This window comes from Rahnella inusitata, from assembly GCF_965118895.1.
In the GTDB taxonomy this organism is placed as follows: Bacteria; Pseudomonadota; Gammaproteobacteria; order Enterobacterales; family Enterobacteriaceae; genus Rahnella; species Rahnella inusitata_A.
On record NZ_CBCPJJ010000011.1, the window covers coordinates 52,706 to 110,376 of the forward strand.

A 57,671-nucleotide genomic window follows, 5' to 3' on the forward strand; every position below is an offset into this window, starting at 1 on the left:
CCGGTCGTAAAGCTTATGCCCAGAGCAGCAGGGTGTAGTTCTTTTTACCGCGACGCAACAAGGTGTAACGGCCAAACAGTCGGTCACTGTCAGCAAAGCTGTATTCAGTGTCTGTCTGTTTTTCGCCATTAACGGAAACGGCGTTTGAGGAAATCATGGTACGCGCCTGTCCTTTGGACGGTGCCATACCGGCGATGACCAGCGCCTGTTGCAGATCGGTATCACGCGGTACTTCGAACAACTCAAGGCCGTCCTGCGCCAGCTGGCCGAAATCGACTTCGGTCATTTCGCTCAGGGAACCGGAGAACAGGCTCTGGGTGATGCGTTTCGCCGCGGCCAGACCTTCTTCGCCGTGCACCATGCCGGTGACTTCTTCCGCCAGCACATACTGTGCGCGCGGGGCTTTGCCGCTGTTTTTGTCTTCTTCTTCCAGTGCATTGATCTCTTCAATGCTCATGAAGGTGAAGAACTTCAGGAAACGGTAAACGTCGGCGTCAGCGGTGTTAATCCAGAACTGGTAGAATTTGTACGGGCTGGTTTTCTTCGGATCCAGCCAGACCGCGCCGCCTTCGGTCTTACCGAATTTGGTGCCGTCCGCTTTAGTGATAAGCGGAACAGTGAGGCCGAAGACCTGCTTCTGGTGCATACGACGGGTTAAATCTATACCCGATGTGATGTTACCCCACTGGTCGGAACCTCCGATTTGCAGCACGACTTCATGGCGACTGTACAGCTCGGAGAAGTCGTAACCCTGCAACAGATTGTAAGAGAACTCGGTGAAGGAAATACCGCTGTCATCGCGATTCAGGCGCTGTTTCACCGCTTCTTTGTTGATCATCTGGTTAACAGAGAAATGTTTACCGATATCACGCAGGAAAGTCAGCACGTTGATGCCGCCGAACCAGTCGTAGTTATTTGCGGTAATGGCGCTGTTTTCACCACAGTTGAAATCAAGGAATGGCGAAACCTGATGGCGGATTTTCTCAACCCATTCGTTTACGGTTTCATTGGTATTGAGCTTACGTTCGGTAGCTTTGAAACTTGGGTCGCCGATAAGGCCAGTCGCGCCGCCCACCAGAGCCACAGGTTTGTGGCCGCTGAGCTGGAAACGCTTCAGGCAAAGCAATGGCACCAGATGACCCAAATGCAAGCTGTCTGCGGTAGGATCGAAACCGCAATAGAGTGCAATTGGCCCTTGCGCCAGTCGCTCTGCTAACGCTTCTTCATCCGTCACCTGGGCAACGAGGCCCCGCTCTTGCAGTTGTTTAATCAGGTTGCTGCTCGCCATCAAAGACTCCGTTTATATGTACTAAGAATTATGTACTGAATGTGTGCAGATTCGTGTCCGGCATCATGCCGCGCATGTGCCTTTTCTCTCACCTTTACGGGGGACGTCATAGAATAAAGCGCTCATCGCCCGAGCGCTAGGAATTCGCATCATTTTGTTCGTTCAGGGGGCGAGACGGTCTATTTTCCAGCCAGTTTCGCTTTCTTCGGCATCCCGCTGATAAATGAAGCGATCGTGCAGACGGTGTTCGCCCCCCTGCCAGAACTCCATCGACTCCACTTTCACGCGGAATCCGCCCCAGAAACTCGGCAGCGGCACTTCGCCTTTGCTGAACTTTTGTTTCAGTTCGAGGAACTTGCTTTCCAGCACGCCACGCGCCGAAATCCGGCTGGACTGCTGCGACACCCACGCGCCGATCTGGCTGTCTTTCGGGCGACTGGTGAAGTATTTCATCACTTCCAGCGTGGAAAGACGTTCGGCCTGCCCGAGTACAATGACCTGGCGATCCAACATGTGCCACGGGAACAGCAGGCTGATGTGCGAATTCAGCGCCAGCTGTTGTGCTTTGCGGCTACCCAGATTGGTGTAGAACACCAGCCCTTTTTCATCGTAGTGCTTGAGTAACACAATTCGCTGGAAAGGCTGCCCGTTCTCATCAACTGTCGCCACCACCATCGCCGTAGGATCCGCCAGCTTTGCCTCACAGGCCTGTTTCAGCCAGTGCTCAAATAAGGGTAGCGGTTCAGGGGTCAGGTCGGCGCGACGTAGCCCGCCACGCGTGTATTCACGACGCGAGTCGGCAACATCAAATTCATTATTATCAGCCATATGGATTCAATTGCGTATCAACAGGAAGGTAACTGCATTGTGCACCCGCCGCGTCAGGATCTCAACGTCCCTGACGCGGGGTTTTAGAAAGGAAACAGGCTTTATTAAGACTTTTGGACGCAGTCGTCGATGATCACATTATCACCGCGCTGAACGAAGGCCTGATTACCTTTAGACCAGAAGGTGTAGTGGCTGTCGCTGTATTTGGTGCCGGACGCCGATTCCACCTGTTTCAGTTTCAATTGTTCGCCATCAAGCACCATGCTCACCTGCTGTGACGGTTTATCGAGCGTGACGGTCAGCGGCAAGGTGCCACATTGATAATGTAATTCCTGCGTCGGGCTTTCCGCCTGATGTTGAAACTGACTACATCCGGCCAGCGTTAACCCGGCTAAAGCAGCGAAAATCGCCTTTTTCATCTGGTACTCCCTGAGTGTTTTGGTCTATCCCCGATATGTACCACGCCCGCTGGCGCAGCACATTGAGATAAAACCGAGAACACATCAGGCGCGGGAGGAAACCACGGGATAAATAGCCCCGAGCACAGTTTCACGACTTGCCCCAGTCACTGACGGCAGATTGCCAGACTGGCCGGATAAGGTACGAAAAGCCAGCCAGGCAAACGCCAGCGCTTCCATGTCGTCGCCGCTGATGCCAAAAGCGTCGGTGGTGCAAACCTCAGTTCCAGGCAGCATTGCGGACAAGCGCGCCATCAGCAGCGGGTTACGCGCACCGCCGCCGCAGACCATCAGACGATCGCACCCGCCGGTCAGTTGAACCTGTTCGGCGATGCTGACGGACGTCAGTTCGGTCAACGTCGCCTGCACATCCACCCCGGAGACTTCCGGGCCTCGCGCCAGCTGCTTTTCCAGCCAGGCCATATTGAAATATTCCCGCCCGGTACTTTTCGGCGCAGGTTCAGCAAAGTAAGGATCGGAAAGCATCTGTTGTAACAGGCGTAAATTCACCCGCCCCTGACTGGCCCATTGGGCACCTTTGTCGTAAGGCTGATTTTGATGGCGTGAGATCCAGGCATCCATCAGCATATTACCGGGTCCGGTGTCATAGCCGCGTACCGGCTGTCCCGGCAGCAGCATGGAAAGATTGGCAATTCCGCCGATATTGAGGATCATCCGCCTCTCGGCCGGATCGGCCAGCAAGGCCTGATGAAATGCAGGCACCAGCGGCGCGCCCTGTCCGCCCCATGCCATATCACGGCGGCGGAAATCGCCGACGGTCGTAATCCCGGTCATAGCCGCAATGCGATTGTTATCACCGAGTTGCATCGAGAATGTGGTGTCCCCTTTTGGCTGATGCCAGACCGTCTGACCGTGGCAGCCAATCGCCGTCACCTCTTCGGGTGAAATGCCCGCGCTTTTTAGCAAACCCAGCACCGCCTCACCAAAGAGAATGCCCAGCTGAGTATCCAGCGCGCCGACCTGCTCGAGCGTCACCTGTTGTCCCTGACACATCCCCAGCACAGCGTTTTTAAGCGCAAGGGGGATTGGGTGCGAATAGCTTGCCTGCTGTGCGACCATACGTTCGTCGATAGCAGCCAGCACAACATCAATGCCATCGAGGCTGGTGCCAGACATCACCCCGATGTAGCGACCCGATTTCATAGATAACATTCTTCACTCCTCAGCAAAAAGATCCCGACCGGCTATCTCACAGAGTAGGCCGAATTCAGATCACAACACCATGAATTACTGAATTTTTATCACACGCTGTGATAACTCCGTGTTTTTCATCTCACGATACCGTCTTTTGAAATTTATCCGTGTTGTAAAAACAAGCACTCAGTATGTTAAACCGCGGTGTTTTTGATTTAACACAAAGCTGTCTTAAACTTAAACCTGCGTTTATTATTAGTTGAAGAGAACTTCGTTATACTCGAAGACAGTTAAGTCAATATGGTTAATGACAGCCTCGACAGTGATGTTGAACTGTGTGCCGGTTTTTCTCTGTTGTTGTCGCTACCCTGTCAGAAGTGCAGCAGCATCTTAAAGGAGCTATTTATGATTAAGCGTTTACTTGTCGTCGCACTTGCCGGCGTTTCCCTTGCTGGTTGCGTCAGCGATAACTCTTTGTCTGGCGATGTGTATTCATCTTCGCAGGCAAAACAAATCCAGCAGGTCACATACGGCACCATCGTTTCTACCCGCGCGGTGCAGATCCAGGGTGGCGATGATTCCAACATCATCGGTGCGCTGGGCGGTGCTGTATTAGGTGGTTTCCTCGGGAACACCGTCGGTGGCGGTACCGGTCGTAGTCTGGCGACCGCTGCAGGTGCAGTAGCCGGTGGCGTTGCAGGTCAGGGTGTACAAAGTAACCTTAACCGTTCTAACGGTGTAGAACTGCAAATCCGTCGTGATGACGGCACAACCATTCAGGTGGTTCAGAAAGCCGGTCCTACCAAATTTAGCGTCGGCCAGCGTGTCAGCATGGCGAGCAGTGGCAGCACCATTACGGTGTCTCCTGGCGCCTGAGTCTTCTGAGCTGCAATGCAGCCAGAAACCAAAAAACCGAAGCCAATGGCTTCGGTTTTTTTATGGATAACCCTTTTGAAATCAGGGCTGAATCAAGGCTGTGTGACGTAAATAGAATTTTGTTTCTTATGATTTGCTTTGTAATGAAGCAATATTTTTTTCCAGCCGTGACAACATTCCGCTAAGTTGTTCGATTTCTGCAGCTGACATACCGGACAGAATTTCTTTGCGGGTTGAGTTAATTACCGTCTCCATTTTATGGATGATCGGTGCGGATTCTTCGGTGAGCTTAATGCGTTTAGCACGGCGATCGCTGGCGCAGGTCTGCCGGGTGATCAACTTTTTTTCTTCTAGCTGATCCAGCGTGCGGACCAGAGACGGTTGTTCAATACCGATGGCTTTCGCCAGCTGAATTTGCGACTGTTCTGGTGGTAACATGTTGATATTATGCAATGTTACCCAATGAGTTTGCGTAAGTTCTAACGGCTTAAGCCGCTCATCAATCAACGCACGCCAGGCACGAACTAATCGTGCTAGATCTGACCCCAGATTCGATTCCAATTATCCCCTCCTTATAATTAGCATGCTAAGATAACTCCCCAGAGTTTAGCTTAGTTTTAAGAACTTTAATCGAGAAATTACAATTCTGTATATAATAATAGGTACTGCTGTAACCGGAAGCTACATCCCGGCATCTAATGGCAAACTCGTTTATAACACAATCACTGGCAGAGATTAATATTGTGAATACCCAAATGTTTCAAGCAGGCTTCCCGCTCCCTGATTTGGTGCTAGGTGCCTCACTTTATTTCCCTCCAATTTTCAAAGCATTTTTACTGGGATTGGTATTCTGGCTTTTGATACATCGGCTGCTGCGTGATTGGATCTATTCCGGTGAAGTCTGGCATCCAACGTTGATGGATTTATCCCTTTTTGTGATCTCTATTTGTGCTGCACTGTTGCTCATGGTGAACCTCTTAAAATGAAATTTAAAACCCTAAAATATTTCTCAACAGTGTTGGTTTTCGCGGTCGCAATATGTGCAGGATGGTGGATGTGGAATTTCTACATGCAATCGCCCTGGACTCGCGATGGAAAAGTGCGGGCCGAAATTGTTGATATCACGCCGGAAGTGTCCGGTCGCATTATTGATATCAATGTGCATGACAACCAGTTCGTGAAAAGTGGTGATCCGTTGTTCAGTCTGGATCCGGTGCCATTTAAAATTGCGGTGAATAATGCCGAGGCCGATCTGGCGAAAGCCGCCGCAGATTTAACCAAAGCCAATCATGAAGCTACACGACGCCGTGGCCTGGGCACCAATGTTATTTCTGCAGAGTCGCTCGATGAATCTAATATTAGCGCCAAGGCGATGCAGGCGGCCTATCAGGCTGCACAGTCATCATTGGAGCAGGCGAAATGGAATTTGAGCAAAACCAGTATTGTCGCGCCAACTGACGGTTATATCACCAATCTGCAAACCCGTAAGGGCAATTACGCCTCCACGGGTACGCCGCTGGTCGGTCTGGTGGATATTCACTCTTTCTATGTGCTGGGCTATTTCGAAGAAACTAAATTGAAGAATATCCGTGAGGGCGCGCTGGCTGATATCACCTTATTCAACGGTAATATCCCGTTAAAAGGTCAGGTGGAAAGTATTGGACGGGCGATTTACGATCAGAGTCAGGATGCCTCTGATGACCTGCTGATGAATGTGAAACCGAACGTTCCGTGGGTACGTCTGGCGCAGCGTGTACCGGTGCGCATCAAGCTTCAGGATGTGCCAGAGCATACCGTGCTGGTCGCAGGAACCACTTGCACAATTTCGATCCGTAATTAAGGCCGCGCCGTGAACTTCTCTTGGCTGGAATGGAAAAACACCCCGTGGGGAAAAGCCACGGGCGGCCAATGGCGCTATGCCCTGCGCAATTCAATCGCGATGGTACTGTCACTGCTTATCGCTTTTGAATTTCAGATGGACGAACCCTACTGGGCGTTAACCTCCGCCGCCGTGGTCAGTTTTCCGACCGTCGGTGGGGTGATCAGTAAAAGTATTGGTCGTATCATCGGCAGCTTGCTCGGCGCGCTCGCAGCGGTATTTATCGCCGGCCATTGTCTCAATGAGCCCTGGCTTTTCACCTTTGCTATCGCGGGTTGGCTGGGGCTGTGTACATACATCTCCAACCACTACCAGAACAATGTCTCATACGCTTTCGCACTGGCCGGTTACACGGCGGCGATCATCGTATTTTCAACCGTTAATGTCACCGACACGACGCAAATTTTTGATATCGCACAGGCGCGCGTCGGCGAAGTGATCACCGGTATTCTGTGTGGTGGTTTTATGATGATGGTGCTGCCGAGCACATCTGACGGTGACGCCCTGCTCACCTCTTTGCGTAAAATGCACACGCAGTTGCTGGAACATGCTCAGTTGCTGTGGAATGCCGAAGTGAATGACAAGATCCGCAGCTCACATGAGGGGCTGATCGGCCAGATTCTGACGCTCAATTTGCTGCGTATCCAGGCCGTCTGGAGCCATTACCGTCTGCGCCGTCAGAATAACGTGCTCAATTATTTACTACATCAACAACTGCGCATGACCAGTTATATTTCCAGCCTGCGCCGTATGCTGCTCAACTGGCCCCAGCAGCCTGAAAATCTGGCCTCCGTCCTTAACGTATTGCTTGACGAGTTACGTAAGCCGGACACCGATAAATACAAACTGTCGAAGATCCTCAGACTCATTAAACCTCAGGACACCGCCGATTTCCGTCATCAGGCGTTCTGGATACGTTTACGCGATTTCTGCTGGCTTTATCTGCGCAACGAGCGCTGGTTACGCCGCGTGGAAAATGCCAATGCCGCAGAAGCAGAGACGCTTCAGCCGCCAAAAATTAGCCATTTGGCCCAGCATACCGACACCGTAGAGGCCGCCTACAACGGTCTGCGCACCTTCCTGTGTATTGTGGTCGGCTGTGCGTTTTGGATGACAACGCAGTGGGATTCTGGTTCCGGTGCCGTCGCGCTGACGGCGGTCAGCTGCGTGCTCTACTCCTCTACCAGTTCCCCTATCAGCAGCGTGACATTGCTGATCAAATCACTGGGATTGCTGTTCATCGGCTGTTTTATTCTCAAGTTCGGGTTGATGATTCAGATCGACAATTTCTGGGTATTTTGTGCATTCTTCCTGCCAATGTTAGTCACTATGCAGATGATGAAATTGCAGTACAAACGCTATGCCGGTTTATGGGGACAGATGATCGTCTTTTTAGGCTCGTTTCTGGCGGTGACTAACCCACCAAACTACGACTACGGAGCGTTTATGAATGGTGGCGTGGCCAAAATCGTCGGCGTAACCCTGGCAGGTATTGCGTTTCAGGTCTTACGACCAAGTTCGGATAAGCGTAAAAGCCGCCGCATTATTCGTGCACTGCGCCGCGATTTTATGGATCAGCTCAGCCGAAAACCTTCGCTCAGCCATTTTCAGTTTGAATCACTGATTTACCACCGAATGAACCAGCTCAATCAGAGTAAAGATCAGCATTCCCGTACCTGGCTGCTGCGCTGGGGCGTAGTATTGCTTAACTGCAGCCACATCGTCTGGCAGTTACGCGAATGGGGAACTCGCTCAGATCCGCTGTCTGCAGTGCGTGACGTGTGTATTCATTGTCTCAAAGGTGTGATGACCGAGCGTGGCGTTAGCCACGAGAATCTGGATGCAACGCTGGTAGAATTATTGCGCATGAGCAATTCGCTGGCGCATCACCCTGAACCGGCTGCGCGTGAACTGGCGGGTATTATCTGGCGGTTATACTGCTCACTGTCGCAGCTGCAACAGGCGATTTCGACGGATGACGGTCCGGCGAGCCCCGCGATAACCTCTGCAAAACCCACCTGACCGTCAGACAGCACTGGGTTACGGAACGTCGTAGCCCAGCGCTGCTTTACGAATACGGAACCACTGCTGGCGGGTCATTTCCAGTGACAACGATTTATACGCAGATTTAACACGCTCGATTTTACCGGACCCGATGATCGGCAACGGCTCTGACGGCAGACGCATAATCCACGCATAGACTACCTGCTCGATATTCTCGGCCCCCATTTCATTCGCCACGGTCTGAAGTTCATCGCGCAGCGGCTGGAATTCGGCATCGCTGAAAAGACGCCCACCACCCAGACACGACCACGCCATCGGTTTGATGCGCAGCTGCTGGCAGAGATCTAACGTACCGTCGAGGATAGCAGGCTGATGGATCGGGGAAATCTCAACCTGATTAGTCACCAGCGTGAAAGGCAGGCGCGACTGCAGCAGACTAAACTGCGCAGGCGTGAAGTTAGAGACGCCGAAGTGTTTCACTTTGCCACTTTTATGCAGCTGTGTGAAAGCTTCAGCCACTTCGTCAGCATCCATCAGCGGATCCGGGCGGTGGATCAACAGTAAATCCAGATGATCGGTATGCAGATTGCTCAGGGATTTTTCTGCACGCTGAATGATGTACTGCGTATCCGTAATGTAGTGGCCGATTTTGTTTTCAGGATCGGCGGTGGTCGCAATCCCGCATTTGCTGACCAGCTGCATTTGATCACGCAGCGCAGGCTTCAGGCGCAATGCTTCGCCGAAGGCCGCTTCGCACTGATACCCACCGTAGATATCGGCGTGATCAGCGGTCGTGATGCCCAGCTCTATATGTTGCTCCATGAACGTCAAAAGCTGCTGCGGTGTCATGTCCCATTCCATCAGACGCCAGTAGCCACAAATCAGCGTTGAGAAAACCGGGCCTTGCGGCGATATAGGAGTACGTGGATCCATGATGATTTCCTTATTTTTGGTATTTTCGACCCACAGAATACACAACGACCGGCGCGCTGTATTGATGCTGACAGGAAGAATGAACAGGAAGTGAAACGGGAATGCCCGCTTTGGTGATTAAAAAAGCTCAGGCTGTTCAGGCAGAGGCTCATCCGGTAATTTTCCGGCACGCTGCTGACGCAATAAGCGTTGCTGGCATAAACGCAGCACGTGGCGTTTCTCGGTATCGGTCATTTTAATCCAGCCAAAACGCTCATCGCGGCTGCGCTGGCAACCACGACAATAGCCCCGCTCATCGGCCTGACAAATGCCACGGCACGGGCTGGGGATTTCAAAGAACTCGAGCTGTTGAGCCACATACCCTCCGCAATTAACGGTGAGCTTTCATTCAAGACGTTTTCTCGCCATCCCGCAAGGTGATTTATAAAAAGGCACCTTGCGCGTAGTCAGAGACGGGGCAGATACGTTAAAAAGTACCCATATAACTAAGGTCGTATGATGCAGAGCACTTTTCTTCACCTCATACCGATCGATCCATTAACCTCGGAGTTACTGAAATGACTAAGCTTTTCTCCCCGATTGTTGTCGGTAAAAACACGTTACCGAACCGCGTCTTTATGGCTCCCCTGACCCGTCTGCGCAGCATTGAACCGGGTGATATCCCGACGCCGCTGATGGGCGAGTATTACGCACAGCGCCACAGTTCCGGCCTTATCATCACAGAAGCGACGCAAGTTTCCTTCCAGGCCAAAGGTTACGCGGGCGCCCCGGGTTTGCACACGCCGGAACAGGTTGCTGCGTGGAAGAAAATCGTTGCGGGTGTTCATGATAAAAACGGGCACATCGCCGTTCAGCTGTGGCACACCGGCCGCATCTCACACAACAGTGTTCAGCCAGATAACCAGACGCCAGTTTCAGCATCCGCTGTAAACCCAAACACCCGCACCAGCCTGCGTGATGAGCAAGGCAACGCTATCCGCGTCGACTGCCCGACGCCGCGTGCGCTGGAACTGAGTGAGATCCCAGGTATCATTAATGATTTCCGTCAGTCCGCCGCGTATTCCGCAGAAGCCGGTTTCGATTACATTGAGCTGCACGCGGCACACGGCTATCTGCTGCACCAGTTCATGTCTCCGGCTTCTAACTTGCGTGAAGACCAGTACGGCGGCAGCATCGAGAACCGTACCCGCCTGACGCTGGAAGTGGTTGATGCTGCGATTGAAGCAATCGGCGCAGAGCGCGTGGGGATCCGCATTTCCCCACTGGGTCCGTTCAACGGTCTGGATAACGGTGAAGATCAGGTGCAGGCAGCCATCTATCTGCTGGACGAACTGAACAAACGCAAACTGGCCTATCTGCATATTTCCGAACCTGACTGGGCCGGCGGCAAACCATACACCACAGAGTTGCGTGAAGTGATCCGTGCGCATTATCAGGGCGTCATTGTAGGTGCCGGTGCTTACACCGCGGAAAAAGGCGAAGAGCTGATCGAAAAAGGGTATATCGACGCCGTTGCCTTTGGCCGCAGCTATATCGCAAACCCGGATCTGGTCGAGCGTCTGAAATCTCATGCCCCGCTTAATGAACCAAAACCAGAAACCTTCTACGGCGGCGACGCTCAGGGTTATACGGATTACCCAACGCTGTAACCGTTTAAACCAGTAGTCTCCATCAGCAGGCGACCGATACCCTCCGGTCGCCTTTTTTTGTTCAGAGTTTCAACACCTGTTCTGTGTTTTACAGACAAAACCGCCTCTATCGGTTAGGCTGAACCTGATTATTCTCATCCTGCAAATAAAAGAGGAACCTATGCGTTTACTCCATACCATGCTTCGCGTCGGCGATCTGCAACGTGCTATCAGCTTTTACACTGACGTTTTAGGTATGCGTTTGCTGCGTACCAGCGAAAATACCGAATACAAATATTCTCTGGCGTTTGTCGGTTACACCGATGAAAGCGAAGGCGCAGTCATTGAGCTGACCTACAACTGGGGCGTTGATAGCTATGACCTCGGCACTGCCTACGGTCACATCGCATTAGGCGTCGATAACGTGGCACAAACCTGCGACGACATCCGCAACGCCGGTGGCAAAGTCACCCGTGAGGCGGGCCCGGTTAAAGGCGGCTCCACCATTATTGCGTTTGTGGAAGATCCAGACGGTTATAAAATCGAGCTGATCGAATCCAAACATGCAGGTCAGGGTCTGGGCAACTGATACGTTGCTAACTGGCTTCAGGGCGCGAAAGCGCCCTTTTTATTGCCCGCTTTATTGCCGAATGTTTACCTCACGCCTGCAAGTGGCGGCAAAATTTGTCATAATGTGCGCTGAATTCGATGAAGATAAGAAACTAATGGCCGAGAATAGTGACATTAACGCGCTGAAAGGCCGTTTCCGTGGTTTTTATCCCGTAGTGATCGACGTAGAAACTGCCGGATTTAACGCCAAAACTGATGCGCTGCTGGAAATTGCGGCAATCACGCTGAAAATGGATGAAGACGGCTGGCTGGAAAGCGACGAGACCGTACATTTCCACGTTGAGCCGTTTGAAGGCTCCATTCTGGTGCCCGAGGCGCTGGCTTTTAACGGGATTGACCCAACCAATCCGCTGCGCGGTGCGGTCAGTGAATACGATGCTCTGCATGAGATATTCAAAGTCATCCGTAAAGGGATGAAAGAGCAGAATTGCAACCGGGCGATCATCGTGGCGCACAACGCCAATTTCGATCACAGCTTCCTGATGGCCGCTGCCGAACGCGCCGGATTGAAACGTAACCCGTTCCATCCCTTTGCCACGTTTGATACCGCCGCATTAAGCGGGCTGGTTCTTGGGCAGACCGTGCTGGCAAAGGCCTGTATCAGCGCGGGCATGGTTTTCGACAGCAGTCAGGCGCATTCTGCCCTGTATGACACCGAACGCACCGCAGAACTGTTCTGTGAGCTGGTGAACCGCTGGAAACGTTTAGGTGGCTGGCCCCTGGCGATGAACGCCGAAGAGCTTGAAGATGAAACCGCATCGGAAGAAAATCAGCAGTAACAGTTTTAATCGGTGCGAATCCAGCCAGTATAAAAACAAAAAGAGCGACGCAATGTCGCTCTTTTCACTTTCATTCACCACCGCTCAGGCAGCCAATGACTTCTGCTGATTACTCTTCAGATTCAGAAGATTTATATTTCTCAGCCGTTTCTTTGATCAGCTGTTGCAGTTCGCCGCGCTGATACATCTCAATGACGATGTCGCAGCCGCCGACCAGTTCACCATCCACCCACAGTTGTGGGAACGTTGGCCAGTTGGCAAACTTAGGCATTTCTGCGCGGATGTCCGGGTTCTGCAAGATATCAACGTACGCGAAGCGTTCGCCACAGGCAGACAACGCCTGCACAGCTTGTGCAGAAAAACCGCAGCTTGGCAGTTTTGGAGAACCTTTCATGTACAGCAGAATCGGGTTTTCAGAAACTTGCTTCTGAATTTTTTCAATAGTTGGAGTGGTCATTTCTTGCTTCCTCAAGCCGGTACAGGCTGTCACGGTCATTACTCTTCACGCGCAGCACTCAAAAACGGTGCTGAATCACACTACCCTCTATTGTAACGATGGCAGCAGTCAGATAAAAACGCCATTTTTTGCAGGGTCTTTCTCAATACTGGCATTTTATTTCACTATTTTTGGTGCCTGCGTTAGGGCTCACAAAATAAAAGATTCATGGAGAATAACATTTTTGCCGGCCGGGTTAACACCGGATTTGCAATTCACCATGGTTTCACTCAAATATTAACATACTGAAAAGTGGTCATTTTTTTAACTAAAAATGGCGTTTATTTCAGCATAAAAAAAGCTATTAACTTTTTCTCACAATATGATCTAGAATCGAGGCAATTCGTGCTGTTTTGTCTGGTTCTTTTAGGCAATACTCTGACATCTCTGATGTTTAACCTAACCACTCATGGTAACGAAGCTATGCGCTTACTGTTCACGCTTTTTGTGCTGCTCTTTACCCAGCTATTTTTGAATATAGCCCAGGCCTCACCGCAGACCCGCGTTACGGCCGATCAGAAAAAGAGTCACGTTAATCAGGTCACCCCTGAAGAACGCCGAAAGCGAAAAACGGTAGCGGCCAAAACCACTAAAAAAACTAAAGTGGCACCGGTTAAAGAACAACAGAGCCACGAAAAGAATGCGAAGAAAAGAGTCAAAAGCACAGAGTTGGTGAAGCGAAAAACCTCTTCAGAAAAAACCCTAAAAACGACACGGGCCGCAACCCAGGCTGAGAGCAAAAAAGAAAAAACACTCAAGACCACGCGGGCCGAAAGCAAAGCCGATAAGAAATCTAAAACCCGGGCTCTGGCAAAAAACACCACGACGAAGGCCAGCAGGAAAGAACCTTATGGTCGACACCGCAAAGGTAAAAAGTTAGTTGAAGAAGACAGTAAGCCGATTACATTAAGTGCGACGCATAAGAAACGTTATCAACATGCGCAGCAAACAGCGATGACAAAGCTGATGCATCAGGTTGGCAAGCCTTATCGCTGGGGTGGTACCTCACCTAATACCGGATTCGATTGCAGTGGTTTAGTTTATTACGCGTACAAAGATTTGATTCGCATTAAGATGCCGCGCACGGCCAACGAAATGTACCACCTGCGCGACGCAGCGCCGGTAAAACGCGGCGAGCTGGAATCGGGCGATCTGGTGTTCTTTAGAATCAATAACCGCGGAGCCGCGGACCATGTCGGGGTTTACGTCGGCAACGGCAAATTTATTCAGTCTCCGCGTACCGGTGAAGACATCAAAATCACCTCTCTGGGCGATGATTACTGGCAAGACCATTACGTAGGCGCACGTCGGGTAATGACCCCGAAAACGATCCGATAATAAACAGTTCGTTAAGTCTGAAGTTTCGCTAATCAGCCATTGAATAGCATTTAACGAAGCGTTTCTGCAGGAAAGAGTATCGGCGCTAAAGGTCACTGCGTAAAATTGAAAAGGGCGATTCCTGTAACAGGTAATCGCCCTTTTTATTGCCTGACTTGCGCGTCTTTTAGTTCATCACTGCGGTGAAGCTGAAAGCGACAATCACAAGCAAAGCGCAAACCGTGGTGATTAATGACAATTTTAGATTGCGGTCCATAAAACCCCCTTACAGATCAATTGTGGCGCTTCATTTAGCCACACTAAATGTGTGCCAACGCATTTTCTCATACTTCACGTCTAAAATCCCGCGTTGATTCATGCCCGATAACCTACAATAACACTTCCACTTTCCTGCAATATAAGAGAAAATTGTCGGTTACCACGCCTGTGTGCCGGTCGATTTCTCCCGAGGGCGCTTTACGCCTCACTCTGACGAACTCACCCAACGATTTCACTGCCTTTTTATTAGCTCGCAGTGAAATCCACGCAAGCAAACGATTAACATAATGCTAACGTGCTGAAACACGTGAGTTCAGGAGTCATTCCTTACATGGCAACGATTAAAGATGTCGCAAAGCGCGCTGGCGTTTCCACCACAACCGTGTCGCACGTCATCAATAAAACACGTTTCGTCGCCGAAGACACTAAAGCCGCGGTTCTGCTGGCCATCAAAGACTTGCACTACTCGCCAAGCGCCGTCGCACGCAGCCTGAAGGTCAATAACACTAAAACGATCGGCCTGCTGGCGACCTCGAGCGAAGCGCCCTATTTTGCAGAAGTGATTGAAGCCGTGGAAAACAGTTGCTTCTCCAAAGGCTATACGTTGATTTTGTGTAATTCACACAACAATCTGGATAAGCAACAGGCATATCTGGCGATGCTGGCACAAAAACGTGTCGATGGTTTGCTGGTGATGTGTGCGGAATATCCTGATGAACTGCTGAACATGCTGGAAGAATACCGGTCAATCCCAATGGTCGTCATGGACTGGGGCGAAGCGCGTAAAAACTTCACCGACAGCATTATCGATAATGCGTTTGAAGGTGGTTACATGGCCGGACGCTATCTGATTGAACGTGGTCATCGCGATATCGGCGTGATCCCAGGGCAGCTGGCGCGTAACACCGGCGGTGGCCGCTTTCAGGGTTTTGTGAAAGCGCTGACGGAAGCCAATATTCCTTTGCGTGAAGAATGGGTAGTTCAGGGTGATTTCGAACCAGAGTCAGGTTACCAGGCGATGCAGAAAATCCTGATGCAAAAACAACGCCCGACCGCCGTTTTCTGTGGCGGCGACGTCATGGCGATGGGCGCGATTTGTGCAGCCGATGAGTTTGGTTTGCGCGTTCCTCAAGACATTTCCGTTATCGGATATGATAACGTTCGCAATGCCCGTTACTTCTCACCTGCGCTGACAACGGTGCATCAGCCGAAAGAGCGCCTGGGCGAAATGGCCTTCACGATGTTGCTGGATCGCATCGTCAGTAAGCGTGAAGAATCGCAGACCATCGAGGTACATCCGAAACTGGTAGAACGCCGCTCGGTGGCTGACGGGCCGTACCGTGACTATCGCCGTTAATATTTGCCTGTAATAACTGATGTTAATACCTTATTGCGCCTGCACTTGCAGGCGTTTTTCCGCTACGAGCACGTTAATTTAAAGTGAATCACGTTAATTTAAAGTGAATATTGTTTAAGGAAAATCAGGTTTTCCCTTTTTAATTATTATATGAATTCATTTGCCATGCGCATTAATTCACTGCAATTGATAATCAACCATAATATTATACCCGTGAGTTATTTGTAAAACATAAATGATATAAAAACATTTTGAGGTGATGTTTCATTATACATTTCAAATGAATAGGTATTATATATCACCCGCCTAAACAGGCCCTAACAATCATAACTTCACTTCCCAATAAGGTTCAATTAATATCTTGCGTCTTTTAAAAGGAAGTAGGGAAATTTAATGGAATGGAAGCCAAGTTTACTGGCAACACTGATCTCTTGCGCTATTTTCAATACTCATGCAGGAATAATGCGTGACGATGTCTCGGTACAAGACTACCGGGACTTCGCTGAAAACAAGGGTAAATATACCCCCGGAGCAGAAAATATAGAAGTATTTAAACTGGATGGAACATCTGCGGACATATTGAATTTCCCAATACCTGATTTAAGTTCTACGGATGATTACGCCACGGGAACACTCGTAGCGCCGTCCTATATCGTCAGCGTTGCGCACAATACCAAGTTCACATCGAGCAAGTTCGGCAATGGCGCCAAATACGCTTACAGCTATAAATTTATTGCCAGAAATGATGATCCAGGATATTTCCAGTATCAGCAGCGTCTGAGCAGCGATGATGAAGGCATTAATTCGTGGCAAGGCAATGCGGGTATCAGAGTGACGTTCTAATAGAACATTCACCAAGTAAGTAAAACTCCATCCCGTAAAGAGATGGAGTTTTATTTTCTAATCGCGCAGCCATTCGCTGTTCATCGTTTGTGTATCGCCCATATATTCCAGCAACCAGGCCAGCGATGGCGACGCGTTACTTTGATCCCACGTCAGGCAGCACGGGCTGTCCGGGAATCTGTTCTCCAGCGTGAGAATCTGCAATTTTTGTTGTTCAATCCACGGCATAACGCGATGAACCGGCATCATACCCACGCATAACCCCTCAGTCAGACACTCCAGCGCACAGGTCCAGTCAGGCACCACCAGACGCCGTTGGTTATCCAGCGTCCAGGTATCGCGCTTGGGTAAAGTCCGCGAGGTATCCTCCAGACACAGCGCCGGATAAGGGCGCAGCTGTTCGTCATTTAGCGCACCGGTATGTTGCGCCAGCGGATGCTGCGGACTGACCACACAGTGCCAGTCCATAAACCCCATATCGCGGAAACTAAAACGCCCGCCAACCGGAACGGCGCGCGTTGCACCGATAGCGACGTCCGCACGGCCATCCACAAGCGCATCCCAGACGCCATTAAACACTTCAGAATGGATAATCAGTTCGGTATCAGGGAAATGCCGGTAAAAATCTAATACCAGACGGCGAGTTCTGGCCGGTTTAACAATCCTGTCCACCGCCACACGCAGTTCGCCGCGCCAGCCGTTGGCAACCTGCTGACATTGACGCCGCGTGGCTATCATTTTTTTTGTCAGAATCCGCGCTTCATCAACAAAAACCTTCCCTGCAGGAGTCAGCACCACATCCCGATGCCGCCGTTCAAACAGCGGAACGGCCAGCCATTGCTCGAGCTGACGGACAGTGTAGCTGATAGCAGAAGGCACGCGGTGAAGATCTTGCGCCGCGGCGCTGAAACTGCCGGTTCGTGCTACTGCATCCACAACGTCAAGTGCATATTCGGACCACATCAGTTAGCCTTCAATTTTTTTGATAGCAGACTGCAAATATTAGCGTTTCACAAGACTGTTATCAAAGCGTTAAACTCCGCATCCGAACCTATTTCTGCGCCAAATCATCTGCAATAAACACATTAATGAGACAAAAATGAAACCCTCCTTTGGATTTATGCTCTATCTCGCTGGATTGAGCATGCTCGGCTTTTTAGCCACCGATATGTATTTGCCTGCGTTTAGCGCAATGCAAACCAGCCTGATGACCAGTCCGGGCATGATCAGCGCCAGCCTGAGTATCTTCCTTGGCGGTTTCGCTGTCGGACAACTGCTCTGGGGGCCGCTCTCCGATCGTATAGGGCGTAAACCGGTGCTGTTGATTGGCCTGACGCTGTTTGCCATCGGCTGTCTTGGTATTTTGTGGGTGGAAAATGTCCGAGCGCTTCTGGCGCTGCGTTTCTTACAGGCGATGGGAGTTTGTGCCGCCGCTGTCACCTGGCAGGCGATCGTTGTTGACCGTTTCTCTGCGGACGTGGCGAAGAAAACGTTCGCCAGTATCATGCCGCTGGTGGCACTTTCCCCTGCGCTGGCCCCGCTGCTGGGTGCATGGGTACTGAATCATTTTGACTGGGAAGCCATTTTCGCCCTGCTGACGGTGGTTGCGGTGCTTCTTGTCATCACTACGCTCACTTTGCGTGAAAACCAGCCCGCTGAGCATCCGCCTGAAAGCAAAGCCGGTTTCGGTACCTTACTGAAATCCCGCGTTTTTACCGGCAACGTGATGATTTATGCCGCCTGCTCTGCCGGTTTCTTCGCCTGGCTGACCGGCTCTCCGTTTATTTTAAGCGATATGGGTTACTCACCAGCGGTCATCGGCCTGAGTTACGTACCTCAAACGATCGCCTTCTTGCTGGGTGGTTTTGGTTGCCGGATGCTGATCAGTAAACTGGATGGGAATAAAATTCTGCCATGGTTATTGGCGGGATACTGCCTGAGCGTGGTTTGGCTTTTCGTTATCGCGATGTTCACCGATGCCGGGTTGGTGAGCTTGTTGATTCCCTTCTGTCTCATGGCTTTGGTTAATGGCGCAATCTATCCAATTGTTGTCGCAAATGCATTAATGCCATTTCCTGCTAATACAGGCAAAGCTGCCGCGTTGCAAAATACGCTTCAGTTAGGCTTGTGTTTTCTCGCCAGTCTGTCGGTTTCCGCATTTATTGCGCAACCGCTGATGGCGACAGTTACCACCATGCTGTCTACAATAGTGTTGGTAGTTTTGGGTCGCTGGCTGTCACAACGGCAGGTGAAACAGCAGGAAGCAGTGGAAGAGACCTCGCAGGAAGCCAAAGCATAGCATACTCACCGATCGCGATAATGACCTTTAGTTACAATCACTTAAAGGTCATTAACATCCAACGCGATTAACTATTGAGAATGCATGCGGTCGAGCCTATACTCAATAAAACCTCTAAAAATAACACTTTTACAATACTTTTATTACAAGCTTTTGTGTGCCACGCGGAGTGCGTCACACTATTATTTCAAGGATGATTGACCTGCAACCCTTTTGGCTTGTGGGTGTTCTTCTAAATTTCCTCTGTTGGTGTCGAATATCGGACGAGGCGCTGAGTCGTCTGTTCTCATAAAGACCTGCAAATAGCCTTTGCTTTTCCCGGCAGGTTAATAAGTCAGAAGAGAAAGTGATGGAGAAGCTATGAGTTCATCGTGTATAGAAGATCAAAGCATTCAGGATAATCAGTGGTATCGAATCGTCAGCGAAATGTTATCTTCCGCGGACATCCAGATTAATGGCAGTCGCCCTTTTGACCTTAAAGTAAAAAACACTGACTTCTTTAAGCGTGTTTTGCAGGAAGGTTCGCTGGGTTTGGGTGAAAGCTATATGGACGGCTGGTGGGAATGTGAACGTCTGGATATCTTTTTTCAGCGCGTTCTGCGAGCCGGTTTAGAAGATAAACTTCCCCGCCATTTTAAAGACACACTTCGCATCGCAGCAGCACGTATTCTGAATTTGCAATCACGCAAGCGCGCGTGGATTGTGGGTAAAGAGCACTACGATCTGGGCAATGATTTATTCACACTCATGCTCGACCCTTATATGCAATATTCCTGCGGCTACTGGAAAGAAGCCACTACCCTCGAAGAAGCGCAGGAAGCTAAACTCAAAATGATCTGCGATAAGCTGCAATTAAAACCGGGCCTGCGTCTGCTGGATATTGGATGCGGCTGGGGCGGATTATCTGAGTATGCGGCGCGCCATTATGGCGTCAGCGTGGTGGGCGTGACGATTTCGGCCGAACAACAAAAACTGGCACAGGATAGGTGTGAAGGGCTGGATGTCACCATTCTTTTGCAGGATTATCGTGATTTAAACGATCAGTTTGACCGCGTTGTTTCCGTCGGGATGTTTGAGCACGTGGGCCCTAAGAACTACCAGACCTATTTCAACGTGGCGAAACGCAATATCAAACCGGACGGTATTTTCCTGCTGCACACCATCGGCTCAAATAAGACCGATCTGAGCGTGGATCCGTGGATTGATAAATATATCTTTCCCAACGGCTGTCTGCCTTCTATTCAACAGATTGCGCACACCAGTGAATCCCATTTTGTAATGGAAGACTGGCACAATATCGGTGCCGATTATGACCGCACACTGATGGCGTGGCACGAACGCTTCCAGCTGCACTGGCCGCAACTGGCCGAGCGCTATGGTGACCGTTTCCACCGGATGTTCACCTATTATCTTAATGCCTGCGCCGGTGCTTTCCGCGCGCGCGACATTCAGTTGTGGCAGGTCGTCTTCAGCCCGCAGGGTGTAGACGGCGGTCTTCGCGTTCCGCGTTAATCACGGCAAAAATCACGCATAAAAAAACCGGACAGCGTGTTGTGTCCGGTTTTTCTATATCTTAACAACGGCGAAAAGGGTTTATTCCGCTTTTTCGATCATCGCCTTTGCAGTGGCAATCGCCGCTTCACGGCTTTCTAATACACGCTCTACCGTATCGACAATCGCCTGAGTTTGCGGATCAATTTCGATATTAATTTTATCCCCCAGACGCTTAGTGCCTAATGTCGTGCGCTGTAGCGTTTCAGGAATTAAATGCACGCAGAAACGGGTGCGGGTCACTTCGCCGATGGTCAGACTAATACCGTCGATGCCGATATAACCTTTGTGTAATACATATTTCATCAAATCTTCATGAGGCATCCGGAACCAGATTTGACGATTATTTTCTGATGTCAGAATTTTGGCGACTTCTGCGGTACAGATAATATGGCCCGACATTAAATGGCCGCCGATCTCATCATTAAATCGCGCAGCGCGTTCAAGATTGACCTGATCGCCGACGTTTAAATCGCCGAGATTGGTCAGACGGAGCGTTTCTTTCATCAGGTCAAAGCTGACCAGGTCGCCCTGCACCTCCGTTACCGTCAGGCAGCAGCCATTGTGCGATACAGACGCACCGAGCTGGAGGTTATCCAGCATATCCTCTGGCATGCGAACAATATGGGTACGGAAATTCGGTTTTTCGTCAATCGACACTACCGTTCCGGTTCCCTGAACAATTCCGGTAAACATAGCCCTTTCCTCAATGCTGAATTCTGTTGTATTAAGACAACGCTGACGTCAGTTTGCCGCAGATTTAATTGAAAGCCAAATCTGCACGGCACAAATAGCACTGCCTGATCGGATAACATTATTTAACCGGCCATTAACAGCATCGTTTGCTTAAAAAAAAGGAAGCGGTACAATCTTCGGGCTATTCTCTCGTCTTTAATGCCACCTGACGTGGCGTTTTTTCATCCAATATAATCAAGAATAAAGGTGTATCTGTGCAGAAGTACCTTGCAGAAGCGCGAGTCTTATTAGCGCTTGCCATCCCGGTCATCCTCGCGCAAATAGCCCAGACGTCAATGGGCGTGGTGGACACGATAATGGCCGGCTCCGTCAGTGCAACGGACATGGCCGCCGTCGCCGTCGGGACCTCCATCTGGTTACCGGCTATTTTATTCGGACACGGCTTATTACTGTCGCTGACCCCGACGATTGCGCATCTCAATGGTGCAGGCCGCCGGGATAAAATCGGTCATCAGGTACAACAAGGGTTCTGGCTGGCCTCAGGGGTTTCCGTGTTGATCATCGCCGTCCTGTATCACTGTGATCAGATTATCGGCCTGATGCATAACATCGATCCGCAACTGAAAGAAAAAGCAGTCGGCTATTTACGCGCAATTATGTGGGGCGCGCCGGGCTATTTATTCTTCCAGGTGCTGCGCGATCAGTGTGAAGGCTTGTCGAAAACGAAGCCAGGCATGGTCTTTGGTTTCATCGGCCTGCTGGTGAACATACCTGTGAACTACATTTTTATTTACGGTAAGTTCGGTGCGCCCGCGCTTGGCGGTGTCGGTTGTGGTGTCGCAACGGGCACAGTGTATTGGGTTATGTTCTTTATGATGCGCTTTTACGTACGTCGTAATTACACGATGCGCGATATCATTCCAGCAACGCGCTTCGCCAAACCCGACTGGCCAACATTACGCCGCCTGACTCAGCTCGGTATGCCAATTGCGCTGGCGTTGTTCTTTGAAGTGACATTGTTTGCCATCGTCGCGCTGCTGGTTTCACCACTGGGGATTGTGGCAGTGGCCAGCCACCAGATTGCACTGAACGTGGGCTCTCTGATGTTTGTAGTCCCACTGTCGCTCGGCGTGGCCGCGACGATCCGCGTCGGTTCGCAATTGGGGAAATCATCGGTGGACGGTGCCAAAGTGGCAGCATATACCAGTATCTTCACCGGAATTCTCATGGCATGTTGTACGGCTTCGACGGCTATTCTCTTTCGTGAACATATTGCCGCACTCTATAACGACAGCCCTGAAGTCGTGATGCTGGCTTCCCATCTTCTGATATTCGCGGCTTTGTTCCAGATTTCAGATGCAGTTCAGGTCATCGGCAGCGGCATTCTTCGCGGCTATAAAGATACGCGTTCTATCTTCTATATTACGTTTGTCGCCTACTGGGTGCTGGGATTGCCGGTCGGATACATGCTCGGGCTGACCGATTTCCTTGTGCCAAGGATGGGGCCGAGCGGCTTCTGGTGCGGATTCATTCTGGGGCTGACGTTTGCCGCCGTGATGATGACGTTCCGTATGCGCTGGCTACAGAAGCAGCCTTCATTCACGATTTTGCAAAAAGCTGGCCGATAGTTTTAAAGCTGGCCGATAGTTTTACCGGCCACGCGCGATGAATGATTCATCGCGCGTGGCCTTTTCTCCCCAATGACGGCGGTTATGTCTAAAAAAACAACGCAATGCGCATAAGCTCGTCAGTCGCGAACAATATGTAAGAAAAATGTCTTTTTTCCCTTGCCAGCCTTCAGAGACGTCGTTAATATTCGTCCCCGTCGCCAACACTGGCTGACAAGAAAGAAAACGATGCGTCCGTAGCTCAGTTGGTTAGAGCACCACCTTGACATGGTGGGGGTCGGTGGTTCGAGTCCACTCGGACGCACCAATTTCTTTGCTGTACCGTTGCATAATGTGCGTCCGTAGCTCAGTTGGTTAGAGCACCACCTTGACATGGTGGGGGTCGGTGGTTCGAGTCCACTCGGACGCACCAGCAACTCTTCTTAATATCTCGCCTTTCCTCTGATGTACTTTTCTGATTTAAACACCTTTATTCCGCAGTGTTTTTTACAACTGTTCCCTGCTGCGTTTTACCAACAGACTCAGTACACCCTTAGCCTTTTTATTGGCTTATTTCGTCTTTGTAGCATTTTCGAAAGTCACGTAACGAAACTGTTATGCCAGTGATTTCCCCGCTGCCCGCTTTGGATATTTGCGCAACAACGCTCAGTCATCTGCCCTAAGCTTGCGCATTATCACGTTTTTTATTTGGTTTCCCACCTCGTTCCCCTCTATAATACGCATCGTCTCTTCGATTGAATGGTTTCAGCCCCTTGATCTGTCGATATCGCACTTATATAAGCGTGACCACTCCCGTAGCGATCTTAAATCGCACTAATCGCTATGCTTTGGCTGAACTAACTACACCATTCCTTTCACAGTCTTCTACGCTTAGTAATGATTTGATCAACCAGGCAAGACTTCAATTTCGTGCGGGCAGCCATGCTGTCAGGCAAACACGTTTCCAATCCATCACAACTTGTAGATAAAATCGTCATGAAAAAGACCAAAATTGTTTGTACCATCGGACCAAAAACTGAATCCGAAGAAATGCTAACCAAACTGCTTGATGCAGGCATGAACGTAATGCGTCTGAACTTCTCTCACGGTGATTACGAAGAGCACGGTCAACGCATTAAGAACATCCGCAACGTGATGGCTGCGACTGGCCACAAAGCAGCTATCCTGCTGGACACCAAAGGTCCTGAAATCCGCACCATGAAACTGGAAGGCGGCAAAGATGCTGCGCTGGTTGCGGGCCAGACCTACACTTTCACCACCGACCAGAGCGTGATTGGTAATACTGAACGTGTTGCTGTGACCTACGCTGGCTTTGCTGCAGACCTGAAAATCGGTAACACCATTCTGGTGGACGATGGCCTGATCGGCATGGAAGTGACTAACGTCACCGAAACCGAAGTGACCTGTAAAGTTCTGAACAACGGTGATCTGGGCGAAAACAAAGGCGTTAACCTGCCTGGCGTTTCTATCGCATTGCCAGCACTGGCTGAGAAAGATAAACGTGACCTGATCTTCGGTTGTGAGCAAGGCGTTGACTTCGTTGCGGCCTCCTTTATCCGTAAACGTTCTGACGTTCTGGAAATCCGCGAACACCTGAAAATCCATGGTGGCGAGCACATCCAGATCATCTCCAAAATTGAAAACCAGGAAGGCCTGAACAACTTCGACGAAATCCTCGAAGCTTCAGACGGCATCATGGTTGCCCGTGGTGACCTCGGCGTTGAAATCCCGGTTGAAGAAGTTATCTTCGCGCAGAAGATGATGATCGAAAAATGTAACCGTGCACGCAAAGTGGTGATCACCGCAACGCAAATGCTCGATTCCATGATCAAAAACCCGCGCCCTACCCGCGCAGAAGCTGGTGACGTCGCTAACGCCATCATCGACGGTACAGATGCCGTGATGCTGTCTGGCGAAAGTGCTAAAGGTAAATACCCGCTGGAAGCGGTGACGATCATGGCCACCATTTGTGCCCGTACCGACCGCGTTATGCAAAGCCGCATCGATGGTCAGAATGACAACCGCAAACTGCGTATTACTGAAGCAGTCTGCCGTGGCGCAGTAGAAACAGCCGAAAAACTGGATGCTCCGTTGATCGTTGTTGCAACCAGCGGTGGTAAATCTGCTAAAGCTGTGCGTAAATACTTCCCGCACGCGACTATCCTGGCTCTGACCACTAACGAAATCACTGCACGTCAGTTAATCCTGACCAAAGGCGTTGTGACTCAACTGGTGAAAGAAATTGCCTCTACTGATGATTTCTATCGCATTGGTAAAGAAGCGGCGATTGAAAGCGGTTTAGCGCAAAAAGGTGATATCGTAGTGATGGTTTCTGGCGCACTGGTTCAGAGCGGCACTACCAATACTTCTTCGGTGCACGTTGTTTAATTAAAAACGTGACCCAGAGCATGAATAAACGCTGCATACTGCGGCGTTTATTTTTCGAAAAGCCTCTTTTTTCTTAAAAAGTGCAGAAAACAGAATGCGTGAGATTGGGATAAGTCCCATGGAATACAGCTGTTTTCCCAGCAATTTTTAACTTTTTCGTAAAAAAAGATGCTTCTTTGAGCTAACGATCAAAATATAGCGTTTACCGACAAAAAATTATTCTCATTAGAAAATAGTTTGTGTAATACTTGTAACGCTACATGGAGATTAACTTAATCTAGAGGGTTTTATAATGAATCGCACTAAACTGGTACTGGGCGCTGTAATCCTGGCTTCAACTATGCTGGCTGGTTGTTCAAGCAACGCTAAAATCGATCAACTGTCTTCAGACGTTTCTACTCTGAACTCTAAAGTTGACCAACTGAGCAACGACGTGAACGCAATGCGTTCTGACGTTCAGGCAGCTAAAGACGACGCAGCACGTGCTAACCAACGTCTTGACAACCAAGCTCACGCTTACAAGAAGTAATATTTACTTCTCTAGTTCAATGGCGCACTCAGTGCGCCATTTTTTTTACCTGTCATCCTCCCCCCGCATTTATGTCATTCATCCCCGCTTCTTTCTGATTTGTTTCTACATAACCTTTTCGTGATCCCCCCCTAAAAGCACTCTCCGTCTCTCGCCAGAGCTTTGGCCATAAAAAAGGAGCCATGATGGCTCCTTTGAGAGAAAACGCTTCTGAATGGTTTCTGTAACCTTTATTGCGTACTTGCGGTATTCACTGCTGGTTGTGTGGCTGCTGCGGTCTGCGGTTCGTTGACAGCCGGAGGCGTCCCCGTTGCTTTATCACCGACGCTTACGACCACAGGCATACCTGAACGCCGCTTGATGGCTTCTTTTACCACCTCGGTATTCGTGTCGTCATGCTTGATGAATTTCTTCATTGCCGCAGTCAGAGCAATCGGCTTGGTCTGCGGATCATCTTTTTCGGTGTGCGACAGTGGCTGATGAACTTCGATATAGCGTTTACCATCGGGTTCAATGTCATATTTAATCGGCTGATTGACGATTTGTACACGTGTCCCTTTAGGCACGCTGTTAAACAACGCCTCGATGTCATCAGGGCGCAAACGGATACAACCGGAGCTCACGCGCATCCCGATACCAAAGTTAGCGTTTGTCCCGTGGATCAGGTACTGCCCTGTCCCTGCTGACAAACGCATGGCAAACAGCCCCATCGGGTTTTCCGGCCCGGCTGGTACCATGCCAGGCAGCTTAATGCCGTCTTTCAGGTAAGCTTTACGAATATTGGCTGTAGGCGTCCAGGTCGGATTGGGGATTTTCTGGCTTACAGACGTGACCATCTCTGGGGTGTTACGACCCAGCTGGCCGATACCAATAGGATAGACGACGACTTTATCTTCGCCTTTTGGATAGTAGTACAAACGCAATTCCGCGAGGTTGACCACAATACCTTCACGCTTAGTGTCAGGTAACAGCATTTGCGAAGGGATTGTCAGCACGGTGCCGGCTTTCGGTAAATAAGGATCGGTTCCCGGGTTAGCTTCCAGCATAGCAATCAGGCCAATTTGATATTTGGCGGCTACGGCTTCAAGCGGCTGACCGTCGTTTGGCACCACATAAGTCGTGTTTTCGCCAATCAGGCGGCTATTATCCGGCGGCAGAGGATATTCTGCTGCACTTGCGGTCAGGGAGTGCGTTGCCATCATTGTGCCAACTAACATCGCCAGAAGGGGTAATGCGCGTCTCATACTCAGTCCTTTTTTGGCCTGAACTCAGACAATCTGAGGCCAGACAATTATCTTGTTTGTTAATACTAGCAGCGCAGAATTTCAGAGCAATCAAACCGCAGAAAATCAGAAAGTTACCTTATCGTACGGCAGGCGTTAAACGTGGCAAAAGCGAATTTTAAACAGATGAAAAATCAGAAGTAAAACGGAATGAAGCGAGGGGAAAATCAAAAAAGGCTTTGCTCATTAGCAGACGATTCCTAATGAGCAAAGCGGTCAGTCAGTGGTTAAGCAAGCGCCGCAGCATTCGCGCGGATGGACCGGATCATTGCTTCCAGCCCCTGCGAGCGTGAAGGCGTCAGATGCTGGCTGAGTTCCAGTTCGGTGAAGAACGGACGCACATCCAGCTCTACCACATCACGCGGCGTCAGCCCCTGATAGAGACTGAACACGATGGCCACCAAACCTTTTACAATGGCCGCATCGCTGTCGCCTTCGAAAGTCAGTGCGCCGGTTTCATCCGTGCGCATTACAATCCACACCTGACTCTGACAACCAGAAATCAGGTTTTTATCCTGACGATATTCCTCCGGCAGAGCTGGTAACTGGCCGCCGAGCTCAATGACATACAGATACTTTTCTTCCCAGTTCGGACAGCGGGAAAAATTTCTGACTAACTTATTTTTATCTGGCAAAGCCATAACAACATCCTGAGCGGGGTTGCCGGGCTTAACCCAACAACCGGTGAATACGTTGCAGTCCTGCGACCAGACGGTCGACTTCTTCGTGAGTATTGTACATCGCAAGCGACGCACGGCACATCGCCGGAACACCGTAGAAAGACATTAATGGCATCGCACAGTGGTGACCGGTACGGATGGCAATACCGTATTGATCGAGGAAACTGCCCACATCGTAAGCATGGTGTTTGCCCAGATTAAATGCAATAACGCCTGAACGGCTGGCCGGACCGTAAATCTGAATATCCGGTACCTTCGCCATTTGTTCCAGCGCATAGGCCATCAGTTCATTTTCGTAGGCATGGATATTTTCCAGACCCAATTCCGTCACATACTCCATGGCTGCGCCCAGACCCATGATGCCACCGGTATTTGGCGTACCGGCTTCAAAACGCCAGGGTGCTGCTGCGAAGGTGGTACCTTCGGTCAGACTGACGTGTTTGATCATAGATCCGCCGCCTTCCCATGGTGGCATCTGATCGAGCAATTCTTTACGGCCGTACAGAATACCGATGCCGGTTGGCCCGTACAGTTTATGGCCTGACCAGACATAGAAATCGCAACCCAGCGCCTGGACGTCCACGGCGTAATGCATCACTGCCTGCGCGCCATCTACCAGTACGGTCAGACCGGCAGCTTTGGCCTGAGGAATGATTTTTTCCAGCGGATTCACGGTACCCAGCACGTTCGAAACATGCGCCAGCGTCAGCAGTTTCGTACGAGGGGTGATAAGCGCGTCAAGCTGTGAGAGATCAAGCTCACCTTCCGGCGTGAGATGCCAGACGTCGATATGCAGACTGCGCTCTTTCGCCAGCATCTGCCAAGGCACGATATTGGCGTGATGTTCCATTTCGGTCAGAATAATACGATCGCCCGGCTGCAAAAGAACACGGCCAAAAGTATTGGCGACGAGGTTAATGGCCTCCGTGGAACCTTTGACGAAAACAATTTCTTCCGCAGAGGCCGCATTCATGAAATGAGCGGCCTGAGTGCGAACGTTTTCCATCTGCTCAGTCGCTTCTGCGCTCATGGTATGAATGCCACGGTGAACCGCAGCATAACCTTGTTCGAAGAAAGACATTTCACGTTGAATAACCTGACGCGGTTTCTGTGCGCTGGCTGCGCTGTCAAGATATGCCAGCGGCTGGCCGTTAACTTCACGGCTCAGCACAGGGAAATCGCTACGTACTCTTTCCAGTGGAAAAGTCATTACTTACCTCGATTGAGTCGACCCGCAATACGGGCAATCACCACGTCACGCAGGGTTTCATTCTCGATGGCTTCCGTCAGTTCCGCAGCAAATGCAAAGATGATCATTTGCTGTGCATCCTGACCGCTAATACCACGGGTACGCAGATAGAAAAGCTGTTCGTCGTCGATACGACCGACCGTCGCACCGTGGCTGCATTTCACGTCGTCGGCATAAATCTCCAGCTGAGGTTTAGTATCGACCTCAGTGTGTTTGCCCAGCAACAAGTTGTTGTTGGTCATCTTGCCGTCGGTTTTCAGTGCATGCTTCGCCACTTTGATCATGCCGTTGAAGATGGCTTTCGCGCGATCGTTAACGATCACTTTATGCAACTGATTGCTGTTGCAATAACCTTTATTATGTTCCAGATACGTGCGGGTATCCGCAATCTCAGTATCAACCGGCAGAACCAGGCTGTTCATGTTGAGATTGGTGTTCTCGCCGTTCAGCTGCGCACTGGTGTTATTACGGGTCAAACCCGCGCCCAGCAGGAAACTGTGGCTCGCGACACGGGCATCACGACCGATAACCAAATCATTATGCGAGAAGTGGAAGCTCGCCTGGCTTTCAAATGCCAGTTTGTAATGCGTGAAATCAGCATTGTCGCCCACATTTACCGTCATACGCGCACCGGTAAAGTGGCCGTGATCGTTAAGACTCAGGTAATGCTCAATCACTTCAGCATTGGCACCGCTTTCGATAGCCATGTGATAGCGATGATGGACGGTATTCATTTCACGTGACTGATCACGACCACTGCTAATGTGTAACAGATACAGCGGTTTATCCGCCTGCTTACCCGCAGGTAAACGCACAGATAATGGATCCTGCGCCAGACTTTCAGTCAGATGTAAAAAGACTTCAGACTGAATCGGATCAGGCAGCGTTTGCTGAGCCGCCGGATTCAGTTTTTGGATCTCAAATGCGCCCGTTTCAGCATCACTCAGGCTCGCATCGAAACGGCCATCGACGAATACTAAACGGTAGCAATCCACCGGCAGTGCCAGCGATTTCACGGTTTCAGCCGTTACCGCCTGCTGCTGAGGTGCAAAGAACTGATTGCCCAACAGGGAAGAGACCGGTGTATATTTCCAGTCTTCCAGTTTGGCATGCGGAAAACCGAGGCGTAGTACTTGTTGCCAGTGTGCATGGGCGTGAGCAGATTGTTCACCACCGCGGCCTTCAAAAAGACGGTAAAGCTGCTGCATGGCATGTGAACTGCCCGCCGCAGGTACATTACTCTTCGTCGGTAAGCCAGCCATAACCCTGCTCCTCTAACTGTTTAACCAGGCTGAAATCGCCAGATTTTACAATACGTCCCTGATACAGCACGTGCACATAATCAGGCTTGATGTAGTCGAGGATGCGTTGGTAGTGGGTGACAATCACGAATGAACGTTTGCCATCGCGCAGCGCATTGACGCCGTTAGACACAATTTTCAGCGCATCGATGTCCAGACCAGAGTCGGTTTCATCAAGAATGCACAGGCTTGGCTCAAGCGCTGCCATTTGCAGAATATCGTTACGCTTCTTCTCACCGCCGGAGAAACCGACGTTGACGGAACGGGTCAGCAGATCCGCAGGCATTTTCAACATGGCAATCTTCTCTTCAATGAAATCCGCGAAGTCAAAGCGGTCCATCGGAGGCAGATTACGGTATTTACGTACCGCGTTAACCGAAGTTTGCAGGAAGAAATGGTTGGTCACACCCGGGATTTCAACCGGGTATTGGAACGCCATGAACACACCTTCACCCGCGCGGTCTTCCGGCGCGAGATCCAGCAAATCTTTACCATTGAACATTACGGAACCATCAGTCACTTCGTAATCTTCACGGCCAGCCAGCGTCGCGGAGAGTGTACTTTTACCTGAGCCGTTCGGGCCCATGATGGCGTGTACTTCTCCCGGTTTGATCTCCAGATCAAGTCCCTTAAGAATTTCCTTTTCTTCGACACGGACCTTCAAATTCTTGATGCTTAACATACGTATCCTTGAGTTTGCGCCTGCGCGCTCATAATTCTGATTATGCTTTGACTGTGCTGAACTCAAACCTGTCCGCCGCGGCGTCACACCACGCAGCGACGGCAGGAAAAGACGCCGATATTACCCGACGCTGTGTTCAAGGCTTATCGCCAGCAGTTTCTGTGCTTCGACAGCAAACTCCAGCGGCAGCTCGGAAAAGACATCTTTACAGAAACCGTTAACAATCATGGAAATCGCGTCATCTTCGCTGATACCACGTTGCAGACAGTAGAACAGCTGGTCATCGCCAATTTTCGACGTCGTCGCTTCGTGTTCCAGCTGCGCGGTATTGTTACGCACTTCGACATACGGGAATGTATGCGCGGCGCTGTCAGGACCGATCAGCATTGAGTCACACTGCGTGAAGTTACGGGCATTTTCAGCACCCGGCAGAATTTTCACCAGACCACGGTAGCTGTTCTGGCTGTGACCTGCAGAGATCCCTTTGGAGATGATCGTCGATTTAGTATTTTTACCAATGTGGATCATCTTGGTGCCGGTATCTGCCTGCTGCTTGCCACTGGTCAGCGCAACTGAGAAGAATTCGCCGATTGAGTTATCGCCTTTAAGGATAACGCTTGGGTATTTCCAGGTGATCGCAGAGCCCGTTTCAGACTGCGTCCAGGACATCTTCGACCCTGCGCCTTCACACAATGCGCGTTTGGTCACGAAGTTGAGGATCCCGCCGCTGCTGTCTTTGCTGCCGGAGAACCAGTTCTGTACGGTGGAGTATTTCACTTCAGCGTCTTTATGCAGAATGACTTCAACGACGGCCGCGTGCAGCTGATAGGTATCGCGTACCGGTGCTGAACAACCTTCGATGTAACTGACATAGCTACCTTCATCGGCAATCAGAATAGTACGTTCGAACTGACCGGTTTTCGCCGCGTTGATACGGAAATAGGTCGACAGTTCCATCGGACAACGCACACCTTTTGGTACATAAACAAAAGTGCCGTCAGAGGCGACCGCAGCGTTCAGCGCAGCAAAGAAGTTATCCTGCGCGGGTACTACGGTACCGAGGTATTTGCGAACCAGATCCGGGTATTCGTGAATGGCTTCGCCGAATGAGCAGAAAATGACGCCAGATTCAGCCAGCTTTTCACGATACGTCGTGGAAACAGAAACGGAGTCGAAAATTGCATCGACGGCCACTTCTTTCCCTTCACGTACGGGAACACCCAACTGCTCAAAAGCTTTTTCCACTTCGCTGGTCAGGTAATTTTTACCATCGAGCGCCGGAATACCGTGAGAATCTGCGGGTGGCTGTTGCGTAGCACCTGGCTGAGAACCACAGGTATCATCACAGCTGCCACAGGATGGCGCGGAGTAATAGCTATAATCCTGATAATCGAGAGGCGTGTAATACGCTTTCAACCAGTGCGGCTCTTCCATTTTCAGCCAAGCATGATAAGCCTGCAGACGGAACTCCAGCATCCACTCGGGTTCGTTGCGTTTCGCGGAGATCGCGCGAACCACATCTTCGTTGATGCCTGATGCTAGTTCATCGGTTGCCAGCTGGGTAAAGAACCCTTCTTTATAATTCGTTCCCTCGCCGACCCAAGACTGCACATCGTCTGGAATTTCTACGTTGCTTCGTGACATGTTGGTTACATCGCTTTGTTTACAATAATCTTAAAAACGGCCGGTTCTTACAGGCCGAAACTTTCGCCACACCCGCAGGCATGCTGAGCTTTAGGATTATTGAATTTAAATATCTGATTCAGCCCTTCGCGGACGAAATCCACCTCGGTTCCGTCGATGAAAGGCATCGCTTTCAGCGGAACAAACAGCAAAGCGCCGTCATGTTCAAACACCAGGTCATCGCTGGCCGGTTGCTTGGTTAAATCCAGAACGTAGCCAAAGCCAGCACAGCCCGATTGTTTCACCGAGAGCTGAAGACCTTTGACTTCAGGATCCTGGGTCATAAGGGTTTTAACCTGTTTCGCCGCAGAATCAGTCAGGATCACGCCTTGCCATACGTTGTCGTCTAAAGAGAACGAGCCGACAGTTTCAGTTTGCATCTGTCTTACCTCATAGTTTTACGGTCATAGACAAGACCTATTGTCTCTATTCTAGTGATAACATTTATCACTTCAACCTCTTGTTTTAAGAGGGTATAGCGATGACCCATGAGGAACGCCACTCAATGTGCATCGGCTTTGGGTCGGGCTGCCGGCGGGTCTTGAACACCGCAACCATCAACTGATTGAATAAGTTGTCAATTTTTTGTTAAAAAACGCAAAATTAACCTTATAAAGATCATGGTTTAATAGTTTTCATTAGGTCTATTATAAAACATTCATCGGAAATGCCTATTTATGAATTCACCCTAAACGCAATAATAAGGCTCTTTTTGTTTACTCATTTCCGCCGATAAATGAAAAAACAGATGAAAACGTTGATCCGGTTATTTTTTGACAATATGATGTTCATTCTTTGATAATGATTATCATTAAGATAAACCGGAATACTGAGAATGGCTCAATCGGTAAATGCGTGGTTGCAAAGTAAGATCGACGAATATAAATCCAGTGTCCGCGATGCTACTGTGGATTTCTATATGGCGGATGCCGCCTTACGCCGCCCTGACGCACACCTCTGCCAGCTAAAACGCCTCAACAGCATTTGTCTGGATATGGCCAATTTATGCCTGCAAAACGGAGACGATCACAGTTATCTGCACGCGTTATGCAAGCTGCATAACCGCCTGATATTGGAAATAAACAGTGTCGGTCGTTGTGAACTCTTCCGTGTTCAGAGCTACCATTTTGCGCGGCACACGCTCAAACTCATTTGTCAGTATTATGGCATGATGGGCATCTGGGAAAAAGCGACAGCCTTCCAAACAGACTTTGCCAAACGTGTGCCCTATCATCTTTGATTGCGTTTCAATGTGATAGCTAATGAATACTGCGAATAAAAAAGGCGGACAACTTTTCGGCCTGTCCGCCCTTTCTGTCTTCTACCTGCCTGTTTCATTCACTCAAATTATTTATCGATAACCATCGTTGTCAGTCTGGATACACAGCAAAGACCGCCCTGCTGATCAAAAATTTCAATCTGCCAGACCTGGCTGCGGCGACCGGCGCGTAATGCACGGCATACGCCACGGACATGTCCTTCCCGCGCTGACTTCATGTGGCTGGCATTGATTTCCACGCCGACCACCGTCTGTGTGCCTTCGCTGCACAGATATCCCGCCATCGAGCCCAGGGTTTCAGCCAGTACGACTGATGCCCCACCGTGCAACAAACCAAAAGGCTGAATAGTACGTTCATCCACTGGCATCGTAGCTTCAAGAAAATCCTCGCCCAGTTGGGTGAACACTATTCCGACGTGCCCGACCATGCATCCCTGACTACGTGCATTGAGCGCATCAAGAGTGGTGGTTCGTTTCCAAAATGACATCGTGCTTCCTTATGTATCAGGGAATGATTTCCAGTAAAGCCTGTAAAGGATGTCGGACTCCGTTGCCTTCAATACGTTTTACCTGGCTGCGACAGGAATAACCGGTCGCCAGACAGCGCTGACGCGGCAGGCGTTGTAAAGATGTGTGCCATGACAGCTCGTATATCCCCAGCGAGTTTTGCAGGTTTTTCGTTTCGTGACCGTAAGTTCCGGCCATCCCGCAGCAACCTACACTGACATTTTCCAGCTTAGCGCCGTAGCGGGCAAAAATATCTCCCCATTGCTTACCACTGGTTGGCAACGCCGTACTTTCAGTGCAGTGCCCGAACAGATACCAGGGCTCACCGCTCTGCTGTTGCGCTGGACGTTCTGCCAGCCACGTATCTAACCATTCGTGTACCAACTGAACCTGGAATGAACCACGGGCCTCCCCGAGAATTTCCTTATATTCATCGCGATAACAGAGCACCAGCGCCGGGTCGACCCCCACCAGCGGCATTCCTAACTGAGCCACACGGTTTAAGAACTGTGAGGTTTTCTTCGCGGTTTTCGCAAAGCGTTGCAGGAAGCCTTTAATGTGCTGCGCTTTACCGTTCGGGGAGAACGGCAGCAGCACAGGTTTCAGACCCAATTTTTCGATAAGCCGGATGAAATCAGCCACGACCTGTGCATCATAAAAACTGGTAAACGGATCCTGCACCACCAGAACATATTCGCCGCGCTGGGCCGGAGATATTTTCTCCAACTGTTCGAGTGTCATCATACTGGCGCGATGCCCTAGCAGTTGCTCACGCAGCGTGGGAGTGGACAGCAAAGGCAGATCTACCATGCCGATGCTTTTACGGCTCATTTCCCGTACCCACGGCTGTTTCAGGAAGAAGTTAAACAGCTTCGGTGCTTTGGCCATCAGCGGCGCATAACTTTCAACGCTTGCGACGAAATGGTCGCGCGCCGGGCGCAAATAACGTGTGTGATAAAGCTGAAGGAAACGTGAGCGGAATCCGGGTACGTCAATCTTAATCGGACACTGCGTCGAACAGGCCTTGCAGGCCAGACAACCCGACATCGCCTCTTTCACTTCATGAGAAAAATCATATTCACCTTTATTGGCGTGCCAGGTATTACGTGTACGGTCGATGAGTGTGCGGAAACTCAGCCCTTTCTCCGGCAAGGCGTTTTCAAGTGCCAGCGGATCAACGCCCTGCTCAGACAGCAAACGCAGCCATTCCCGGACTAATCCTGCGCGTCCTTTTGGTGAGTGAATTCGGCTACCGGTGATTTTCATCGACGGACACATCGGGCTTTTCACATCAAAGTTGAAGCAAAGACCGTTACCGTTACATTCCATTGCACCACGGAACGACTGACGCACTTCCAGCGGAATTCGGCGATCCAGCGTGCCACGTTTCGCCGCATCGACTTTCATCATCGGCTCATCGCAATCGAGTGGCGCACAGATCTTACCTGGATTCAGTCGGTTATCGGGGTCAAACGCCGTTTTGATACGGCGAAGCTCATGGAACAGTTCCTCGCCGAAAAATGCCGGACTGTATTCAGCACGGAAACCTTTGCCGTGCTCGCCCCACAGCAGGCCACCATATTTAGCGGTCAGTGCGACGACTTCATCAGAAATTTGCTTTAGCAGCATCTCCTGTTGCGGATCACACATATCGAGCGCCGGACGTACATGCAGTACGCCAGCATCGACGTGCCCGAACATGCCATAACTCAGATTATGGCTGTCCAGCAGCGCACGGAATTCAACGATATAATCAGCCAGATGCTGCGGCGGCACGCACGTATCTTCCGCAAACGGCAGGGGTTTGGCCTGCCCTTTCGCATTGCCCAGCAGTCCGACCGCTTTCTTACGCATATTATAAATACGTTCAATACCGGCAAGGTCGGCACAAATCTGATAACCAATCACGCCACCTTCCTGGTCGCTCATCAGCCCGTCGAGGCGCTCGCACAGGGCGCTGACCTGAGCTTCAATCAGATCGGCGTCGTCACCGGCAAACTCAACGATGTTGAGCCCCTGCATGTCTTTGCCATCCACATCCTTTATGTACTCACGGACGCTGTGCCAGACGATATCTTCACGCGCCAGATTGAGGACTTTAGAATCGACGGTTTCAACTGAAAGGGCTTTGGCTTCCACCATGAATGGCGCATTGCGCAGCGCGGAGTTGAAGGAGTCGTATTTAATGTTGACCAGACGGCGCACTTTGGGGATTGGCGTGATATTCAGACGCGCTTCAGTAATAAAGGCCAGTGAACCTTCCGAGCCGGTGAGGATACGGGTCAGATTGAAGGTTTGCAGATCATCACTCAATACATGACGCAAATCGTAGCCGGTAAGGAAGCGATTCAATTTCGGGAATTTTTCGATGACCAGCGCGCGGTTATCACGGCAACTGTCGAGCACGGTGCGATAGATGCGGCCAATAACAGAATCCTCTTCGCCGAGTTTATCGGCCAGCGCCGCAGGTATCGCTGTGGTGTCCAGCATATCGCCACCGAGCACGATGGCGCGCACACCCAGCACATGGTCTGAGGTTTTGCCATAGACCAGAGAACCCTGGCCGGACGCATCGGTATTGATCATTCCGCCAAGCGTCGCACGGTTACTGGTGGACAGCTCCGGCGAGAAGAAATAACCCAGCGGACGCAGATAATCGTTGAGCTGGTCTTTAATCACACCTGCCTCGACCTTGACCCAACCTTGTTCAATATTAATATCGAGAATTCGGTTCATATGACGGGACATATCAACCACAATGCCGCGGTTCAATGACTGACCGTTAGTGCCGGTGCCCCCGCCGCGCGGCGTGAAGACCAGCGTTTTAAAACGCTCTTGCCCTGCGAGGCGTGCTATCAGGGCAACGTCCGAAGTTGCCAGCGGAAACAGAACCGCATCCGGTAAGAGCTGATATACGCTGTTGTCAGTAGCCATCGTCAATCGATCGGCATATGTCGTGGTGAGATCACCGGTAAATCCGTCGTTTTTTAAGGCTTCCAAAAAATCGAGCACCAGCTGGATGACACCCGGCGCCTGAGAAATCTGTGGGATCATTGAATTATGACTCTGTCTTTGTTGTATGCCTGGCAAGCGCTAAGCGATTTGCCGGATCTGCGAGGCAGATCCACCCTGTTCTTTACCCAGATTAAAAACTAACATACTTCTTTTTTAAGCGCTCCGTCTGGTTAACCATTGTTGCATTTGTTTCATGACGCGCCGCAAAACGCACGTTTAGCAACAGCGTGTTGCAACTAAATTTGCGGTGCGCTATCCAAAACCAACCGAATGTTCCATGCTTATGCATGACAACTGCCGGAACGCAGTGTCGCTATTTTTTGGAGGCTCAAGGCTGATGCCTCTTCGTTTATCCTTTTGAGAAACATGAATGAATCTCCCAATTAAACGTTATGACTTACCACAAATTATGTTTGGGGTGCTGTTTATTGCGCTGATGACTATCGCCAGTATCTGGATAGTGCAGCCCTTTATTCTGGGCTTTGCCTGGGCAGGCATGGTGGTCATTGCCACCTGGCCGCTTATGATCAAACTACAGCGCATTATGTGGGGACGACGCTTCCTTGCTGTCATCGTCATGACGCTGTTACTGATCTTGCTATTCGTGTTACCCATCGCTTTACTGGTCAGCAGCGCAATCGAGAATGGCGCGCCGCTGGTGGCTCTTGCGGGAAATCCATCGACCCTGCATATGCCTGATTTCAACTGGCTGAACTCGATTCCGCTGATCGGCCACAAACTCTATTCCGGCTGGCATGCGCTGATTAATGGTGGTGGTAATGTCCTGATGACTAAAGTGCAGCCTTACGTCGGGCAAACCGCATCGTGGTTCCTGACACAGGCCGGGCATCTGGGTCGCTTTATCGTCCACTGTTCGCTGATGCTGTTATTCAGCGCCTTGCTGTATAGCCGTGGTGAGCAGGTTGCGATGGGGATCCGTCACTTCGCCGTTCGTCTGGCCGCTGAACGTGGTGATGCGGCTGTCATCCTTGCGGGTCAGGCGATTCGCGCCGTGGCACTGGGTGTGGTCGTGACGGCCATTGTGCAATCGGTTCTCGGCGGTATCGGGTTGGCCATTGCCGGTATACCTTACGCCACCGTATTAACCGTGGTGATGTTCGTTTGCTGCGTGGCGCAAATCGGTCCATTGCTGGTGCTCATCCCGGCCATTATCTGGCTGTACTGGTCGGGCGATAACACATGGGGCACCGTGCTGCTGGTATGGAGTTGCGTGGTAGGTTCTCTTGATAACGTACTACGACCAGTGCTTATCCGCATGGGAGCAGATTTACCCATGCTACTCATCCTCTCCGGCGTTATCGGTGGCCTGTTTGCTTTCGGAATGATAGGTCTGTTTATCGGCCCGGTAGTACTCGCCGTGTCGTACCGCCTGATTTCACTGTGGGTACACGAAGCGCCAGAGCCTGAATCAGATCCGGTAGAAGCGCTAAAAGCTCTCGACGACTAATCACTCAGTACCTTTCTAAATGCCCGGTGTTGTCTCAGACAAATAAAAGAGAAGATACCGGGCACTGTTATTCCTTTCAAATTCTGCCCCGCCGCTCATCTCTTAAAATATTCAAGAATTATTCAAGTGAGAATAAAATCTATTAGGAGGATTCTTACAGACTAAATACCTTGAGAAACCTAGTATTATCAACAGTTCGGATTTCAACCCACTGATATATATACACGCTTTCCCCTAAAAGCATGTATACCCCAAATTGCTGTGTGTAGTCTTTGCCTGTCTTCGAGACGGGCTTTTTTTTATCTAAAACCTCCCTCTTTGTAATTTTAATCTCAACACTACCTCTCCCATTTTTTGCAGAGAAAACATTTATTCCATAAAAAAACCATCGTTTTTACACGATGGTTTTTTGAACATTTAAATTATGGCTTTAAGACTTTATTTATCTGCCAGTGCCAGCCAGGTTTGCACCACCGTATCCGGATTCAGGGACAAACTGTCGATCCCTTCATCCATCAGCCATTGGGCGAAGTCCTGATGATCGGATGGGCCCTGCCCGCAAATACCAACGTATTTTCCCTGTTTCTTGGCGGCCTTAATCGCCATCGACAAAAGTGCTTTAACGGCTTCATTGCGCTCATCGAAGAGTTCAGACACGACGCCTGAATCACGATCGAGGCCGAGCGCCAGTTGTGTCATGTCGTTTGAACCGATAGAGAAACCATCAAAGTGCTCAAGGAATTGATCCGCCAGCAACGCATTGGATGGGATCTCACACATCATGATGACCTTTAGGCCGTTTTCACCGCGTTTAAGTCCCTGACGTGCCAGTTCGGCCACCACAGCTTCCGCCTGTGTCACGGTACGTACGAACGGGATCATGACTTCGACATTGGTCAGATCCATGTCATTACGTACCCGTTTCATCGCCTCACATTCTAACGCAAAGCAATCGCGGAAGCTGTCAGAGACGTAACGTCCCGCGCCACGGAAACCGAGCATCGGATTTTCTTCGTGCGGTTCATACTTCTCGCCGCCGACCAGATTGGCGTATTCATTGGATTTAAAATCTGACAAACGCACGATAACGCGCTTAGGCCAGAAAGCGGCACCCAGTGTTGCAATCCCTTCGGTCAGGCGCGCCACATAGTATTCGCGCGGGCTGCTGTAACCCTGAATCAGTTTGCTGATTTCAGCCTGCAACTCCGGCGTTTGTTGGTCAAACTCCAGCAAAGCTTTAGGATGCACACCAATCATGCGGTTAATGATGAATTCCAGACGCGCCAGCCCGACCCCTTCATTAGGCAAACAGGCGAAATCAAATGCGCGATCGGGATTACCGATATTCATCATGATTTTCAGCGGCAATTTAGGCAGTTCATTGACTTCGGAACTTTGCACCGTAAAGTCCAGTTCATCCTGATAGACGTAACCGGTATCCCCTTCAGAGCAAGACACAGTGACTTTTTGGTTTTCTTTCAGTTTTTCTGTTGCGTCGCCGCAACCTACCACCGCAGGGATCCCAAGTTCGCGGGCAATAATCGCCGCGTGACAAGTACGCCCGCCGCGGTTTGTCACAATCGCTGACGCTTTTTTCATGATCGGTTCCCAGTCCGGATCAGTCATGTCCGTAACCAGCACATCTCCGGCTTTAACGTGATGCATTTCGCTGATGTCATGAATGATTTTGACCGGCCCGGCACCGATACGATGACCAATTGCACGGCCTTCCACCAGAACTTTACTGCTGCCGTTGAGCTGGTAGCGCTCCATGACCTGACCGTTTGAACGAACGGTCTCCGGCCGCGCCTGCACGATATACAACTTACCGTTGTGACCGTCTTTCGCCCATTCGATATCCATCGGGCGACCGTAATGTTTTTCGATAAGCAATGCCTGACGTGCCAGTGCCTGAATTTCGTCATCCGTCAGCGAGAATTGCGTGCTGAGTTCTGCGGGTACATCTTCAATCTGTACCTGTTTGCCATGTTCCTGACTCGGGGCATACACCATACGGATTTTCTTGGAACCCATAGTACGGCGCACGATCGCAGGTTTATTTTTGGCAAGCGTTGGTTTGTGTACATAAAACTCGTCCGGGTTTACTGCGCCCTGCACCACCATTTCGCCCAGACCGTAGGCTGAAGTGATAAAAACCACCTGATCAAAACCGGATTCCGTATCAATGGTGAACATCACCCCCGCGGCCGCAAGATCGGAACGCACCATGCGCTGAACACCGGCCGAGAGCGCCACGCCGCGATGGTCATAGCCCTGATGCACGCGATAGGAAATCGCACGATCATTGAATAGAGAGGCATACACATGTTTCACGGCAATCAGTACCGCATCAAAGCCCTGTACGTTCAGGAAGGTTTCCTGCTGCCCGGCGAAAGACGCATCAGGCATATCTTCGGCAGTGGCAGAAGAACGTACGGCAAAGGAAGCGTCAGGTTCGCCTTCCGAAAGCTGCTGATAGGCCTCGCGGATTGACACTTCCAGCTCAGGCTGGAAAGGCGTCTCGATGATCCACTGGCGAATTTGCGCCCCCGCCTGCGTCAGTTGAGCAATATCATCAACGTCGGTTTTATCCAGTAACTCATGAATACGATGGTTAACGCCACTTTGATCAAGAAAATCATTAAACGCCTGAGAAGTGGTGGCAAAACCATTAGGGACAGAGACCCCTAATTCAGACAAATTAGTGATCATTTCCCCGAGGGATGCGTTCTTGCCCCCGACTTTATCAACGTCGTTCATACCCAGTTGGTTGTACCAGATAACATTGCGTAAATCGGGATCGAGATGAGCCATGAAACAATCCTTTCTTAATATTCAGTAGGAGAGCAGAGAGTCGTAATTCAGTCACAGTCAAATGACTTAATGTCCTTTAACTACATGTCCTTTAAAACACGCGGTCATTTCGAGACTAGCATATTGATCCATAAGAACAGGACAGGTGAATCGATCCAGCAAATCAAACTATTTTTGTTTCGGATAATTCCACTGCGGCTTTGAATCCCCTTCCTATCTAAATCTCATAATTCCTTATGAATCAGTGATGAACCACCGGACATTTCGTCATGAACACTACGCTACCAAAGAAGCTGACGCGCTGCTGAAGCAAATCAAAAAGGTGCGGGATAACGCGAAAAAATTAAAATCCCATTTCATTTATTACAGTCATTTTGCGCAGTATCTCGCAGCAATGAACTTAAGAATGCCCGTCCGGAGAAATAGCCTTTTTATTTAGTGAATTTCTGGTTATTACTAAACGGGTTCCCGTAAGGGATAAGGCAAACAGAAAGAAATCAGGAGCGGTGAGTGGACAGATGTGTGTTTTACATTTCCGATGGCACTGCAATTACGGCGGAAGTTTTAGGCCATGCCGTGCTGTCACAATTTCCGGTGAATGCGACCACCTATTCCCTGCCCTTCGTAGAAAGTGAAGCGAGGGCGAAAACGGTCGTTCAGCAGATCAATGACATATTTGCAAAATCCGGTGATCGCCCGCTGGTGTTCTATTCAATCGTTTCGCCCGATATTCGCAATATCATTAAAGCCAGCGAAGGGTTTTGTCAGGACATCGTTCAGTCGTTGGTGGCACCGCTGCAAAATGAGCTCGGCGTGGAACCGACGCCCATTGCTAACCGCACACACGGGCTGACCGCCAGCAATATCACTAAATACGATGCCCGTATCGCCGCCATTGATTATACGCTGGCGCATGATGATGGCATTTCGCTTCGTAATCTCGATCAGGCGCAGGTCATTTTGCTCGGCGTTTCCCGCTGCGGGAAAACACCGACCAGCCTTTATCTGGCGCTACAGTTTGGTATCCGTGCGGCCAACTACCCATTCACTGCCGATGATATGGATAACATTCAGCTGCCAGCCGCACTGAAACCCCATATGCATAAGCTATTCGGACTGACGATTGATCCCGAACGCCTGACCGCGATTCGCCAGGAGCGTGTAGAAAATAGCCGTTATGCATCACTGCGCCAGTGCCGGATGGAAGTCTCTGAGGTAGAAGCACTTTTCCGCAAAAATCAAATCCGCTATCTCAACAGCACCAATTATTCTGTGGAAGAGATTGCAGCAAAGATTATGGACAGTTTCGGAATGAGTCGGCGCATGTTCTGACCCTTTTGCTGATGTGAGTGGCATAACCGGCCAACAGTGGTTGAATTCATCTGTTTTTGAGTTATTGTGATCGCCATCACTTCCCGGTATTCCTGCCGCAGAGAAGAATCAAATTTTAGAGAGCACCATGTCACAAACAGATGAGCTGCGTACGACGCGCATCGACAGCCTGATTACGCCTCAGGCACTGGCAGATAAATTGCCAATATCCACGTCGGTCGCCCAACACGTGATGGCATCACGTAAACGTATTGAAAAAATAATTACCGGTGAAGACCCGCGCCTGCTGGTAGTGATCGGCCCTTGCTCGATTCACGATATTGAAGCTGCTATTGATTACGCCGGAAAGCTGAATGTGCTGCGTGAAAAATATCAGGATCGTCTTGAAATCGTGATGCGTACCTATTTTGAGAAACCCCGCACCGTGGTCGGCTGGAAAGGCCTGATTTCTGATCCCGAACTTAACGGTTCATGCCGTGTTAATGATGGTATAGAACTGGCGCGTAAGGTTCTGCTGGCGGTCAATCAGTTGGGTATTCCGACGGCGACCGAATTCCTGGATATGGTCATCGGCCAGTACATCGCTGATCTGATAAGCTGGGGCGCTATCGGCGCACGTACTACGGAGAGCCAGATCCACCGTGAAATGGCGTCTGCATTGTCCTGTCCGGTTGGCTTTAAGAACGGCACTGACGGCAACACACGTATCGCAATTGATGCCATGCGCTCTTCACGCACCAGCCATATGTTCCTGTCACCTGATAAAAACGGTCAGATGACCATTTACCGTACTGCCGGCAATCCTTACGGCCATGTGATCATGCGTGGCGGTAAGAAACCGAATTATCATGCTGAAGACCTGGAACAGGCTTGCCTGAACCTGGCGGAGTTTGACCTGCCGCAGCGGCTGGTGGTGGATTTCAGCCACGGTAACTGCCAAAAGCAACACAAACGTCAGTTGGATGTGGCCGCGGATATTTGCGAACAAATCCGCGGCGGTTCGACCGCTGTCGCGGGCATCATGGCGGAAAGTTTCCTGATTGAAGGCACACAGCCTGTCGCCACCAACAAACCTCTGGTTTACGGAAAATCGATCACTGACCCTTGCCTGGGCTGGGAAGATACCGAAACGCTGCTAGCGATGCTGGCAGAGGCGACAGATAGCCGGTTCTGATCGGTTGTGCTGGTAAAAGCGTAAAAACACCCTGGGCGACATTTTTGTTGCCCTTTTTTGTGCCTCTGCCTTGCTCACCTCCCCTTTCGCAACGCCCTGCCAGCAGCAATCCCCTTAGGTTATCCCACGGTATTTAAAGGGCTATTTGCCAGAAATTACATTCTGCCAACAAAAATTTTCTTGATGTGTTTCTGCAATGATTTGATAATGATTATCAAATTGATATTAATTCCCATTACCACCAAGCAAGCCAGCTTGGGCCTTTGGGGATAATATTTTACAAATCATTCACATAACAGCTCAAATTTTTATCTGCCCAATGGCGGATGATATTTAAGACTACGAGGAAACAGCCATGCTTTCTGTTCACTATCAAGATTATTTACAGGCCAAAGAAGCGAATCCAGGTAAATATGCCCGTGATCTGGCTGAAATTCTTGGCATCAGCGAAGCCGAATTAGCGGCCTTACGCGTTTCTCACGATGCAGCAAAACTGAAGGTTGATGCGCGTACTCTGCTGGCCGCGCTGGAAAGCGTCGGTGGAACGAAATCCATTACACGTAACGACTATGCTGTTCACGAGCAGCAAGGCCATTATGCAAACCAGCATCTGAACGGCCATGCCGGGTTAATTCTCAATCCACGCGCGTTGGATCTGCGCTTGTTCCTGCAACACTGGGTGCACATTTTCAGCATGACGGAATCAACTCCGCGCGGCGATAGGCACAGCATTCAGTTTTTCGATGCCCAGGGCGACGCGGTGCATAAGGTCTATACCACCGATGAAACGGATATGGCGGTATGGAATGCGTTGGTGGCTCAGTACAAAACCGATATTAATGCGTCGTTGCAACTGGAAGCCGTACCGGCAATTCCGGTGGTCAACACCGCCGATACCAATACTCTGGATGCCGAATGGCGCGCAATGACCGACGTTCATCAGTTCTTCCAGCTTCTGAAACGCCATGATGTAACCCGCCAGCAGGCTTTCAAAGCGGTAGGTGACGATCTGGCATGGCGTGTTGAAAACGGTTCTCTTACCCGTTTGCTGAATATCGCTAAAGACGATCAGAACGAGATCATGATTTTTGTTGGCAACAAAGGCTGCGTGCAGATCTTTACCGGCCAGATCGAAAAAGTGATGCCACACGGTGAATGGATCAACGTCTTTAACCAGCGCTTCACGCTGCATTTGGTAGAAAGCGCCATTGCCGAAAGCTGGATCACCCGCAAACCAACTAAAGATGGTTTCGTCACCAGCCTGGAACTGTTCGCCGCCGACGGCACACAGATAGCCCAACTTTACGGTCAGCGTACCGAGGGCACGCCGGAGCAAACTCTGTGGCGCGAACAACTGGCTCAGCTCCGCAACGAAGGCGTTGCCGCATGAAGCACACTTTTAAAGTTCTGATCACTGCGGCGTCCTTACTGACGGCACCTGTTCTGCATGCCGCAGAAAAGCTGGTGAGCATCGGCGGTGACGTCACGGAGATCGTTTACGCGCTGGGCGCAGGCGATCAACTGGTGGCGCGTGACAGCACCAGTTTACGCCCAAAGGCGGTGCTCACTTTGCCGGACGTCGGTTATATGCGCCAGCTGAATACCGAAGGTATTCTCTCCATGCACCCGACGTTGGTGCTTAGCAGCGAGCTGGCAGAACCGTCACTGGTGTTACAGCAACTGGCGCAAAACGGGGTAAAAGTGATCCGCGTGCCGGGCACGGCTTCAGTGGATACCGTACCGAAAAAAATCGACGTGATTGCTAAGGCGCTGGGCCGTCAGGCCGAAGGTGAAAAGCTGATCGCCACCTACCGCACGCAGCTTGCAGCCATTAAGCACGAAACCTTGCCGGTCAAAATGTTATTCGTGATGAGCCACGGCGGCATGAATTCCATGGCCGCAGGTCAGGATACGGCAGCAGATGCGATGATAACCTCCGTGGGCGCCAAAAATGCCATGCAGGGGTTCAGCCGCTATCGTCCTCTGTCACAGGAAGGCGTGATTGCCAGTGCACCGGACATCCTGCTGCTAACCGCAGACGGAATTAAAACCCTGGGCGGCATGGATCAGGTGTGGAAATTACCGGGCGTGGCGATGACGCCAGCGGGTAAAAACAAACGCGTTCTGGTGCTGGATGATATGTCCCTGCTTGGTTTTGGATTGCAAACTCCGGCAGTGATGGCACAGCTTCGTCAGGCGGCGGAAAGCGTGAAATGAGCAGCATGAGCCCCCCAATGCCATCACGTCGGCGCTCACCTGTTTGGGCATTGACGGGTCTCGGCGGAGCTCTGTTGCTGCTGGCAATTCTGGCGGCAAATACCGGCGCGATGTCCCTTTCGCTCCGAACGCTGATGGGCTTACCGCTCAATGACGGCTTATGGCAGGTCTGGCTGACCGTACGCCTGCCCCGCGTGTTGCTGGCGGTGGTAGTCGGCTGCGCACTTGCCAGCTCCGGCGCGGTCATGCAAGGGTTGTTCCGCAATCCGCTGGCCGATCCCGGATTACTGGGAATAAGCTCCGGCGCGGCGCTGGCGGTGGCGCTGACCATCGTCATGCCGTTCGCCCTGCCGCCGTTGCTGGCGCTTTACAGCCATATGATCAGCGCCTTCGTCGGCAGCCTCGCTATTTCACTTATCGTGTTCACGCTGAGCCGTTTCGGACACGGCGGGTTATCGCGCCTTCTGCTGGCGGGTATTGCCATTAATGCGCTGTGCGGCGCGGCAGTTGGCGTGCTGACCTATATCAGTGACGATCAGCAGTTGCGTCAGTTCTCCCTGTGGAGTATGGGCAGCCTCGGGCAGGCGCAATGGCCGACGCTGGCCGTCGCTTCCTCCCTTATTCTGCCTGCCTGCATTGCGACCTTCTTTATGTCCCGACGCCTGAATATTCTGCAACTGGGCGAAGAGGATGCGCATTATCTTGGCGTGAATGTCCGGCGTACGCAGTTGCAGTTACTGCTGCTGAGCGCTCTGCTGGTCGGCGCTGCGGTGGCGGTATCGGGCGTGATTGGCTTTATCGGCCTGGTGATCCCGCATTTGCTGCGCATGCGCATTGGCGCCGATCACCGCTGGTTATTGCCGGGCTCGGCTATGGCAGGAGCCTGTCTGTTGTTGCTGGCCGATACTCTGGCGCGCACGCTCGTGGCACCAGCGGAAATGCCGGTCGGTCTTATCACCAGCATCATCGGCGGCCCTTATTTTTTATGGCTGATCCTGCGTCCGGGAGTGCCACGCAATGTCTGATATATCTTCATCCCTGATCGCAGAGAATCTGGTCTATTCCATTGAAGGACGCAGGTTGATTGATGATGTCTCGCTCAGCCTGCACAGCGGTGAAATGGTCGCGCTGATTGGCCCGAACGGCGCAGGAAAGTCCACGCTGATGCGCATGCTCACTGGCTTTCTGGTGCCGCAAAAAGGGCATTGCTCACTGCAAGGTAAACCACTGACCGAATGGCCTGCGCAGGAACTGGCGCGAACCCGGGCGGTGATGCGCCAGAACAGTACGCTGGCGTTCGGGTTTAGCGTGCGGGAAGTGCTGACGCTTGGGCGTTCACCGCACGGCCAGCTGAATATGCAACATGCGCTGGCCGACGTCATGACGCAAACCGGGTGTCTGAATCTGGCCGATCGCGATTACCGGCATCTTTCCGGCGGCGAACAGCAGCGCGTCCAGCTGGCTCGCGTATTGATCCAGCTGTGGCAGCCGGTACCTTCGCCACGCTGGCTGTTTCTGGATGAACCAACCTCTGCGCTGGATTTGTATCATCAGCAACATGCATTGCGTCTGTTACGTCAGTTAACGCAAGAGACGCCGCTCTCCGTGTGCTGCGTACTGCACGATCTGAATCTGGCGGCGCTGTATGCCGACCGGATTATTCTGCTGCACAGCGGGAGAGTGGTTGCCAGCGGGAAGCCAGCTGAGGTGTTAAATGAAGAGACGCTGAGCCGTTGGTATCAGGCTGATCTGAACGTTTGCTCCCATCCTGAAACCCAATTACCCCAGGTTTTCCTGCGCCAGTAGCATTCCTCATTAAAACTGCGCCACAGAAATTTTTGCCTGTGGCGCAAAGTGGATCAGCTTGAGCAGGAAATTTCCAGATGTTTACCCCAGTCCGGCGGCAGAGCGGCCAGAGAGTCGTATTGCGGATTATCGCTGTACGGGTCACAAAGTGCCTGATGTAATTGCGTCAGCGCGCTGATGTCGTCCACTTCGGCTTTTTCGATCGCCTGCTGAGCCAGATAATTACGTAAAATAATGCGCGGATTACTCTGTTTCATCGCCTGCTGACGCGTTGCGTCATCCACGCCTTCTTCCTGCAACCGCTGGCGATAATCCTGGTACCAGCTATCAAACGCTGCGCGATCGATGAATTCATCACGCAGCGGCGAACTGGCCTGTTGCTGTTCGACCTCACTCAGCATGCGGAACGTTCGTGTGAAATCCCGTCCCTCTTTCGCCATCAGGCTCAGTAATCCGGTCAGCAAATTGTTGTCCTGCTTATTTTCGCTGAAAAAGCCCAGTTTGCCGCGCATCAGCGTGCCGTAAGCTTTCATCAACGCCGGCTCATACTCGCCCAGAGCTGCCTGTAACTGTTCGGTGCTCATCAGGCCGGAAAGCGTCTGCGCCAGGCGATGCAAGTTCCAGTAGGCCACCGCAGGCTGATTATCGTAGCTGTAGCGCCCCTGATGATCCGAGTGGTTGCAGATGTAACCCGGCTGATAATCATCGAGAAATCCGTACGGACCGTAATCCATCGTCAGGCCGAGGATCGACATATTGTCGGTATTCATTACGCCATGCGCGAACCCGACGCTCTGCCACTGTGCGATCATCGTTGCCGTACGCTCAACCACCTCTGTGAACCACCGCTGATAACGCTGCGCTTCCACCGGTTCGCTTTCCAGCAACTGCGGCCAGTGATGCGCGATGACGTAATCTGCCAGTTGCTTCACTTGTTCAGGTTGTTTTCGATAATAAAAATGCTCGAAGTGACCGAAGCGGATATGGCTTTCGGCAATGCGCATCAGCATTGCGCCCCGCTCCGGTTGCTCGCGAAATACCGGTTGATCGCTGGTCACGATAGTCAGCGCGCGCGTCGTTGGAATGGCTAAATGGTGCAGCGCTTCGGAAGCCAGAAACTCACGCACCACAGAACGCAGTACCGCGCGGCCATCGCCCATGCGTGAATAAGGCGTCAGCCCCGCGCCTTTGAGATGCCAGTCAACCCGTTTACCCTCGGGCAACACCTGTTCGCCGAGCAAAATACCGCGCCCGTCGCCCAGTTGCCCTGCCCACTGACCAAACTGATGGCCGCTGTAGACCTGCGCCAGCGGTAACATGCCGGGGAAAAATTTTTCGCCACACCAGAATTCCCGATGATCATGGTCGAAAAGTGTCTCATTAAGACCCAGTTCTTTCGCCAGCGGTGCGCTGTGATAAAGAAGCCGTGCGCCCTTAAGCGGCGTCGGTTGCAGTGCGGTATAAAATCCGCCGAGCTGGTCGGCATAGTGATGTTCGAATAGCGGCATAAATCCCCCTTTTCTTAAGTGTAGAGCCGCGCCGCCGCGATTAACACGGAGTAACAGCAGGGAGATAGGTGGTGATTAACAAAAATCCCGGCACAGCGCAGGCTGGCCGGGATTAGGATGCATTAAGTGAGACGGCCGATTAATTAAATTGGACAGGCCTGACAAGCAGACTGTCGAGTTGTTCAGGGTCGACGCCCGGCCACAGTAAGCCTTTCAGCCCCTGTACATCTTTCTTGCGCAGGGCGTCAAAATAGTCCTGATTATCAAGGCCATCTACCACAATATTACGGCAAAAACGGTTCACGTTTCTCAGTAATGAAGGCATGACGATAGAGAAATGCTCCCCCTCGTATAATTGCCAGAACAAATTTTTATCCAGCTTCACCCACTGAAAAAGATGATCGAAAATGGGCGCCATGGTGATGTTGCCTGAGCCGAAATTGTCTAACCAAAGGTCGAAATGCTGTTTTAACGCCATTAGCTGCTGATTATTGCGGCCATCAGAAAGCTGCGGAAATGAATCATTGAGATTGAGCTGGACGAAAGCGTGGGTTTTGAAGGCATCGCGCAGGATTTCATCCCCCAGCAAAATCGCCACCAGTCTTTCTTCGACGCCGATGTTCAATATCACCTGATTGTCACTAAACCATTGTGCATGCTGAGCAGCCCAAAGCTGTTGTTCGTTGAGAAAACGCAACAGCTGAGCCTGAGACAGCAGGTTTAAAACCAGTTCTGTCGGCATGGTTAACTTGCTGTCTGTGCTGGAAAAGCGACAAATTAATTCAATCGCCAGCAATTTCCCCTCAACGGAGTAAATCGGCTGACACAGAAAGCTGCTGTTAAAGGCCGTATCGAATTGTATTTTCATTATTTTCCAAAACTCAACGGCACTACGAGTTGACTGAGGCCTTTCTTATTTATCCTTCCACAAAAATGACGGAAGCCCGAGGTATCAAAGAAATATGAGGAATTTACTATCAAAATCAAGTTTAGGACTAATCTTATCGCCAGCTTCCTAAACGTGCAACGTCGGGCTTGTTGCGGGGGGATTTTGCAGCAAAGATTCAGCCTCCCACGCACTTTTTCATGCGCAGAATCTGCGAAACCACAAACTTTTCGCCAGTGGTTATAAGGTGTCGTGAAATTTTGCGAATACTCCGGAGACCGTACCCTCGGCGCTCTCCGGGTTTTAAAGTTATTGTACGCAACGGACAAGCCAGGTTCGCAGTTGCGTTAACTCGGCACTGAGAGCCGGAAATTGTTCAATTATGTTGTCGCAGGCCAATGAAACATCCTGCGCGCGGTATCGCGTTCCGGATAGTCGCTCAGCCAGAGCCAGTAAAGGTGCCGGATTGAGGCTGTCAGTGAAAATTTGCGCCCGGCTGATATTGCCCTTTTCCACATCAAAGTGGATATCCACGCCGCCCCAGACAAAGCGTTCATTAAGTTCGTGGCTGAAAGCCGGCGCTTTACCGAAGTTCCATTCCCAGCTGCTTTGTTTGGCGAACCGGTCCGGAAAACCGGGTAAATCAGGGAAGACATCGGGGGAAATGATCTCCGGTTCAACACGCTGGCCGTACCAGTTAAAGAAGGCATCGGTGACAGCCGCGCAAATTTGGTCGTGATGAATGTCAGGCACAAATTCGTTGAGATTCGCCACCCGCGAGCGCACAGAGGTGATGCCTTTGGCCTGCAGTTTTTTGACATCGGGGTTGAGGTAGTTTGCCAAACGGCTGAGATCGGCATTAAGTAATAAAGTGCCGTGGTGAAAACCGCGATCGGCTGTTTCACGATAGGCGGACCCGGAAATTTTCCGCTCACCTTCAGAAGTCTGCACCACCAGATCATTGCGGCCAGATGCACTGGCATCAATTCCCAACGCTTTTAGCGCATTGAGAATGATGCCGATAGACACACTTTTGTCGTATTCAGGTTTACCTGCCATAAAAGTAAAACAGGTATTGCCGAGATCGTGGAAAACAGCCCCGCCCCCGCTGCTGCGGCGAGCCAGCCTGATACCGTCTTCTTCCATCCTGCGGGTATTACATTCTTTCCACGGATTTTGCGCCTGCCCGATAACCACGGTTTCTGCATTACGCCACAGAAACAGCACGCGCTGATTGGTGGTCATTTCGCGAAAAATGCAGTCTTCGACGGCAAGGTTGAACCAGGGATCGTAAGAGTCGGAGAGTAATAATCTGAGAGGTGTCATCGCGTATTCATCCTGAAAAAGTCTGTCTCGATAATAACAGCAAAAATCAGGATCAAATACGCGGGGAAATCAGGGAGAATCGGTCAGATGCGCCGCGCCTGCCAGTAGACTTTGCGCCAGTAGACGTTATCGAGAGAAGAGCGCGTAACTCCCAGACTGGTAGATGCATGAATAAACTGATCGGCGGTGTCGTAGATGCCGACGTGTAATCCATTTTCACCGCTGCCGGTTTTAAAGAAAACCAGGTCGCCGGGAAGCAACTCGTCACGGGAAACTTTGGTACCGATTTTGGTTTGATCGGCGGTGGTGCGGGGAAGCACTACGCCAAAGCGATCGCGGTAAGTACGAAAAACAAAACCGGAACAATCGACGCCGCTCGGTTGCAATCCGCCATAACGATAAGGTGCGCCATGCCACTGACTGAGCTGATCGTTAAGCTCGGCGACCACGGTGATGGAATCGGCGAAGCGGCCACTTGGCGGCGGAGCGTGGCTGCTACAGCCGTTCAGAATTAATGCGGCAACAGCCAGCAGGGAATACATGGATACGGATGACCAGCGCATAGTGCATTCCTTCTTCAATCGCGTCACGGCTGAGGCCATAACGCGAGAATTTACGCGGGCCGGATAAGTCGCCGTTATCTAAGAACTAATAGAATTTAGCGCTATTTTATCCGTCATCCAACCTTTAAATGATGATTTTTATCGTGGCCGGACCGTCTCAGTGAGGATTTTTAGCCGGTTTACTGTGGATCACCCACACACCGGTGAGGATCAGCATCCCGCCGAGAGTTTTGGTTAAGCTGATGCTTTCATTGAACCACGGCAGCGTGACGGCAGCGACGTAAACCAGCGCATAGCTCAGGCTGAGCAAGGTATAGGCACGGTTGAGCGGTAAAACGCGCAGCGCGAAGAACCAGCAGGCCATGGAAAGCGCATAGCCGCACAGCCCGAAAAGCACTGCCGTCAGTGCACTTAAGTGATTCTGTATAAAGAGAATGTTAATGTCAGAAAGTGAAAACCACGGGATTTGCACCATCCCCCACTTCATCAACAGTTGCGCCACCGTCACTAACAGTACGCTGGCTCCGCCCCACAGGTATCCTTTCATAGACTGACACTCATCAACGCGATCCCAGACATGATCAGTGCCACGCCAAACCAGTGTCGGCCATCGACGTGTTCATGGAAAAACCCGCGGGCGCAGAGCGTGACAAGGACAAAATTCAGGCTGAGCATCGGATACGCCAGGCTGAGCGGCAGAAGCTGTAAAACCCGCAGCCACAGCAGCATCGCGATGCCCAGTAACAGCACCGCCAGCGCCAGCCAGCGCAGGACGCGGGCCAGTCCCTTGCCTGAAACCTGCGCGGCCTGCTTCTGACAAAGCTGGCCGGCACAGGTGATTACGCTTACCGCCAGCACCAGTAGGAATCCGGTCATGGCAGTTTTTTGTAGAACAGCAAGGCCAGACGGTTCATCTGTTCGGTCTGATCCGCCTTTGGTAACTTCGCGGTAGAGACAATATTGCTGTCGAGTTTGATGACCACTGAAACATTCCCCTCCTGCCGCGCTTTTTGTAACCATGCAGGAAAACCGGCGGCATTCACAAATTTCTCCTGTGCATCAGGATAACTCAGGCCGTATTCCAGCTCGCCCCTTTCATCAAACATCATGATATCACTGCGCTTAAGCATCCACGCCAGGCCGGTCGCGACGCCGACGTTGTCCGCCAGAATGTAACGACTGTCATGAAGCAGCACACTGTTTTTATCGAGGAACGCCTGCGGCTGTTTGGAGTCGATCACCTTTTGCGGGATCGCCTGACCAATCAGCAGCGCCAGCACCAGCGGGCAACCTGCAGCCCAGTACCAGCGTTTTCGCAAATCCGTCAGTGACATCGCACCGGCGAGCGCCCACACGGCAAAACACAGAATGCCGATCAGCGCGCGCGGCATCTCCGCACGGCCAAACACGGCTTTCACATGCACAGGCAAGATACCTGAGATCACTAACACCGCAACGGCCATCAGCAAACCAAAGACGATATTAATGATGCCGTTGGCTTTCAGCGCGCGTAATTTTCCGGACTGGCGGATCTGTTCGAGATGATCGGCCATCAGCAACGCCAGTGGCGCAAAGCACGGGAGAATATAAGTCGGTAGTTTTCCTTTGGCGATGCTGAAGAAAATCAGTGGCATAATCGCCCAGCTCAACAGGAAAAACAGTTCCGGGCGCATAACACGTTTAGTCCACCCCTCGCGCAACGCCCCCGGCAGCAGACCCAGCCACGGCAGCGCCCCCAGAAAGAGTACCGGCAGATAGTACCAGAATGGGGCTTTGTGCTGTGCATCAGCTTCTGCAAAGCGCTGAACATGCTCAACCCAGAAGAAATAGCGCCAGTAATCCGGCTCCTGACGAGCGATGGCCAGCACCCACGGCAGGCTCAGCGCCACTGCGCTGACAATCGCCAGCGGCCCCCAGGCGAACAAAGTTTTGAAACGCTTTTCGCGCCAGACAATCGGCAGGACGGCGATCACCGGCAATGCCAGCGCCAGAAATCCTTTGGTCATGAAACCCATACCGCAGGCCAGTCCCAGTACTATCCAGCTAATGGCTTTTTGCGGCGTGCGGGATACGCGCAGACAGAAATAGCTGGCGACCATCGCGGCGGTCATCCACAGGGTGATCATCGGATCCAGCACGCTGTAAGTACCGATGCTAAACACTAGCGTGCAGGAAAGATAAATCAGCGTAGCGATGTATGCAGTCTGGCGGTTACGCCACATCAGATTGGCCAGCCAGAAAACCAGTAAGGCGCTGATCATCGTGCTGAACACTGAGCCAAAGCGCACAGCAAAGTTGCTGTCACCAAAAATCATCTGGCTAAGATTATTGAACCAGTAACCCGCCACCGGTTTTTCAAAATAGCGTAAACCCAGCAGATGTGGCACCACCCAGTCGCCACGCTGAAGCATTTCGCGGCTGATCTCGGCATAACGGGTTTCATCGGGTTGCCATAACAGGCGGGTATTGAGAGGAACAAGATAAACCAGGGCGAAGAACACCAGAACCAGTGTGCTCCACACGCTTTTATATGCTTTCGACATCAGGAAAAACCTTCTTGCTGACAACCTAACCAGCCTTCCCGTCCGGGGAAACTGGCGCGAATCACTTTGCCTTTGGGCAGTGAACTGAGATCTTCGGGCAACAAATCCCCCAGCGCACAGAACCTGATCCCCTGCGCCGCAGCACGGGTTAACAGCTCTTCAAACTGCGCTGCCAGCGACATTCCTTCCACTTCCGCGTGAATGGTGTACACCGGCACGCCTTCATCCTGCGCGATGGCTTCAAGGATAAAGTCATTGAAGTTATCGGCGTTGATGTCCCCACCGGCAACTTCGTCATAGGTCGGTAGCGTCACCGGAATTTGTACCGTGCCGAGAGTGCCATTTTCCAGCACCGGCAGGAACGGATATTTCCCGCGACAATCGCTGTTGTAATAAAAATGGAACCGTTCTTTGACTTCGATAACGCGTTCATCAGCGCGCCAGCCAGCCACCGCCGAGCATTCAACATCATGACCGAGGCTTTTTTCCAGCGCGTCGAGACCCAGCTGAATTTGCTGTTGCAACTGTTCCTCAGACCATTTACCCACTTTCGCCTGCCAGCCCTGATGATCCCAGGCGTGTAGGCCGACTTCATGGCCACGTTTGGCGGTTTCTTTCATCAGATAACCGAGATCTCGCGCAATAGGCTTACCCGGCCACGCAGTACCGGCCAGTAAGATATCCCAGCCGTAGAGTGACGCGGCATTCGAGCGCAGCATCTTCCATAAAAAGCGCGGTTTAAGCAGGCGCCACAAGTGACGCCCCATGTTGTCCGGCCCGACGCTGAAGAAGAAACTTGCAGTAATATTATGTTTCGCAAGCACTTGCAGAAGCTGAGGGACACCCTCGCGGGTGCCACTCCAGGTATCTACATCAATGCGCAGACCCACTTTCTTCATGAATGGCACCGTTTCAGGACTGACCAGATTCAGGGTTCACTGAGCGCAGGAAGAAGTCCAGCGTATCGGCAACGGTTTTATCCATGCCCACTTCCGGTTTCCAGCTCAGCAGACGACGGGCATTTTTGATGCTCGGCGTGCGGTGTTCCACGTCCTGATAGCCTTTGCCGTAATAAGTGCTGCTCTCGACCAGATTGAAACCTGCAAACGGCGGGAACTGTGCGCGCAGCGGATGCGCTTCAAAGCTCGCCAGCAGCATTTCCGCCAGTTCACGAATGCTCGCTTCGTTGGTCGGGTTACCTATGTTGATGATCTGGCCATCACACAGATTGTCGCGGTTTTCGATGATGCGGAACAGCGCTTCGATACCGTCGTTGATGTCAGTGAAGCAACGCTTTTGTTCGCCGCCGTCCACCAGTTTGATCGGTGAACCTTCCACAAGATTTAGGATCAGCTGCGTGATCGCGCGGGAACTGCCGATACGCGCGGCGTCGAGGTTATCCAGACGCGGCCCCATCCAGTTGAACGGACGGAACAGGGTAAATTTCAGACCTTCTTTGACGCCATACGCCCAAATCACACGGTCCAGCAATTGCTTGGACACCGAGTAAATCCAGCGCTGTTTGTTGATTGGCCCGACGATCAGACGTGAATTATCCTCATCAAATTCTTTGTCATCACACATACCGTAAACTTCGGAAGTAGACGGGAAGATGATGCGTTTTTTGTATTTGACACAATCGCGAACGATTTTGAGGTTTTCTTCGAAATCGAGTTCGAATACGCGCAGTGGGTTGCGGGTATATTCGATCGGCGTGGCGATCGCCACCAGCGGCAGCACGACGTCACATTTTTTAATGTGATATTCGATCCACTCGGAATGAATGCTGATATCGCCTTCAACAAAGTGGAAATGTGGATTGCCCATGAAGCGACTGATCGCGTCGGAACTGATATCCAGACCGTAGATTTCGTAACGATCTTCGCGCAGCAAACGCTCGCTCAGGTGATTACCGATAAAACCGTTCACACCGAGGATCAGGACGCGGGTACGGCGTTTCATCACGGCGGTTGGCAATGTAGAAAGACGCATTTCCGGCATGATGCCTAATTCCAGCGCCAGTCGGGAGCCCTGAACGTACAGGCCATTTTCACTCTGACCAGCCTGAATTTCCAGTGCGCCCTCGCCACAGGCGATGGTCAGCGGATTAGCAGAAAGCACGGTGCCCGGCTGTTTATCATGCTGAGTAGTGAGCGGCAGCGCGCGCCATACTGTCAATTTACGCTGTCCGAGGTACGTGAAAGCGCCCGGATATGGCTCAGTGACGGCGCGGATCAGGTTATTAATTTCAGTTGCCGGTTTGTGCCAGTGAATTTCACCATCAGCCGCCGTGCGGCGACCAAAATAACTCGCCTGCGCTTCATCTTGCGGCGTCAGGGTGATTTTTCCGGCTTTCATTTCCGGCAGTAAATCCGTCAGCAAATCTTTCGCAGCGTCGCGCACTTTGGCATGCAGCTTCAGCGCGGTGTCATCAGCCGTGATGGCAACTTTGCGCTGGCCAACGATATCGCCCGCATCAGGACGTTTCACCATTTTATGCAGGGTCACGCCGGT

At 51.2% G+C, this 57,671-nt stretch carries 53 protein-coding genes and 2 tRNA genes (1 of these 55 cut by a window edge); 25 read left to right on the forward strand and 30 right to left on the reverse strand.

Going from position 1 to position 57,671, the window contains the following annotated elements; translation table 11 throughout:
• Window positions 1-13 precede the first annotated feature (13 nt).
• From tyrS to anmK, 4 genes are all read right to left on the reverse strand, one after another.
• Window positions 14-1,288 (reverse strand): tyrosine--tRNA ligase, encoded by a 1,275-nt coding sequence (gene tyrS / locus ACMHLI_RS12775; protein ID WP_413529808.1) that lies wholly within the window; start codon window positions 1,286-1,288, stop codon window positions 14-16.
• A 162-nt stretch (window positions 1,289-1,450) separates the two neighbouring features.
• Window positions 1,451-2,116 carry a pyridoxamine 5'-phosphate oxidase gene (pdxH, locus tag ACMHLI_RS12780; RefSeq protein WP_413529809.1) on the reverse strand — a complete coding sequence of 222 codons (666 nt, stop codon included), beginning with the start codon at window positions 2,114-2,116 and terminating at the stop codon, window positions 1,451-1,453.
• Between the two features lie 104 nt (window positions 2,117-2,220).
• The gene (locus tag ACMHLI_RS12785) at window positions 2,221-2,535 is read right to left on the reverse strand and encodes an MliC family protein (RefSeq protein WP_413529810.1); all 315 of its coding nucleotides are present in this window, start codon (window positions 2,533-2,535) and stop codon (window positions 2,221-2,223) included.
• 84 nt (window positions 2,536-2,619) lie between these two features.
• Entirely contained in the window at window positions 2,620-3,738 is a 1,119-nt protein-coding gene (gene anmK, locus ACMHLI_RS12790; RefSeq protein ID WP_413529858.1) for an anhydro-N-acetylmuramic acid kinase, read from the reverse strand.
• A gap of 396 nt (window positions 3,739-4,134) precedes the next feature.
• Between anmK and ACMHLI_RS12795 the strand changes: the two genes are divergently transcribed.
• Complete coding sequence (locus ACMHLI_RS12795) at window positions 4,135-4,605, forward strand: glycine zipper 2TM domain-containing protein (protein WP_112168494.1); 471 nt, start codon at window positions 4,135-4,137, stop codon at window positions 4,603-4,605.
• A 126-nt stretch (window positions 4,606-4,731) separates the two neighbouring features.
• Here ACMHLI_RS12795 and slyA read toward each other — a convergent pair whose 3' ends face one another.
• The gene (slyA, locus tag ACMHLI_RS12800; RefSeq protein WP_413529811.1) at window positions 4,732-5,166 is read right to left on the reverse strand and encodes a transcriptional regulator SlyA; all 435 of its coding nucleotides are present in this window, start codon (window positions 5,164-5,166) and stop codon (window positions 4,732-4,734) included.
• Window positions 5,167-5,360: 194 nt separating this feature from the next.
• Between slyA and ACMHLI_RS12805 the strand changes: the two genes are divergently transcribed.
• Genes ACMHLI_RS12805 through ACMHLI_RS12815 form a run of 3 tightly spaced genes read left to right on the forward strand, consistent with a single transcriptional unit; the run spans window position 5,361 to window position 8,506 of the window.
• Window positions 5,361-5,591, forward strand: a complete 231-nt coding sequence (locus ACMHLI_RS12805; RefSeq protein WP_413529859.1) for a DUF1656 domain-containing protein — start codon at window positions 5,361-5,363, stop codon at window positions 5,589-5,591.
• Window positions 5,588-6,445 carry an efflux RND transporter periplasmic adaptor subunit gene (locus ACMHLI_RS12810; RefSeq protein ID WP_413529812.1) on the forward strand — a complete coding sequence of 286 codons (858 nt, stop codon included), beginning with the start codon at window positions 5,588-5,590 and terminating at the stop codon, window positions 6,443-6,445. Before ACMHLI_RS12805 ends, ACMHLI_RS12810 begins: the two co-directional genes overlap by 4 nt.
• 9 nt (window positions 6,446-6,454) lie before the next feature.
• Complete coding sequence (locus ACMHLI_RS12815; RefSeq protein WP_413529813.1) at window positions 6,455-8,506, forward strand: FUSC family protein; 2,052 nt, start codon at window positions 6,455-6,457, stop codon at window positions 8,504-8,506.
• Between the two features lie 18 nt (window positions 8,507-8,524).
• Here ACMHLI_RS12815 and ACMHLI_RS12820 read toward each other — a convergent pair whose 3' ends face one another.
• A complete protein-coding gene (locus tag ACMHLI_RS12820; RefSeq protein WP_413529814.1) occupies window positions 8,525-9,421 on the reverse strand; it encodes an aldo/keto reductase in 897 nt (298 codons plus the stop codon).
• Between the two features lie 117 nt (window positions 9,422-9,538).
• Window positions 9,539-9,778, reverse strand: coding sequence for a DUF1289 domain-containing protein (locus tag ACMHLI_RS12825; protein WP_112168489.1), 240 nt, complete (start codon window positions 9,776-9,778; stop codon window positions 9,539-9,541).
• A gap of 200 nt (window positions 9,779-9,978) precedes the next feature.
• Between ACMHLI_RS12825 and ACMHLI_RS12830 the strand changes: the two genes are divergently transcribed.
• From ACMHLI_RS12830 to rnt, 3 genes are all read left to right on the forward strand, one after another.
• The gene (locus ACMHLI_RS12830) at window positions 9,979-11,070 is read left to right on the forward strand and encodes an alkene reductase (protein ID WP_112168488.1); all 1,092 of its coding nucleotides are present in this window, start codon (window positions 9,979-9,981) and stop codon (window positions 11,068-11,070) included.
• A 160-nt stretch (window positions 11,071-11,230) separates the two neighbouring features.
• Window positions 11,231-11,638 (forward strand): lactoylglutathione lyase, encoded by a 408-nt coding sequence (gene gloA, locus ACMHLI_RS12835; RefSeq protein ID WP_213052384.1) that lies wholly within the window; start codon window positions 11,231-11,233, stop codon window positions 11,636-11,638.
• A 103-nt stretch (window positions 11,639-11,741) separates the two neighbouring features.
• On the forward strand, window positions 11,742-12,458 hold the full coding sequence (gene rnt / locus ACMHLI_RS12840; protein WP_413529815.1) for a ribonuclease T: 717 nt from the start codon (window positions 11,742-11,744) through the stop codon (window positions 12,456-12,458).
• Window positions 12,459-12,567: 109 nt separating this feature from the next.
• On the opposite strand, the gene ACMHLI_RS12845 is transcribed toward rnt, so the two are convergent.
• Entirely contained in the window at window positions 12,568-12,915 is a 348-nt protein-coding gene (locus tag ACMHLI_RS12845) for a Grx4 family monothiol glutaredoxin (RefSeq protein WP_056773605.1), read from the reverse strand.
• Between the two features lie 462 nt (window positions 12,916-13,377).
• On the opposite strand from ACMHLI_RS12845, the gene ACMHLI_RS12850 reads away from it, so the two are divergent.
• Complete coding sequence (locus ACMHLI_RS12850; protein ID WP_413529816.1) at window positions 13,378-14,292, forward strand: C40 family peptidase; 915 nt, start codon at window positions 13,378-13,380, stop codon at window positions 14,290-14,292.
• Between the two features lie 166 nt (window positions 14,293-14,458).
• On the opposite strand, the gene ACMHLI_RS12855 is transcribed toward ACMHLI_RS12850, so the two are convergent.
• Window positions 14,459-14,548, reverse strand: a complete 90-nt coding sequence (locus ACMHLI_RS12855) for a YnhF family membrane protein (protein ID WP_112168485.1) — start codon at window positions 14,546-14,548, stop codon at window positions 14,459-14,461.
• Window positions 14,549-14,881: 333 nt separating this feature from the next.
• Here ACMHLI_RS12855 and purR point away from each other — a divergent pair, with 333 nt between their 5' ends.
• Together purR and ACMHLI_RS12865 are read left to right on the forward strand one after the other, a co-directional pair.
• Entirely contained in the window at window positions 14,882-15,907 is a 1,026-nt protein-coding gene (gene purR / locus ACMHLI_RS12860; protein ID WP_413529817.1) for an HTH-type transcriptional repressor PurR, read from the forward strand.
• 393 nt (window positions 15,908-16,300) lie between these two features.
• Complete coding sequence (locus ACMHLI_RS12865; RefSeq protein ID WP_413529818.1) at window positions 16,301-16,750, forward strand: S6 family peptidase; 450 nt, start codon at window positions 16,301-16,303, stop codon at window positions 16,748-16,750.
• A gap of 57 nt (window positions 16,751-16,807) precedes the next feature.
• Here ACMHLI_RS12865 and punR read toward each other — a convergent pair whose 3' ends face one another.
• Window positions 16,808-17,713, reverse strand: coding sequence for a DNA-binding transcriptional activator PunR (gene punR / locus ACMHLI_RS12870; RefSeq protein WP_413529819.1), 906 nt, complete (start codon window positions 17,711-17,713; stop codon window positions 16,808-16,810).
• A gap of 136 nt (window positions 17,714-17,849) precedes the next feature.
• Here punR and punC point away from each other — a divergent pair, with 136 nt between their 5' ends.
• Both punC and cfa read left to right on the forward strand, forming a co-directional pair.
• Window positions 17,850-19,049 (forward strand): purine nucleoside transporter PunC, encoded by a 1,200-nt coding sequence (punC, locus tag ACMHLI_RS12875; RefSeq protein WP_413529820.1) that lies wholly within the window; start codon window positions 17,850-17,852, stop codon window positions 19,047-19,049.
• A gap of 360 nt (window positions 19,050-19,409) precedes the next feature.
• A complete protein-coding gene (gene cfa, locus ACMHLI_RS12880; RefSeq protein ID WP_413529821.1) occupies window positions 19,410-20,561 on the forward strand; it encodes a cyclopropane fatty acyl phospholipid synthase in 1,152 nt (383 codons plus the stop codon).
• Window positions 20,562-20,642: 81 nt separating this feature from the next.
• Here the strand turns inward: cfa and ACMHLI_RS12885 are convergent, their stop codons facing one another.
• Window positions 20,643-21,296 (reverse strand): riboflavin synthase subunit alpha, encoded by a 654-nt coding sequence (locus tag ACMHLI_RS12885; protein WP_413529822.1) that lies wholly within the window; start codon window positions 21,294-21,296, stop codon window positions 20,643-20,645.
• Between the two features lie 254 nt (window positions 21,297-21,550).
• Between ACMHLI_RS12885 and ACMHLI_RS12890 the strand changes: the two genes are divergently transcribed.
• The 5 genes from ACMHLI_RS12890 to ACMHLI_RS12910 all read left to right on the forward strand — a co-directional run bounded on the left by ACMHLI_RS12890 (window position 21,551) and on the right by ACMHLI_RS12910 (window position 25,841).
• The gene (locus ACMHLI_RS12890) at window positions 21,551-22,924 is read left to right on the forward strand and encodes an MATE family efflux transporter (RefSeq protein ID WP_413529823.1); all 1,374 of its coding nucleotides are present in this window, start codon (window positions 21,551-21,553) and stop codon (window positions 22,922-22,924) included.
• Between the two features lie 230 nt (window positions 22,925-23,154).
• Window positions 23,155-23,231: transfer RNA gene (locus ACMHLI_RS12895), tRNA-Val, on the forward strand.
• Between the two features lie 28 nt (window positions 23,232-23,259).
• A tRNA-Val gene (locus ACMHLI_RS12900) sits at window positions 23,260-23,336 on the forward strand.
• Between the two features lie 563 nt (window positions 23,337-23,899).
• Window positions 23,900-25,312: a pyruvate kinase PykF gene (pykF, locus tag ACMHLI_RS12905; RefSeq protein WP_413529824.1), complete on the forward strand. Its 1,413-nt coding sequence runs from the start codon at window positions 23,900-23,902 to the stop codon at window positions 25,310-25,312.
• Between the two features lie 292 nt (window positions 25,313-25,604).
• Entirely contained in the window at window positions 25,605-25,841 is a 237-nt protein-coding gene (locus tag ACMHLI_RS12910) for a major outer membrane lipoprotein (protein WP_056773575.1), read from the forward strand.
• A gap of 230 nt (window positions 25,842-26,071) precedes the next feature.
• Here the strand turns inward: ACMHLI_RS12910 and ACMHLI_RS12915 are convergent, their stop codons facing one another.
• From ACMHLI_RS12915 to sufA, 7 genes are all read right to left on the reverse strand, one after another.
• A complete protein-coding gene (locus tag ACMHLI_RS12915) occupies window positions 26,072-27,085 on the reverse strand; it encodes a L,D-transpeptidase family protein (protein WP_413529825.1) in 1,014 nt (337 codons plus the stop codon).
• 266 nt (window positions 27,086-27,351) lie between these two features.
• The gene (gene sufE / locus ACMHLI_RS12920) at window positions 27,352-27,765 is read right to left on the reverse strand and encodes a cysteine desulfuration protein SufE (protein ID WP_413529826.1); all 414 of its coding nucleotides are present in this window, start codon (window positions 27,763-27,765) and stop codon (window positions 27,352-27,354) included.
• A gap of 28 nt (window positions 27,766-27,793) precedes the next feature.
• Entirely contained in the window at window positions 27,794-29,014 is a 1,221-nt protein-coding gene (gene sufS, locus ACMHLI_RS12925; protein WP_413529827.1) for a cysteine desulfurase SufS, read from the reverse strand.
• Window positions 29,014-30,315, reverse strand: a complete 1,302-nt coding sequence (gene sufD, locus ACMHLI_RS12930) for a Fe-S cluster assembly protein SufD (protein WP_413529828.1) — start codon at window positions 30,313-30,315, stop codon at window positions 29,014-29,016. Before sufD ends, sufS begins: the two co-directional genes overlap by 1 nt.
• Entirely contained in the window at window positions 30,290-31,036 is a 747-nt protein-coding gene (sufC, locus tag ACMHLI_RS12935) for a Fe-S cluster assembly ATPase SufC (RefSeq protein WP_413529829.1), read from the reverse strand. Before sufC ends, sufD begins: the two co-directional genes overlap by 26 nt.
• 120 nt (window positions 31,037-31,156) lie before the next feature.
• A complete protein-coding gene (gene sufB / locus ACMHLI_RS12940) occupies window positions 31,157-32,680 on the reverse strand; it encodes a Fe-S cluster assembly protein SufB (RefSeq protein ID WP_112168604.1) in 1,524 nt (507 codons plus the stop codon).
• A gap of 47 nt (window positions 32,681-32,727) precedes the next feature.
• Entirely contained in the window at window positions 32,728-33,099 is a 372-nt protein-coding gene (sufA, locus tag ACMHLI_RS12945; RefSeq protein ID WP_056773540.1) for a Fe-S cluster assembly scaffold SufA, read from the reverse strand.
• Between the two features lie 455 nt (window positions 33,100-33,554).
• Here sufA and ACMHLI_RS12950 point away from each other — a divergent pair, with 455 nt between their 5' ends.
• Window positions 33,555-33,959: a hypothetical protein gene (locus ACMHLI_RS12950; protein WP_413529830.1), complete on the forward strand. Its 405-nt coding sequence runs from the start codon at window positions 33,555-33,557 to the stop codon at window positions 33,957-33,959.
• 107 nt (window positions 33,960-34,066) lie between these two features.
• Here ACMHLI_RS12950 and ACMHLI_RS12955 read toward each other — a convergent pair whose 3' ends face one another.
• Together ACMHLI_RS12955 and ACMHLI_RS12960 are read right to left on the reverse strand one after the other, a co-directional pair.
• The gene (locus tag ACMHLI_RS12955) at window positions 34,067-34,486 is read right to left on the reverse strand and encodes a hotdog fold thioesterase (RefSeq protein WP_413529831.1); all 420 of its coding nucleotides are present in this window, start codon (window positions 34,484-34,486) and stop codon (window positions 34,067-34,069) included.
• Between the two features lie 16 nt (window positions 34,487-34,502).
• The gene (locus tag ACMHLI_RS12960) at window positions 34,503-37,559 is read right to left on the reverse strand and encodes an FAD-binding and (Fe-S)-binding domain-containing protein (protein ID WP_413529832.1); all 3,057 of its coding nucleotides are present in this window, start codon (window positions 37,557-37,559) and stop codon (window positions 34,503-34,505) included.
• A 331-nt stretch (window positions 37,560-37,890) separates the two neighbouring features.
• On the opposite strand from ACMHLI_RS12960, the gene ydiK reads away from it, so the two are divergent.
• A complete protein-coding gene (ydiK, locus tag ACMHLI_RS12965) occupies window positions 37,891-38,988 on the forward strand; it encodes an AI-2E family transporter YdiK (protein WP_413529833.1) in 1,098 nt (365 codons plus the stop codon).
• Between the two features lie 438 nt (window positions 38,989-39,426).
• Here the strand turns inward: ydiK and ppsA are convergent, their stop codons facing one another.
• The gene (gene ppsA / locus ACMHLI_RS12970) at window positions 39,427-41,802 is read right to left on the reverse strand and encodes a phosphoenolpyruvate synthase (RefSeq protein WP_413529834.1); all 2,376 of its coding nucleotides are present in this window, start codon (window positions 41,800-41,802) and stop codon (window positions 39,427-39,429) included.
• A gap of 510 nt (window positions 41,803-42,312) precedes the next feature.
• Between ppsA and ACMHLI_RS12975 the strand changes: the two genes are divergently transcribed.
• The 6 genes from ACMHLI_RS12975 to ACMHLI_RS13000 all read left to right on the forward strand — a co-directional run bounded on the left by ACMHLI_RS12975 (window position 42,313) and on the right by ACMHLI_RS13000 (window position 48,331).
• The gene (locus tag ACMHLI_RS12975) at window positions 42,313-43,134 is read left to right on the forward strand and encodes a pyruvate, water dikinase regulatory protein (protein ID WP_413529835.1); all 822 of its coding nucleotides are present in this window, start codon (window positions 42,313-42,315) and stop codon (window positions 43,132-43,134) included.
• A 127-nt stretch (window positions 43,135-43,261) separates the two neighbouring features.
• Entirely contained in the window at window positions 43,262-44,308 is a 1,047-nt protein-coding gene (locus ACMHLI_RS12980) for a 3-deoxy-7-phosphoheptulonate synthase (RefSeq protein WP_413529836.1), read from the forward strand.
• A 355-nt stretch (window positions 44,309-44,663) separates the two neighbouring features.
• Entirely contained in the window at window positions 44,664-45,698 is a 1,035-nt protein-coding gene (locus ACMHLI_RS12985; protein ID WP_413529837.1) for a hemin-degrading factor, read from the forward strand.
• Complete coding sequence (locus ACMHLI_RS12990; RefSeq protein ID WP_413529838.1) at window positions 45,695-46,525, forward strand: heme/hemin ABC transporter substrate-binding protein; 831 nt, start codon at window positions 45,695-45,697, stop codon at window positions 46,523-46,525. Before ACMHLI_RS12985 ends, ACMHLI_RS12990 begins: the two co-directional genes overlap by 4 nt.
• A 17-nt stretch (window positions 46,526-46,542) precedes the next feature.
• Window positions 46,543-47,550 carry a FecCD family ABC transporter permease gene (locus tag ACMHLI_RS12995; RefSeq protein ID WP_413529839.1) on the forward strand — a complete coding sequence of 336 codons (1,008 nt, stop codon included), beginning with the start codon at window positions 46,543-46,545 and terminating at the stop codon, window positions 47,548-47,550.
• Window positions 47,543-48,331 (forward strand): heme ABC transporter ATP-binding protein, encoded by a 789-nt coding sequence (locus ACMHLI_RS13000; RefSeq protein ID WP_413529840.1) that lies wholly within the window; start codon window positions 47,543-47,545, stop codon window positions 48,329-48,331. Before ACMHLI_RS12995 ends, ACMHLI_RS13000 begins: the two co-directional genes overlap by 8 nt.
• Window positions 48,332-48,384: 53 nt before the next feature.
• On the opposite strand, the gene ACMHLI_RS13005 is transcribed toward ACMHLI_RS13000, so the two are convergent.
• The 9 genes from ACMHLI_RS13005 to arnA all read right to left on the reverse strand — a co-directional run.
• Entirely contained in the window at window positions 48,385-49,839 is a 1,455-nt protein-coding gene (locus tag ACMHLI_RS13005) for a protein adenylyltransferase SelO (RefSeq protein ID WP_413529841.1), read from the reverse strand.
• 139 nt (window positions 49,840-49,978) lie between these two features.
• Window positions 49,979-50,707, reverse strand: coding sequence for an EAL domain-containing protein (locus ACMHLI_RS13010; protein ID WP_413529842.1), 729 nt, complete (start codon window positions 50,705-50,707; stop codon window positions 49,979-49,981).
• 327 nt (window positions 50,708-51,034) lie between these two features.
• Complete coding sequence (locus ACMHLI_RS13015) at window positions 51,035-52,051, reverse strand: lipoate--protein ligase A (RefSeq protein ID WP_413529843.1); 1,017 nt, start codon at window positions 52,049-52,051, stop codon at window positions 51,035-51,037.
• A gap of 83 nt (window positions 52,052-52,134) precedes the next feature.
• Complete coding sequence (locus tag ACMHLI_RS13020) at window positions 52,135-52,614, reverse strand: NlpC/P60 family protein (protein WP_413529844.1); 480 nt, start codon at window positions 52,612-52,614, stop codon at window positions 52,135-52,137.
• Window positions 52,615-52,771: 157 nt separating this feature from the next.
• Window positions 52,772-53,161, reverse strand: a complete 390-nt coding sequence (gene arnF / locus ACMHLI_RS13025; RefSeq protein ID WP_413529845.1) for a 4-amino-4-deoxy-L-arabinose-phosphoundecaprenol flippase subunit ArnF — start codon at window positions 53,159-53,161, stop codon at window positions 52,772-52,774.
• On the reverse strand, window positions 53,158-53,490 hold the full coding sequence (gene arnE, locus ACMHLI_RS13030) for a 4-amino-4-deoxy-L-arabinose-phosphoundecaprenol flippase subunit ArnE (RefSeq protein ID WP_413529846.1): 333 nt from the start codon (window positions 53,488-53,490) through the stop codon (window positions 53,158-53,160). Before arnE ends, arnF begins: the two co-directional genes overlap by 4 nt.
• Window positions 53,487-55,157: a lipid IV(A) 4-amino-4-deoxy-L-arabinosyltransferase gene (arnT, locus tag ACMHLI_RS13035; RefSeq protein ID WP_413529847.1), complete on the reverse strand. Its 1,671-nt coding sequence runs from the start codon at window positions 55,155-55,157 to the stop codon at window positions 53,487-53,489. Before arnT ends, arnE begins: the two co-directional genes overlap by 4 nt.
• The gene (gene arnD, locus ACMHLI_RS13040; protein WP_413529848.1) at window positions 55,157-56,056 is read right to left on the reverse strand and encodes a 4-deoxy-4-formamido-L-arabinose-phosphoundecaprenol deformylase; all 900 of its coding nucleotides are present in this window, start codon (window positions 56,054-56,056) and stop codon (window positions 55,157-55,159) included. Before arnD ends, arnT begins: the two co-directional genes overlap by 1 nt.
• 13 nt (window positions 56,057-56,069) lie before the next feature.
• Window positions 56,070-57,671: the 3' portion of a bifunctional UDP-4-amino-4-deoxy-L-arabinose formyltransferase/UDP-glucuronic acid oxidase ArnA gene (arnA, locus tag ACMHLI_RS13045; RefSeq protein WP_413529849.1), read on the reverse strand. 381 nt of this gene lie beyond the right edge of the window; only the last 1,602 of its 1,983 coding nucleotides appear in the window; the start codon falls outside the window, past its right edge — the gene reads right to left on this strand; its stop codon occupies window positions 56,070-56,072.

Bases quoted from the DNA above. Each gene is read 5' to 3' on its own strand.
- ACMHLI_RS12820 (WP_413529814.1), bottom strand. From the start codon at position 9,421: ATGGATCCACGTACTCCTATATCGCCGCAAGGCCCGGTTTTCTCAACG.
- anmK (WP_413529858.1), bottom strand. From the start codon at position 3,738: ATGAAATCGGGTCGCTACATCGGGGTGATGTCTGGCACCAGCCTCGAT.
- ACMHLI_RS12845 (WP_056773605.1), bottom strand. From the start codon at position 12,915: ATGACCACTCCAACTATTGAAAAAATTCAGAAGCAAGTTTCTGAAAAC.
- sufD (WP_413529828.1), bottom strand. From the start codon at position 30,315: ATGGCTGGCTTACCGACGAAGAGTAATGTACCTGCGGCGGGCAGTTCA.
- sufE (WP_413529826.1), bottom strand. From the start codon at position 27,765: ATGGCTTTGCCAGATAAAAATAAGTTAGTCAGAAATTTTTCCCGCTGT.
- arnF (WP_413529845.1), bottom strand. From the start codon at position 53,161: ATGAAAGGATACCTGTGGGGCGGAGCCAGCGTACTGTTAGTGACGGTG.
- arnT (WP_413529847.1), bottom strand. From the start codon at position 55,157: ATGTCGAAAGCATATAAAAGCGTGTGGAGCACACTGGTTCTGGTGTTC.
- ACMHLI_RS12850 (WP_413529816.1), top strand. From the start codon at position 13,378: ATGCGCTTACTGTTCACGCTTTTTGTGCTGCTCTTTACCCAGCTATTT.
- ACMHLI_RS12830 (WP_112168488.1), top strand. From the start codon at position 9,979: ATGACTAAGCTTTTCTCCCCGATTGTTGTCGGTAAAAACACGTTACCG.
- sufA (WP_056773540.1), bottom strand. From the start codon at position 33,099: ATGCAAACTGAAACTGTCGGCTCGTTCTCTTTAGACGACAACGTATGG.
- ACMHLI_RS12915 (WP_413529825.1), bottom strand. From the start codon at position 27,085: ATGAGACGCGCATTACCCCTTCTGGCGATGTTAGTTGGCACAATGATG.
- ACMHLI_RS13000 (WP_413529840.1), top strand. From the start codon at position 47,543: ATGTCTGATATATCTTCATCCCTGATCGCAGAGAATCTGGTCTATTCC.
- pykF (WP_413529824.1), top strand. From the start codon at position 23,900: ATGAAAAAGACCAAAATTGTTTGTACCATCGGACCAAAAACTGAATCC.
- sufC (WP_413529829.1), bottom strand. From the start codon at position 31,036: ATGTTAAGCATCAAGAATTTGAAGGTCCGTGTCGAAGAAAAGGAAATT.
- arnD (WP_413529848.1), bottom strand. From the start codon at position 56,056: ATGAAGAAAGTGGGTCTGCGCATTGATGTAGATACCTGGAGTGGCACC.
- ACMHLI_RS13010 (WP_413529842.1), bottom strand. From the start codon at position 50,707: ATGAAAATACAATTCGATACGGCCTTTAACAGCAGCTTTCTGTGTCAG.
- ACMHLI_RS12985 (WP_413529837.1), top strand. From the start codon at position 44,664: ATGCTTTCTGTTCACTATCAAGATTATTTACAGGCCAAAGAAGCGAAT.
- pdxH (WP_413529809.1), bottom strand. From the start codon at position 2,116: ATGGCTGATAATAATGAATTTGATGTTGCCGACTCGCGTCGTGAATAC.
- ACMHLI_RS12980 (WP_413529836.1), top strand. From the start codon at position 43,262: ATGTCACAAACAGATGAGCTGCGTACGACGCGCATCGACAGCCTGATT.
- tyrS (WP_413529808.1), bottom strand. From the start codon at position 1,288: ATGGCGAGCAGCAACCTGATTAAACAACTGCAAGAGCGGGGCCTCGTT.
- punC (WP_413529820.1), top strand. From the start codon at position 17,850: ATGAAACCCTCCTTTGGATTTATGCTCTATCTCGCTGGATTGAGCATG.
- ACMHLI_RS12810 (WP_413529812.1), top strand. From the start codon at position 5,588: ATGAAATTTAAAACCCTAAAATATTTCTCAACAGTGTTGGTTTTCGCG.
- ACMHLI_RS12960 (WP_413529832.1), bottom strand. From the start codon at position 37,559: ATGATCCCACAGATTTCTCAGGCGCCGGGTGTCATCCAGCTGGTGCTC.
- ACMHLI_RS12955 (WP_413529831.1), bottom strand. From the start codon at position 34,486: ATGTCATTTTGGAAACGAACCACCACTCTTGATGCGCTCAATGCACGT.
- ACMHLI_RS13015 (WP_413529843.1), bottom strand. From the start codon at position 52,051: ATGACACCTCTCAGATTATTACTCTCCGACTCTTACGATCCCTGGTTC.
- ACMHLI_RS12795 (WP_112168494.1), top strand. From the start codon at position 4,135: ATGATTAAGCGTTTACTTGTCGTCGCACTTGCCGGCGTTTCCCTTGCT.
- cfa (WP_413529821.1), top strand. From the start codon at position 19,410: ATGAGTTCATCGTGTATAGAAGATCAAAGCATTCAGGATAATCAGTGG.
- ppsA (WP_413529834.1), bottom strand. From the start codon at position 41,802: ATGGCTCATCTCGATCCCGATTTACGCAATGTTATCTGGTACAACCAA.
- punR (WP_413529819.1), bottom strand. From the start codon at position 17,713: ATGTGGTCCGAATATGCACTTGACGTTGTGGATGCAGTAGCACGAACC.
- ACMHLI_RS12885 (WP_413529822.1), bottom strand. From the start codon at position 21,296: ATGTTTACCGGAATTGTTCAGGGAACCGGAACGGTAGTGTCGATTGAC.
- ACMHLI_RS12950 (WP_413529830.1), top strand. From the start codon at position 33,555: ATGGCTCAATCGGTAAATGCGTGGTTGCAAAGTAAGATCGACGAATAT.
- sufS (WP_413529827.1), bottom strand. From the start codon at position 29,014: ATGACTTTTCCACTGGAAAGAGTACGTAGCGATTTCCCTGTGCTGAGC.
- ACMHLI_RS12995 (WP_413529839.1), top strand. From the start codon at position 46,543: ATGCCATCACGTCGGCGCTCACCTGTTTGGGCATTGACGGGTCTCGGC.
- arnE (WP_413529846.1), bottom strand. From the start codon at position 53,490: ATGACCGGATTCCTACTGGTGCTGGCGGTAAGCGTAATCACCTGTGCC.
- ACMHLI_RS12865 (WP_413529818.1), top strand. From the start codon at position 16,301: ATGGAATGGAAGCCAAGTTTACTGGCAACACTGATCTCTTGCGCTATT.
- ACMHLI_RS12805 (WP_413529859.1), top strand. From the start codon at position 5,361: ATGTTTCAAGCAGGCTTCCCGCTCCCTGATTTGGTGCTAGGTGCCTCA.
- ACMHLI_RS12990 (WP_413529838.1), top strand. From the start codon at position 45,695: ATGAAGCACACTTTTAAAGTTCTGATCACTGCGGCGTCCTTACTGACG.
- ACMHLI_RS12910 (WP_056773575.1), top strand. From the start codon at position 25,605: ATGAATCGCACTAAACTGGTACTGGGCGCTGTAATCCTGGCTTCAACT.
- rnt (WP_413529815.1), top strand. From the start codon at position 11,742: ATGTGCGCTGAATTCGATGAAGATAAGAAACTAATGGCCGAGAATAGT.
- ydiK (WP_413529833.1), top strand. From the start codon at position 37,891: ATGAATCTCCCAATTAAACGTTATGACTTACCACAAATTATGTTTGGG.
- ACMHLI_RS13020 (WP_413529844.1), bottom strand. From the start codon at position 52,614: ATGCGCTGGTCATCCGTATCCATGTATTCCCTGCTGGCTGTTGCCGCA.
- ACMHLI_RS12785 (WP_413529810.1), bottom strand. From the start codon at position 2,535: ATGAAAAAGGCGATTTTCGCTGCTTTAGCCGGGTTAACGCTGGCCGGA.
- ACMHLI_RS13005 (WP_413529841.1), bottom strand. From the start codon at position 49,839: ATGCCGCTATTCGAACATCACTATGCCGACCAGCTCGGCGGATTTTAT.
- gloA (WP_213052384.1), top strand. From the start codon at position 11,231: ATGCGTTTACTCCATACCATGCTTCGCGTCGGCGATCTGCAACGTGCT.
- ACMHLI_RS12855 (WP_112168485.1), bottom strand. From the start codon at position 14,548: ATGGACCGCAATCTAAAATTGTCATTAATCACCACGGTTTGCGCTTTG.
- sufB (WP_112168604.1), bottom strand. From the start codon at position 32,680: ATGTCACGAAGCAACGTAGAAATTCCAGACGATGTGCAGTCTTGGGTC.
- purR (WP_413529817.1), top strand. From the start codon at position 14,882: ATGGCAACGATTAAAGATGTCGCAAAGCGCGCTGGCGTTTCCACCACA.